The 57,671-nt window shown below is 60.8% G+C and carries 46 protein-coding genes and 3 pseudogenes (2 of these 49 running past the window's edge); 28 read left to right on the forward strand and 21 right to left on the reverse strand.

Going from position 1 to position 57,671, the window contains the following annotated elements; translation table 11 throughout:
* On the reverse strand, window positions 1-827 hold the start of the coding sequence (locus LPU83_RS49440) for an NADP-dependent malic enzyme (RefSeq protein ID WP_024312791.1). The gene continues 1,486 nt to the left of window position 1, outside the view; 827 of the gene's 2,313 nt are visible here — the first part of the coding sequence; the start codon lies at window positions 825-827; the stop codon falls past the left edge of the window.
* Window positions 828-1,072: 245 nt separating this feature from the next.
* Between LPU83_RS49440 and LPU83_RS49445 the strand changes: the two genes are divergently transcribed.
* Both LPU83_RS49445 and LPU83_RS49450 read left to right on the forward strand, forming a co-directional pair.
* Window positions 1,073-1,879: a UDP-2,3-diacylglucosamine diphosphatase gene (locus tag LPU83_RS49445; protein ID WP_024312790.1), complete on the forward strand. Its 807-nt coding sequence runs from the start codon at window positions 1,073-1,075 to the stop codon at window positions 1,877-1,879.
* Window positions 1,880-2,039: 160 nt separating this feature from the next.
* Window positions 2,040-3,260 (forward strand): MFS transporter, encoded by a 1,221-nt coding sequence (locus LPU83_RS49450; RefSeq protein WP_024312789.1) that lies wholly within the window; start codon window positions 2,040-2,042, stop codon window positions 3,258-3,260.
* Here LPU83_RS49450 and dgcA read toward each other — a convergent pair.
* Window positions 3,212-4,194: pseudogene (gene dgcA / locus LPU83_RS49455) on the reverse strand (N-acetyl-D-Glu racemase DgcA). The gene LPU83_RS49450 and the pseudogene dgcA overlap by 49 nt on opposite strands.
* A gap of 100 nt (window positions 4,195-4,294) precedes the next feature.
* Here dgcA and LPU83_RS49460 point away from each other — a divergent pair.
* The 4 genes from LPU83_RS49460 to LPU83_RS49475 are packed head-to-tail and all read left to right on the forward strand — an operon-like array spanning window position 4,295 to window position 8,330.
* Window positions 4,295-5,464, forward strand: coding sequence for an ABC transporter permease (locus LPU83_RS49460; protein WP_024312786.1), 1,170 nt, complete (start codon window positions 4,295-4,297; stop codon window positions 5,462-5,464).
* 9 nt (window positions 5,465-5,473) lie between these two features.
* Window positions 5,474-6,319 carry an ABC transporter ATP-binding protein gene (locus LPU83_RS49465; RefSeq protein ID WP_024312785.1) on the forward strand — a complete coding sequence of 282 codons (846 nt, stop codon included), beginning with the start codon at window positions 5,474-5,476 and terminating at the stop codon, window positions 6,317-6,319.
* 9 nt (window positions 6,320-6,328) lie between these two features.
* A complete protein-coding gene (locus LPU83_RS49470) occupies window positions 6,329-7,699 on the forward strand; it encodes an MlaD family protein (protein WP_024312784.1) in 1,371 nt (456 codons plus the stop codon).
* A gap of 22 nt (window positions 7,700-7,721) precedes the next feature.
* The gene (locus LPU83_RS49475; RefSeq protein WP_024312783.1) at window positions 7,722-8,330 is read left to right on the forward strand and encodes an ABC-type transport auxiliary lipoprotein family protein; all 609 of its coding nucleotides are present in this window, start codon (window positions 7,722-7,724) and stop codon (window positions 8,328-8,330) included.
* Window positions 8,331-8,498: 168 nt separating this feature from the next.
* Here the strand turns inward: LPU83_RS49475 and LPU83_RS49480 are convergent, their stop codons facing one another.
* Window positions 8,499-14,987 (reverse strand): apolipoprotein A-IV repeat region-like domain-containing protein, encoded by a 6,489-nt coding sequence (locus tag LPU83_RS49480; RefSeq protein WP_024312782.1) that lies wholly within the window; start codon window positions 14,985-14,987, stop codon window positions 8,499-8,501.
* A gap of 466 nt (window positions 14,988-15,453) precedes the next feature.
* Here LPU83_RS49480 and LPU83_RS49485 point away from each other — a divergent pair, with 466 nt between their 5' ends.
* Window positions 15,454-15,822 (forward strand): Hpt domain-containing protein, encoded by a 369-nt coding sequence (locus LPU83_RS49485; protein ID WP_024312781.1) that lies wholly within the window; start codon window positions 15,454-15,456, stop codon window positions 15,820-15,822.
* Between the two features lie 197 nt (window positions 15,823-16,019).
* The gene (locus LPU83_RS49490; protein ID WP_024312780.1) at window positions 16,020-16,340 is read left to right on the forward strand and encodes a 2Fe-2S iron-sulfur cluster-binding protein; all 321 of its coding nucleotides are present in this window, start codon (window positions 16,020-16,022) and stop codon (window positions 16,338-16,340) included.
* 292 nt (window positions 16,341-16,632) lie between these two features.
* Here the strand turns inward: LPU83_RS49490 and LPU83_RS49495 are convergent, their stop codons facing one another.
* The gene (locus tag LPU83_RS49495; protein WP_024312779.1) at window positions 16,633-17,259 is read right to left on the reverse strand and encodes a DUF922 domain-containing Zn-dependent protease; all 627 of its coding nucleotides are present in this window, start codon (window positions 17,257-17,259) and stop codon (window positions 16,633-16,635) included.
* A gap of 98 nt (window positions 17,260-17,357) precedes the next feature.
* Between LPU83_RS49495 and folP the strand changes: the two genes are divergently transcribed.
* Genes folP through folK form a run of 3 tightly spaced genes read left to right on the forward strand, consistent with a single transcriptional unit; the run spans window position 17,358 to window position 19,100 of the window.
* On the forward strand, window positions 17,358-18,224 hold the full coding sequence (gene folP, locus LPU83_RS49500; RefSeq protein ID WP_024312778.1) for a dihydropteroate synthase: 867 nt from the start codon (window positions 17,358-17,360) through the stop codon (window positions 18,222-18,224).
* On the forward strand, window positions 18,221-18,589 hold the full coding sequence (gene folB / locus LPU83_RS49505; protein WP_024312777.1) for a dihydroneopterin aldolase: 369 nt from the start codon (window positions 18,221-18,223) through the stop codon (window positions 18,587-18,589). The genes folP and folB overlap by 4 nt, the downstream gene beginning before the upstream one ends.
* The gene (gene folK / locus LPU83_RS49510; RefSeq protein WP_024312776.1) at window positions 18,582-19,100 is read left to right on the forward strand and encodes a 2-amino-4-hydroxy-6-hydroxymethyldihydropteridine diphosphokinase; all 519 of its coding nucleotides are present in this window, start codon (window positions 18,582-18,584) and stop codon (window positions 19,098-19,100) included. The genes folB and folK overlap by 8 nt, the downstream gene beginning before the upstream one ends.
* A 51-nt stretch (window positions 19,101-19,151) precedes the next feature.
* Here the strand turns inward: folK and LPU83_RS49515 are convergent, their stop codons facing one another.
* The 4 genes from LPU83_RS49515 to LPU83_RS49530 all read right to left on the reverse strand — a co-directional run bounded on the left by LPU83_RS49515 (window position 19,152) and on the right by LPU83_RS49530 (window position 23,041).
* Complete coding sequence (locus LPU83_RS49515) at window positions 19,152-19,703, reverse strand: hypothetical protein (RefSeq protein WP_024312775.1); 552 nt, start codon at window positions 19,701-19,703, stop codon at window positions 19,152-19,154.
* Between the two features lie 210 nt (window positions 19,704-19,913).
* Window positions 19,914-20,993, reverse strand: a complete 1,080-nt coding sequence (locus tag LPU83_RS49520) for a YcjF family protein (RefSeq protein WP_024312774.1) — start codon at window positions 20,991-20,993, stop codon at window positions 19,914-19,916.
* A complete protein-coding gene (locus LPU83_RS49525) occupies window positions 20,990-22,465 on the reverse strand; it encodes a YcjX family GTP-binding protein (RefSeq protein ID WP_024312773.1) in 1,476 nt (491 codons plus the stop codon). The genes LPU83_RS49520 and LPU83_RS49525 overlap by 4 nt, the downstream gene beginning before the upstream one ends.
* 78 nt (window positions 22,466-22,543) lie before the next feature.
* Window positions 22,544-23,041 (reverse strand): SixA phosphatase family protein, encoded by a 498-nt coding sequence (locus LPU83_RS49530; protein WP_024312772.1) that lies wholly within the window; start codon window positions 23,039-23,041, stop codon window positions 22,544-22,546.
* Between the two features lie 273 nt (window positions 23,042-23,314).
* Between LPU83_RS49530 and dksA the strand changes: the two genes are divergently transcribed.
* Complete coding sequence (gene dksA / locus LPU83_RS49535) at window positions 23,315-23,734, forward strand: RNA polymerase-binding protein DksA (protein WP_024312771.1); 420 nt, start codon at window positions 23,315-23,317, stop codon at window positions 23,732-23,734.
* A gap of 71 nt (window positions 23,735-23,805) precedes the next feature.
* Here dksA and LPU83_RS49540 read toward each other — a convergent pair whose 3' ends face one another.
* The gene (locus LPU83_RS49540) at window positions 23,806-24,819 is read right to left on the reverse strand and encodes a flagellar biosynthetic protein FliO (RefSeq protein WP_024312770.1); all 1,014 of its coding nucleotides are present in this window, start codon (window positions 24,817-24,819) and stop codon (window positions 23,806-23,808) included.
* Between the two features lie 287 nt (window positions 24,820-25,106).
* Here LPU83_RS49540 and cckA point away from each other — a divergent pair, with 287 nt between their 5' ends.
* Complete coding sequence (gene cckA / locus LPU83_RS49545) at window positions 25,107-27,707, forward strand: cell cycle histidine kinase CckA (RefSeq protein ID WP_024312769.1); 2,601 nt, start codon at window positions 25,107-25,109, stop codon at window positions 27,705-27,707.
* A gap of 29 nt (window positions 27,708-27,736) precedes the next feature.
* Here the strand turns inward: cckA and LPU83_RS49550 are convergent, their stop codons facing one another.
* On the reverse strand, window positions 27,737-28,663 hold the full coding sequence (locus tag LPU83_RS49550; protein WP_024312768.1) for a pseudouridine-5'-phosphate glycosidase: 927 nt from the start codon (window positions 28,661-28,663) through the stop codon (window positions 27,737-27,739).
* A gap of 28 nt (window positions 28,664-28,691) precedes the next feature.
* Window positions 28,692-29,636, reverse strand: a complete 945-nt coding sequence (locus tag LPU83_RS49555; RefSeq protein ID WP_024312767.1) for a carbohydrate kinase family protein — start codon at window positions 29,634-29,636, stop codon at window positions 28,692-28,694.
* 241 nt (window positions 29,637-29,877) lie between these two features.
* Between LPU83_RS49555 and recA the strand changes: the two genes are divergently transcribed.
* The 3 genes and pseudogenes from recA to LPU83_RS49570 form a co-directional block, all read left to right on the forward strand.
* Complete coding sequence (recA, locus tag LPU83_RS49560) at window positions 29,878-30,963, forward strand: recombinase RecA (RefSeq protein WP_024312766.1); 1,086 nt, start codon at window positions 29,878-29,880, stop codon at window positions 30,961-30,963.
* Between the two features lie 153 nt (window positions 30,964-31,116).
* Window positions 31,117-33,777 carry an alanine--tRNA ligase gene (gene alaS / locus LPU83_RS49565; protein WP_024312765.1) on the forward strand — a complete coding sequence of 887 codons (2,661 nt, stop codon included), beginning with the start codon at window positions 31,117-31,119 and terminating at the stop codon, window positions 33,775-33,777.
* Between the two features lie 68 nt (window positions 33,778-33,845).
* Window positions 33,846-34,445: pseudogene (locus LPU83_RS49570) on the forward strand (AraC family transcriptional regulator); the annotation flags it as partial.
* An 11-nt stretch (window positions 34,446-34,456) separates the two neighbouring features.
* Here the strand turns inward: LPU83_RS49570 and LPU83_RS49575 are convergent.
* The 3 genes from LPU83_RS49575 to LPU83_RS49585 form a co-directional block, all read right to left on the reverse strand.
* The gene (locus LPU83_RS49575) at window positions 34,457-35,077 is read right to left on the reverse strand and encodes a glutathione S-transferase family protein (RefSeq protein WP_024312763.1); all 621 of its coding nucleotides are present in this window, start codon (window positions 35,075-35,077) and stop codon (window positions 34,457-34,459) included.
* Between the two features lie 107 nt (window positions 35,078-35,184).
* On the reverse strand, window positions 35,185-35,631 hold the full coding sequence (locus tag LPU83_RS49580) for a GNAT family N-acetyltransferase (RefSeq protein ID WP_024312762.1): 447 nt from the start codon (window positions 35,629-35,631) through the stop codon (window positions 35,185-35,187).
* A gap of 80 nt (window positions 35,632-35,711) precedes the next feature.
* Window positions 35,712-36,923, reverse strand: a complete 1,212-nt coding sequence (locus LPU83_RS49585; RefSeq protein WP_024312761.1) for an NADP-dependent isocitrate dehydrogenase — start codon at window positions 36,921-36,923, stop codon at window positions 35,712-35,714.
* 186 nt (window positions 36,924-37,109) lie between these two features.
* Between LPU83_RS49585 and LPU83_RS49590 the strand changes: the two genes are divergently transcribed.
* From LPU83_RS49590 to LPU83_RS49640, 11 genes and pseudogenes are all read left to right on the forward strand, one after another.
* Window positions 37,110-37,640 carry a hypothetical protein gene (locus LPU83_RS49590; RefSeq protein WP_024312760.1) on the forward strand — a complete coding sequence of 177 codons (531 nt, stop codon included), beginning with the start codon at window positions 37,110-37,112 and terminating at the stop codon, window positions 37,638-37,640.
* A 149-nt stretch (window positions 37,641-37,789) separates the two neighbouring features.
* Window positions 37,790-39,771 (forward strand): annotated as a pseudogene (locus LPU83_RS49595) (FUSC family protein).
* 57 nt (window positions 39,772-39,828) lie between these two features.
* On the forward strand, window positions 39,829-40,659 hold the full coding sequence (locus LPU83_RS49600) for an RNA methyltransferase (protein ID WP_024312759.1): 831 nt from the start codon (window positions 39,829-39,831) through the stop codon (window positions 40,657-40,659).
* Complete coding sequence (murI, locus tag LPU83_RS49605; protein ID WP_024312758.1) at window positions 40,640-41,440, forward strand: glutamate racemase; 801 nt, start codon at window positions 40,640-40,642, stop codon at window positions 41,438-41,440. Before LPU83_RS49600 ends, murI begins: the two co-directional genes overlap by 20 nt.
* A gap of 114 nt (window positions 41,441-41,554) precedes the next feature.
* A complete protein-coding gene (locus tag LPU83_RS49610; protein ID WP_024312757.1) occupies window positions 41,555-42,682 on the forward strand; it encodes an MFS transporter in 1,128 nt (375 codons plus the stop codon).
* Between the two features lie 91 nt (window positions 42,683-42,773).
* Window positions 42,774-44,288 (forward strand): helicase HerA domain-containing protein, encoded by a 1,515-nt coding sequence (locus LPU83_RS49615; protein WP_024312756.1) that lies wholly within the window; start codon window positions 42,774-42,776, stop codon window positions 44,286-44,288.
* A gap of 273 nt (window positions 44,289-44,561) precedes the next feature.
* On the forward strand, window positions 44,562-45,179 hold the full coding sequence (rpsD, locus tag LPU83_RS49620; RefSeq protein WP_024312755.1) for a 30S ribosomal protein S4: 618 nt from the start codon (window positions 44,562-44,564) through the stop codon (window positions 45,177-45,179).
* A 74-nt stretch (window positions 45,180-45,253) separates the two neighbouring features.
* Window positions 45,254-46,183: a glutaminase gene (locus tag LPU83_RS49625; RefSeq protein ID WP_024312754.1), complete on the forward strand. Its 930-nt coding sequence runs from the start codon at window positions 45,254-45,256 to the stop codon at window positions 46,181-46,183.
* 58 nt (window positions 46,184-46,241) lie between these two features.
* Window positions 46,242-47,126 carry a tRNA 2-thiocytidine(32) synthetase TtcA gene (gene ttcA / locus LPU83_RS49630; RefSeq protein ID WP_024312753.1) on the forward strand — a complete coding sequence of 295 codons (885 nt, stop codon included), beginning with the start codon at window positions 46,242-46,244 and terminating at the stop codon, window positions 47,124-47,126.
* A gap of 28 nt (window positions 47,127-47,154) precedes the next feature.
* Window positions 47,155-47,979 carry an inositol monophosphatase family protein gene (locus tag LPU83_RS49635; RefSeq protein WP_024312752.1) on the forward strand — a complete coding sequence of 275 codons (825 nt, stop codon included), beginning with the start codon at window positions 47,155-47,157 and terminating at the stop codon, window positions 47,977-47,979.
* Window positions 47,980-48,190: 211 nt separating this feature from the next.
* Entirely contained in the window at window positions 48,191-48,787 is a 597-nt protein-coding gene (locus LPU83_RS49640) for a LysE family translocator (RefSeq protein ID WP_024312751.1), read from the forward strand.
* Between the two features lie 91 nt (window positions 48,788-48,878).
* Here LPU83_RS49640 and LPU83_RS49645 read toward each other — a convergent pair whose 3' ends face one another.
* The 3 genes from LPU83_RS49645 to grxD form a co-directional block, all read right to left on the reverse strand.
* Window positions 48,879-50,159: a multidrug effflux MFS transporter gene (locus tag LPU83_RS49645; RefSeq protein WP_024312750.1), complete on the reverse strand. Its 1,281-nt coding sequence runs from the start codon at window positions 50,157-50,159 to the stop codon at window positions 48,879-48,881.
* Window positions 50,160-50,195: 36 nt separating this feature from the next.
* Window positions 50,196-51,401 (reverse strand): multidrug effflux MFS transporter, encoded by a 1,206-nt coding sequence (locus LPU83_RS49650; protein WP_024312749.1) that lies wholly within the window; start codon window positions 51,399-51,401, stop codon window positions 50,196-50,198.
* A 143-nt stretch (window positions 51,402-51,544) separates the two neighbouring features.
* Complete coding sequence (gene grxD, locus LPU83_RS49655; protein ID WP_024312748.1) at window positions 51,545-51,880, reverse strand: Grx4 family monothiol glutaredoxin; 336 nt, start codon at window positions 51,878-51,880, stop codon at window positions 51,545-51,547.
* A 283-nt stretch (window positions 51,881-52,163) separates the two neighbouring features.
* On the opposite strand from grxD, the gene LPU83_RS49660 reads away from it, so the two are divergent.
* Window positions 52,164-53,315 (forward strand): hypothetical protein, encoded by a 1,152-nt coding sequence (locus LPU83_RS49660; protein ID WP_024312747.1) that lies wholly within the window; start codon window positions 52,164-52,166, stop codon window positions 53,313-53,315.
* Between the two features lie 20 nt (window positions 53,316-53,335).
* On the opposite strand, the gene LPU83_RS49665 is transcribed toward LPU83_RS49660, so the two are convergent.
* The 4 genes from LPU83_RS49665 to LPU83_RS49680 form a co-directional block, all read right to left on the reverse strand.
* A complete protein-coding gene (locus LPU83_RS49665) occupies window positions 53,336-53,569 on the reverse strand; it encodes a BolA/IbaG family iron-sulfur metabolism protein (RefSeq protein WP_024312746.1) in 234 nt (77 codons plus the stop codon).
* A gap of 19 nt (window positions 53,570-53,588) precedes the next feature.
* On the reverse strand, window positions 53,589-55,823 hold the full coding sequence (gene purL, locus LPU83_RS49670) for a phosphoribosylformylglycinamidine synthase subunit PurL (RefSeq protein ID WP_024312745.1): 2,235 nt from the start codon (window positions 55,821-55,823) through the stop codon (window positions 53,589-53,591).
* Window positions 55,824-55,946: 123 nt separating this feature from the next.
* Window positions 55,947-56,483 (reverse strand): acyloxyacyl hydrolase, encoded by a 537-nt coding sequence (locus tag LPU83_RS49675; RefSeq protein WP_051166621.1) that lies wholly within the window; start codon window positions 56,481-56,483, stop codon window positions 55,947-55,949.
* Window positions 56,484-56,652: 169 nt separating this feature from the next.
* Window positions 56,653-57,671: the 3' portion of an aminotransferase-like domain-containing protein gene (locus LPU83_RS49680; RefSeq protein ID WP_024312743.1), read on the reverse strand. 400 nt of this gene lie beyond the right edge of the window; only the last 1,019 of its 1,419 coding nucleotides appear in the window; its start codon lies off the right edge, out of view — the gene reads right to left on this strand; its stop codon occupies window positions 56,653-56,655.

The raw sequence follows: 57,671 nt of genomic DNA on the forward strand, positions 1-57,671 counted from the left end.
GAAAGGCCAAGAAAGACGTCGGCGCCGCCGATGTTTTCGGCGAGCGTGCGCGTGTCGCTCTTCTGGGCATAGACGCTTTTCCACTTGTCCATCAATTCGGCGCGGCCTTCGTAGACGAGGCCTTCGATGTCATGGACCCAGATATTTTCCCGCTTGGCACCCAGCGTGACGAGGAGGTTGAGGCAAGCAAGGGCTGCCGCGCCGGCGCCTGAGGCAACGATTTTGACCTCGTCAATCTTCTTGTTCGCCAGTTCCAGGCCATTGAGGATCGCGGCAGCGACGATGATGGCGGTACCATGCTGGTCATCGTGGAAAACCGGGATCTTCATGGTCTCGCGGAGCCGACGCTCGATCTCGAAACATTCCGGCGCCTTGATATCCTCGAGATTGATGCCGCCGAAGGTCGGCTCGAGCGAGGCGACGGTGGAGACCATCTGATCGACACTCGGTGCCTCGACTTCGATGTCGAAGACGTCGATGTTTGCGAATTTCTTGAAAAGGACGGCCTTGCCTTCCATGACTGGCTTTGAGGCAAGCGGACCGATATTGCCGAGGCCGAGAACGGCCGTGCCGTTGGAAATGACTGCAACCAGATTGGCGCGGGAGGTGTAGTCGGCGGCCGTTTCGGGATTATCGCGGATCGCCAGGCATGGTGCTGCAACACCCGGGGAATAGGCGAGCGCCAAGTCGCGCTGGTTGCCGAGCGGTTTGATCGCCTGGATTTCGATCTTGCCCGGACGGGGATAGCGGTGAAAGTAGAGCGCCTGCTCGTCGAGGCTTCCACCTGCCAAATTCTTTTCCGTCTTGGACTTTTCCTGATGATCCATCGTCGCCTCCGAGCTGCCGCATGCTGTCTTGGAGTGTTTTCATTACATCAAACGGCATGGCGGAACAGTCGGAATTTCCGTTCGAAATGCGAAAACAACGCAAATCTGCCGTGACGTCAGCGCAGGTCCACCGAAACCGGGAAAATCCACCGGGACAGCAGCATGTCATCTTCCTGAAACACGACTCTGGTTTTGGAGGGGGAGGTGAACGATGGGACACGAGCAGGATGCTTGTGAGGGACAATATGGATACGCGGCACTTCCGTACGCTTTTCATTTCCGATGTGCATCTCGGCTCCAAGGCCGCGAAAGTTGACTTCCTGCTCGACTTTCTCAAGCATCACGAGGCGGATACCATCTTTCTTGTCGGCGATATCATCGACGGCTGGCGGCTGAAGCGTAGCTGGTACTGGCCGCAGGATTGCAACGACGTTGTCCAGAAGCTGCTGCGCAAGGCGCGCAAGGGCACGCGGGTCATCTATATCCCGGGCAATCACGACGAATTCCTTCGCGACTTTCCGGGCACCCATTTCGGCGGCATCGAGGTCGCTGAACGGATGATGCACGAAGCGGCCGACGGCAAGAAATACCTCGTGCTGCATGGCGACGAGTTCGACGTCGTCGTGCGCAACGCGCGCCTGCTCGCCTATCTCGGCGACTGGGCCTACGACATGGCGATCATGATCAATATCGGCCTAGCAGCCATCCGTCGCCGAATGGGCATGCCCTATTGGTCGTTTTCGGCATGGGCCAAGCTGCAGGTCAAACACGCAGTCAACTTCATCGGCGAGTTCCAGCGTGTCGTCGCTGAAGAAGCCCGCAAGCACGGTGCCGACGGCGTGATCTGTGGCCATATCCACCACGCGGTGATGGAGGACATGGACGGCATCCGTTACATCAATACCGGCGACTGGGTCGAAAGCTGCACGGCGATTGCCGAGCATCAGGACGGCACGTTTGAATTGATCGAGTGGCGTGCAACGAGTGGCATACAGCCGATGCCGATGGCGATCGGCCATCGTGAAAAGGAAGTCGCGCAGCAGGCCGCTTAAGCGCGGCCTTCCCTCCCCAATTCTATGCATCAATTTAGCCCGTTGTGTCTTTGCGACAGGCCCTATTTATTTTTTGAAACGTTTCAGATGGGCAATTTCTTGCCATAGTCGCCTTTAGGTTGATGTGTTAGGCAACGTTCAGTTTCCTGCAGGTCCACCGATGATTCCCGCTCAAAATCCTCCGGCAAGTGAGGAGGCACCGCCGCGCTTTCGGCTGCTCAGTGCCTTGTCGTACTGTGCGCCTTTACTCGTCAATGGCGTGGCCTTACCGTTCTTCCCGATGTGGCTTGCGCTGCACCAGTTCAACGACCATGAGATCGGCGTCATTCTCGCCGTGCCGATGGTCGTGCGAGTCCTCGTCGCCCCTATTGTCGCGATGTATGCCGACCGGATGAAGGAACGGGCGGATGTGTTGCTGTTTTCTGGCTGCCTATCGCTGCTAACGGCGATCGCGCTCTACTGGACCAATACATTCTGGCCGGTGCTGATCGTCTACACGATCCAGGGTGCAACCTTTGCCTGTTACGTCCCGGTCGTCGAGTCGATCGTGATCTCCGGTGTCCGGCGCTGGGGCCTGGACTACGGTTCGATGCGGGTATGGGGTTCGGTGGCGTTCATCGTCTCCACCCTGATCGGCGGGCAATTGATCGGGCGTTGGGGCGGCGAGATGGTGTTGCCGGTCATGACATTTGGCTTCGTGACAACGGTGGTGATGGCGATCTACTGCCCACGAATCGGTCCGACGCGCAGGCGTGGCACACCGGTCGATATCTCGGCGGCGACCGGGAGTTCGCTACGGCAGCCTCATCTGCTCGCTTTGCTGATCGGCGTCGCAATCCAACAGTCGAGCCACGCGGTCCTGCAGGCGTTCGCGTCCCTCTACTGGCGCGATCTCGGCTTCTCCGGCACGCAGATTGCCGTCCTTTGGAGTGCCGGCGTCGCGGCCGAAGTGACGGTGTTTTTTCTGTCTCGTCGACTGAGTCGCCGATTTAGCGCCTGGACGCTCATTCGCTTCGGTGCGGCGGTCAGCGTGTGTCGCTGGATCCTGTTTCCGATGCATTGGGGTTTCTGGGGCTTCCTTCTGCTCCAGTGCATGCATTCCTGCACCTATGCCTTCGTGCATACGGGTGTACAGAGACGGATCGTCGCCTCGGTGCAGGAGACCCAGGAGTCGTCGGCGCAGGGCGCCTATTTCTTCTACAACGGCATGTTCATGGGACTAATGACGATTGCTTCCGGCTACGTCTACGCGTGGCTCGGCCTCGCAAGCTACTACGTCATGGCGCTGGTTGCCCTAACCGGGCTGGGCCTCGTAATCGCGGCCTATTATCTTCAGCCCCAAAGCGTTGTTTCCGGCGGCCAAACGAGGGAGGCTGCGTAACGCAACCCGGGTTCGCGGTCGCGAGCCAGGAGTAGCGGCCCGTCCAGGTCGACGAACTCGGCATCGTGCCCCAACAATACGGCTGGCGCCATAGCCAGGGACGTGCCGACCATGCAGCCAACCATGATCTTGAAATCAAGGCGTTGCGCCTCTTTCTTCATCGCAAGCGCCTCGGTGAGGCCGCCAGTCTTGTCGAGCTTGATGTTGATCGCGTCGTAGCGGTCGCGAAGGCTCGCGAGGTCGCCGGTATGATGTACGCTCTCGTCCGCACAGACGAGCAGCGGACGACGGATCTCGGCCAGGAGTTCGTCCCTGCCTGCCGGCAGCGGCTGTTCGACCAAGACGACACCCGCCTCGGCAGCGATGCGAAGATGGTGCTCCAGCGTTTCCTCTGGCCAGCCTTCGTTGGCATCAAGGATGATGGCCGCATCAGGGGCAGCATCGCGAACCGCGCGGATGCGGCTTTCGTCGTCGCCGGTGCCGACCTTGACCTTCAGCAGCGCCCGACCGGCGTTCGCACGCGCCTGGGCTGCCATGACATCAGGTTCGCCGAGCGAGATCGTAAAGGCCGTCGTCAGCGGTTACAGCCCAGCCAGTCCCAGGCTGTTGATGACAGCGTTGCCCGAGTTCTTCGCTTCGAGGTCCCAGAGGGCGCAGTCCACGGCATTGCGTGCGGCTCCGGGCGGCATTGCACGCTGCAGTTCCTGGCGCGTCAGGCCACCCTTGATCAGCGGTCCCGCAGCGTCGATCTGTGCGGCGACGCTTTCCATCGTCTCGCCATAGCGGCGATAGGGAACGCATTCGCCCCGGCCGACCATGCCGCGTTCCCGGATTGTGCAGAGGATCACGTCCGCCGACGTTTTGGCGCCGCGCGAGATCGTGAATGCGCCGGCAATGGGGAAGGATCCGTCTGAATTTCAAGTGACCGTGGCATATTTGCAATCCTGCGCGCATGGAAATTTGGTGTGGCTTGGGTATATTGATCCGAAGCGGCGAACCGCTAGTTCGCGAGTCGCGCAATGTCGCCGTAAGCCTTGAAAGACACAAGCGTTTTGAAGTCCGAAACCCGTAACGCCGCCTCACTGCATGTGGACGACCAGACCCATGGCTCGGGACAGCTCGTTCATATCGAGGGGAATTGGCGAAGTGCCAACCTGCATCTCATTCTGCGCGACTTCGAGAAACTCACAGCCGGCCGCAGCGGTGAGGTGACGCTCGACCTTTCCGGCGTGACGGATATCGACACGGCGGGGGTCTGGTTGCTCTGCCGGCTGAAGAGGCAAGTAGAAGGCGCCGGTAGCACCGTACGCTTCGAAGGCAGCAACGCGCATATCGACGAAATGATCGCGGAGTTCTCCGAGGAGCCGCCGCAGCCCGAGCAGGAGCCGCAGCGAAGCCCGAGTTGGACGGAGCGGATCTTCGCGCCGATCGGTAAGATTACCTTCGATATCTGGAATAACCTCGCGGCTGCGATGTATATCCTCGGCTCCGCTGTCCGCGGCGCGCAGATGAAATTCGGGCGCGGTAGCGGCGTATCGCCGGCGTCGATCGTTAATCAGATCGACCACATGGGCGTGCGTGCGGTGCCGATCATCTTGCTGATGTCGTTCCTGATCGGCGCGATCATCGCGCAGCAGGGCGCCTTTCAGCTGCGCTATTTCGGTGCCGAGGTCTTCGTCGTCGACCTCGTCGGCATCCTGCAGCTTCGCGAAATCGGGGTGCTTCTGACAGCTATCATGATCGCCGGCCGCTCTGGCAGCGCCATCACCGCCGAAATCGGTTCGATGAAGATGCGCGAGGAGGTGGATGCGCTGAAGGTGATGGGGCTCAATCCTGTTGGAGTGCTCATCTTCCCGCGTCTGGTTGCGCTCACGGTGGCACTGCCGCTGCTGACTGTCATTGCGAATTTCGCGTCGCTCTTTGGCGCTGCGGTCGTGGCGTGGGGCTATTCGGGCATTACCTTCGCGAATTTCATCGCGCGCCTGCACGAGGCGATCACGCTATCGACGGTTCTATCGGGGATGATCAAGGCACCATTCATGGCGCTGGTTATTGGTATCGTTGCGGCGATCGAGGGCTTAAAGGTAGGCGGTAGTGCTGAGTCGCTTGGCCAGCATGTCACGGCGGCGGTGGTGAAGGCGATCTTCGTCGTTATCCTCATGGACGGGCTTTTTGCCATGTTCTATGCGGCCATCAATTTCTAGGGATCGTACGTGGACGGACAGCAGGCAGAGACCAGAAACGATGAAGGACGGGATGTCGTGCTCTCGGCGCGCGGCGTGACCGTGGGTTTCGGGTCGAAGGTCGTTCTCGACAATCTGAACCTCGATATCTATCGCGGCGAGATACTGGGTTTTGTCGGTGCGTCGGGGACAGGCAAGTCGGTCTTGATGCGGACGGTGCTTCGGCTGCTGCCGCGCCGTTCCGGCAACATCAAGATCCTTGGTCAGGATTTTGACGAACTGGACGAACCGCAGCGCAATGCACTCGACATGCGTCTCGGCGTGCTCTTTCAGCAAGGAGCCTTGTTCTCCTCGCTGACGGTGAAGGAAAACATCCAGGTGCCTATGCGCGAGTATCTGGATCTTCCGCAATCGCTGATGGACGAACTGGCTCAACTGAAAATCCGGCTGGTCGGGCTGGCGGCGGATGCCGCCGACAAATACCCGTCGGAGCTTTCGGGCGGTATGATCAAGCGTGCGGCGCTGGCGCGCGCCTTGGCGCTCGACCCGGAACTGGTGTTCCTCGACGAGCCGACTTCGGGCCTCGATCCGATCGGTGCTGCGGAGTTCGATGAGCTCATTGCAAGGCTCAGAGACACTCTCGGACTGACCGTCTACATGGTCACCCACGACCTCGACAGCCTCTTCTCGGTTTGCGACCGCATTGCTGTGCTTGGCAAGAAGCGGGTAATGGTCGAGGGAACGATCGACGACATGCTGGCCTTCGACGATCCGTGGGTTCAGGCTTATTTCAAGGGCAAGCGGGCGCGTTCGATCGTGCCGCAGAGTGGCCACGCAGGCAAGGACAGCCTGGCGCAAGACAGCCGCGGGAAGTGAGCGGATACGATGGAAACAAAAGCGAACTACACGATTGTCGGCTTTTTCACGGTGCTTGTCATCGCGGCGGCGTTCGGCTTCGTCTACTGGATGGCCGAATATGGGCGTGGCGGGCCAATGGCCGAACTGATCGTCCGTATCCCCGGCTCCGCGAACGGCTTGAGCGTCGGCTCGCCGGTGCGGTTCAACGGCATTCAGGTCGGTTCGGTCAAGTCGTTGTCGATCGATGCGGACGATCCGAGCTTCTCGCTGGCGTTCACCGAAGTCCGGGTCGATGCGCCGATCTATCCTTCGACGAAGGCGATCCTTGAAATCCAGGGTCTGACGGGTGCTGCCTATATCGAACTGTCGGGGGGCAAGATCGGCGAAAAGAACATCCTTCAACAGTCGATCGACACCGGGAAGCGAGCGGTTATCATCGCGGACCAGTCGAGTGTGACGAACCTTCTGGCGACGGCAGATAAGATTCTCGACCGCGCGAACGATGCCATCGGGCAGGTTCAGGGGTTTGTGAAGGATGCGCGTGGGCCGCTGACCAAGACATTGCAGAATGCCGAGACGTTCTCCGACGCGTTGGCCAAGAACTCCGGCAACATCGACTCGTTCCTGCAAAGTGTCGGACAGCTGTCCGATACGGTTCGCAAGGTCTCAGGCCGTGTCGACTCGACGCTGGAGGCGGTCGAGGCGCTGGTGAAAGCCGTCGATGCGAAGAAGATCGATACCATTCTCAGGAATGCCGAGAAGGTCAGCCGCGACGTCGCCGATGCTTCAGGCAACTTCAAGGGAGCGATCGAGAAGTTTCAGGAAACGGCGACGACCTACAATGACCTCGGCAAGAAGGCGCAGGCGACACTCGATCGGGTGGATACTCTGGTAGCGCAGATCGATCCGGCGAAGGTCAAGGGATCCGTAGACGACATCTCGCAGGCAACCAAGGATGCGCGCACCGCTGTCGCATCGATCAAAGACGTCGCGAACACCGTTTCGGCCCGGCAGAAGGACATTGATCAGACGATCCAAAACGTTTCGCAGATGGCGAACAAGCTGAACTCGGCTTCGACGCGCGTCGACGGCATTCTGATCAAGCTGGATGCGCTGCTCGGAACGGACAATACGCAGTCGCTGTTTGCGCAGGCGCGTGACACGCTCACCTCGTTCAAGAAGGTCGCCGACAACCTCAACTCGCGGATTGGTCCGATTGCCGACAATCTGCAGAAGTTTTCCAGCGGTGGGCTGCGCGATATTCAGTCGCTCATCAACGACACGCGCTCAACCGTACAGAATCTTAGCAATACGATCAGCGATTTCGACCGCAATCCGCAGCGGCTGATTTTCGGCGGGGATACGGTAAAGCAATATGACGGCCGGACGCGGCGTTAACAGGGATATTAGGGGAGCGCATATGGCCGTATCGGATGTGTTGCAGCGTCGTTCGTGGATATCGATAACCGCGATCGCGCTGCCGCTATTGGCAGGCCTTGCGGGCTGCGGGACGGCTGCAAAGAACGACACCTACGATCTCTCAGCGTCGGTGACCGGCAGTGGACCGGCGGCAAAAGGCCGCCAGATCCTGGTGCAGCAACCGACCGCGCTGAAGGCGATCGACAGCGAACAGATCGTCATTCGGGTGGCTCCATCGCAAATACAGTATCTTTCCAAGGCGCAATGGGGCGACAAGCTGCCACGCATAGTTCAGGCGAAGCTGGTCGAAGCCTATGAGAACTCCGGCAAGCTCGGCGGCGTCGGCGTCCCCGGCCAGGGGCTCGCGATCGATTATCAGCTGGTGACGGATATCCGCTCCTTCGAGATCGACACGACCGCCGGCAGCCGTGCGGTGGTTGAGATTTCAGCCAAGATCCTGAATGACCGCAATGGTTCCGTGAGAACTCAGAAAGTGTTCAGACAAGAGGTGCCTGCGGGCGGATCGAACGATGGTCTTGTGAAGGGCCTCGATCGCGCGTTTGCACGTGTATCTGCTGAAATCGTCAACTGGACGCTGCAGTCTATTTGATCGTCCATGCCGGGTAGGCGGGAAGGTGCCGCAGGTCCCTACCGACTGGGGCCGGCATGACCGGTGGAAACCGCATCCGAGACTTCAATGAAATGCGACCGCAAACAATGACCCCGAAACGAAAATGGCCGCCCTTTGGCGGCCATTTCTCTTTTTGCCTAGGGCCTCTTAGCCCAATCGTCCTGCGGCATGAGCAAGCATCGTGTAGACCTTGCCCGTATCCGAGGTCAGATAGGACTGGGTGATCGTCTTGTCGCGATCGCCGCGGGAAACATCGGCAAGCAGCTTCTCAAAATCGGCGATGTAACGATCGACAGCGGTGCGGAACTCCGGCTCTCGATCGTACTTGCGCTTGATCTCGTCGAAAGTCTGCTGGCCCTTCAGCGTGTAGAGGCGGCGCGTAAACACGTCCCGCTCGCCACGCTGATAGCGACGCCACAGATCGACCGACGCGTCGTGATCGATCGCACGGGCGATATCGACGGAAAGCGAGTTCAGGGACTCGACGACATGGCGCGGGTTGCGGCTATCGGCTGTGCGGGCCGGCGCTGCTGCGGTAACCTCAGCGCGGGCGGGCGGTTGCCGGGCCGGAGCTTCCTCGGCGGCCTCGTCGCGCGATGCGCCACGCAGGAGGTCGCTGATCCAGCCACCGGTTGCCGGCGAGGCCGGAGCCGGGGCCGCAACGGGTGCGCGCTGCGGCGTCGCGGCGGCAGGCGTCGGTGGCGTCAGCGAACCGCGCAGGCCGAAGCTTTCGATCGGCGAGGCGGTCACTGCCGGTGCCTGGGTCGGCGCTGCGGGCGGGGCAGGCTGCGGCGCCTGCTGGGTAACGGCTGGCTGGGCCGGACGCGGCGCCGGCTGTGGCTGAGCAATAGCCCGCGGCGCCGGCTCGGAAATTTCCAGTTGCTGCGTTGAACGGCCGACGATGTGCGAGATGTCCTGCAGCGCTTTGATCTGCTCGGCGACGGCGCGCCGCATGGCAGCGGCGCTTTCCTTTGCTTCTTCCGGAAGATCGAATGCACCCCGCTTCAGCTCACTGCGGGTCATATCGAGTTCCTTGCGGATGTCGCCAGCGGAGCGGCGGATCTCCTCGGTCGCACCAGAGAATCGGGATACCGCCTCCTCGACTGCCTCGCGAAGCGACTCGCGCATGGTCTGGGCAGCGCCGTCGGATGCGCGACCTGCCTCGCCGAGCATACGCTCGACTTCCGACAGCGACGCTGTCAGGCCACCGCGCAACCGGTTGGAGAGCTCGCCGGAGCGACGCTCGGCGTTGCCGAAGGCACCGTCGATTGTCGCGTTGGCGTCTTCTCCGGCCTTGACGAGCGCGGCGCGCATGGTCGCTGCTGCTTCCTCTGCACGCTTTTCGGTTTCGGAGAGAACGCGGCCGATGTCGGAGAAGGAGGACTGTACGCTCTCGCGCAGCGTACCGCTGACCTGGTTCGATCGCTGCTCGGCGCGGTCGAAGGCGGATTCGACCATACCGCCCAGGGAACGCATGGTCTTCTCGATTTCCTCCGAGCGCTGGACGAGACCAACGGAGAGGTTTTGCAGTGCCGTTTCGCGATCCTCTAGCGTCGAAACCAGGTTCGATTGGGCCGCTGCGAGCAGACCGGATGCCTGGCCGAGCACCTTCGAATGCTCATCGAACCGACCGATGATGCCACCGACCTGGGCAAGCGTCTGACCTGAAATATCGGACAGGCGATCGACCTTGCCTTCGAGCAGGCGGGTCGATGCGGAAACCATCTCGGCGGCCTTCGATGCGGATTCGGTGAAACGCGACGTCGTATCGCCGAGGCGGCCATCCACTGCCGCTAGATTTTCGGCTGCACTGCTCATCATCTGACCCATGGCGGAGCTGTTGTCCGACAGGCGCTCGATCAGCTTGTTGACGTTGGCAAGGAGGCTGTTCTCCATTGCGTCGACGGCCGAGGAAGCGCTCTCGGTGCGTGCGGCGATCGCAGTGATCAGAGCCTCGTTCTCGCTGCGTAGACGCTCGGTGCTGCGCTCGGTCGCCGCCGTGATGCGTGCCGCGGCTTCTTTGCCTGCGTCGGCATAACGATCGATCAGCGGTCGTGCCGTCTCGTCGAGAATGCGCGCCAGTTCCGTGGAGCGGCCGGAAAGCATCGAGTTGAGTTCGCGGGTCCGGTCATCGAGTGTCGTACGGATGGCGCTGCCGCGCGCATCGAGTGCCTTTTCGACATCGGTCAGCGTCGAGTCGATTTCGCGCGTGCGGTCCTCGAGGCTTGAACGGATTGCATTGCCGCGAGCTTCCAGAGCACGTTCGACCTCTGCCATGGTAGAGGTGATTTCCTGGCTTGCATCAGAAATCGTCGTGCGGATGCCCGCGCCGTGGTTTTCGAAGGTCGCCTGGGCGTCGCCAAGCGCGCGGGAAATGGCGCCAACCTGGCCGCTGACCAGGGTCTCCGCTTCCGCAACCTTGTTGATGATCGCGTTGCCTGCTTCCGAGAAGGTCTGAGCGACGGCCGCTGCCTGGCCGGCCAGACGGTTCTGGGCTTCAGAGACCCGGCCGACGATCCGTTCGGACCGTTCTTCGATTGCGCGGCTGAACTCGTTGCTCTTGGCCTCGAGGCCCTCCGCAAACTGCTGGCCGGTACGGCCGAGGCTTTCGGCCGCACGGGCGGCTTCGTCGTCCATGCCCTGTGTCGTCTCGGCGACGGCGCTGCGCAGCGAAGCGGCGAGGCCGGCAGCCTTGCCCTCGATCGTGCGATTGACTGCATCGAGACCGACCGTCAGAGCCCGGTCCATCGTCGACAGGCGCTCCTCAATGCGTGCACTGCCACGCTCCATCGCCTCGTCGATGCTCGCCGTGCGGGTGTCGATGCCGGAGGTCAGATTGGCCGTGCGGCCATCAATCGTCTCCACGAACTTTACGGCGCTGTCGTCGAGCGCTGCCGCAATGCGGCCCGTTGCCTCTTCACCAAGGACGCCAATGCGCGAAATACCGTCGGCCAATGTGTCGGAAAGCCGGCCGCCAGCGGCGTCGACCTGCTCGGCTACGCCGCCGACGCCGTCACGAATGCGGTTTTCGAGGGCGGCAAGGCCGGCCTCGACACGCGACCCGGTTTCAGCAAAGCGACCGGTCATGCCTTCGATCGACTGGTCGAGCTGCGAGGAGAAGGTTTCTGCCGAGCGCGAGATCTCGCCTGCTGCCTCCTGGAAGCGGCCGGCAATATGGCCGGTGCTGTCGCGCAGGCGATCTTCCAGGGCCCGGCCACTGTTGTCGATCGTCTGGCGAAGCGAGACCTCATGGTCTTCCAGCGACATTTCCAGCATGCCGACACTGGTGGCGATCGATGCTCCGATCGTCGTCGCCTGGTCAGAGAGGGTGTCACTGATACGGCTGTGAGCGTCGGTGAGCGCGAGGTTGATGGACTGTTCGCGATCGGCCAAGGTCGAACGGATACGTTCGTGTGCCGAGTCCAGACCACTTTCGATGCGCGTGGCTGCATTGCCGGTCAGAGCCTCGAAGCGATCGTGTGCCGCGGCAAGGCCGCCTTCGATGCGGGATGCAGCATCGCCGTGCAGTGTCTCCAGTCGCTGATGCGCATTGCTCAGGCTGTATTCGATGCGGGCAGCGGCGTTGCCGGTCAGCGAATCAATGCGGTCTCCACCGCTCGAGAGCGTGCCAGCAAGCGTCGAAGCATGATCGTTCAGCGAACGCTCGAGGCGTTCCTGGTTCTCCGTGTAGGCGCTGCGAATTGCATCCGACTTGTCGACGAAAGCGCCGGCAACGCGGGATTCGGCGCCGGCCACCGTGTCGAGCAAGGCATTGGTGCGCGCTTCCAGGGCATTGTCAAAGCGGCTCTGGCTTTCGCCGAAGGAGATAGCGAGCGCCATCGCTTTTTCGTCGAGCGTATCCGAAAGACGGTCCTGGACCGTCGCAATCGAGTTGGCAATGGTATCGACGCGCCGGGCAAGCGCGTCTTCAATGCGGCTATGGCCCTCGTTCAACGATGTGGCGAGTGCCATGACGCGGTCGTCGAGCGCCTCGGTGATCCGGTCATGTCCGCCGGCAAGTGAGTTGCCGATCGTTTCGGCGTGGTGGCCGAGCGTGTCTTCAAGACGGCTCTGGCTTTCGTTCAGGGAAATGGCAAGCGCCATTGCCCGGTCGTCGAGAGCCTCCGTGAGCTTCTCGTGGCCGCCGACAATCTGCTTCGCGATCGTCTCGGTATGGTGGCCGAGGGTGTCGGCAAGCCGCGTCTGGCCTTCATTGAGGGAGATGGCCAAGGCCATCGTTTTGTCGTCCAGCACTTCGCTAAGCTTTTCGTGGCTGCCGGCCAGTTGGTTTGCGACGGCATCGACGTGAAGGCCAAGCGTATCGGCCAGGCGGGACTGCCCCTCGTTGAGGGAAATGGCGAGTGCCATTGCCTTGTCATCAAGAGTGTCGGCAAGCTTTTCGTGGCCGCTGGCGATCGAAGCGGCAATCGCTTCGGCACGCTTGGCGATCGTATCCTCAAAGCGGTTCTGGCTTTCGTCCAGCGAGATAGCGAGCGTCATGGCCTTGTCGTCAAGCGTGTCGGCAAGGCGCTCGTGGCTGCCTGAGACGGCGCTGATGATTGCATCGGAGCGGCTTGCAAGCGTACTCGCGAAACGGTCCTGGGTGTCTGCGAGGGCAGCACTCAGCGCACCGCCGCGATCGGCCATCACTCCGTCGATCCGCTCATGCGCGGAGTCAAGCGCCTGGGTGATATCGGCTGCGCGCCTGGAGATCATCGTATTCAGTTCGTCGGCACGGCCAAAGGCCGAGGTAATCTGCTCGGTTCCCGCGGAGACGGCAGAGCTCAGATCGGAAGTCGTGGACAGCAACGTGTCGCGGAATTCCGTCGCGCGTGCGGCGAGATTGTTGTGGAGTTCCGACGTGCCCGATGCGAGCGCCAGGGAGATTTCGGAGGTGGCGTGGCTCAGCGCCGACGTCATACCCGTCGTATGCGTATGGATGGCCTCAGTGACTTCGGAAACCTTGCCCGCCAGCGAGCTTTCCATGACTTCCTGGCTGGTGGCGAGGGCCGTGGCCAGCGCGAAGGACTGGTCGGTGAGCGACGCGCCAAGGCGCTCGATGCTCGAGCTCAGGATGCCGTTCAGCGAGTCCGAACCGCCGGTCATCGTGTCGTTGATGCGGTTGAGGCTCTCCATCAGCTTGGTGTCGAGCGAGCCGGCGCGCTTGTCGAAGGCATCGGTGAATTCCGCGACGCGCTCATCGAACGAGGTAGAGAGCTGCGCGACGGTTGCCTGCAGCCTTTCGTCGAAGAAGCCGGAGCGCAGATCGAGATCCATAATGGTGTCGTCGACGCTCGACTGCAGGCTCTGGCGGAAGCTCGAGCCCTTCTCGTCGAGCGCGCTGTTGAGCTTGGAGAGGACGTCATCCAGCGTGGTGCTGATGGTGCGTTCGCCACCGGTCAGGCTCTCGTTGATCTCGCGGGTGCGGGCGATCAGGATCTCGTTCAGCTGACGGGCACGGTCGTTCAGCGCGGCGTTGAGCTTCTCGGCGTTGCTGTCCATCGTCGATGCACGCGTCTCGAACTGCCGCAGGATCTGATCTCCGTGCCCGCTCAGGCTCGACGTGAGGGAATCCAGCCGTGTGTCGAATTCGTTGGTGAGTGCGAATCCTGAGGACGTCAGCGTCTGCAGCAGAGAATCCGTCTTTGCCGCAAGAAGCGTGCCCAGCGACTGGATCGCCGACTCCGACTTCTCGGTGATGGCCGCGGCGCGCGTGTCGATCATCGAGGCGAAGGCTTCGCCCGAGGTTGCTAGGCGTACGGCGATCTCTTCCGTGGCAAGCGACAGGTCTTCCTTGAGCTGGTCGTGTACGCCGGCAATCGACGTGCGGATACGCTCGGCGTGATTGACGATCGCTTCGCGCTCAGAGCCGAGCTCGTGGACGAGACCACGCACGCGCAATTCATTGTCGGCGTAGCTGCGCTCGAGTGCATTGACCTCGGAATGGACGAGGGTTTCCAATTCCGAAGCGCGTGCAATGGTCCGCTCAATGCCTTCATTCATCGCCGAGACTTCGCGGCGAACCGCCTGGCCAACGGTCATGATGCGTTCGGAAGCAACGGTCTCAGGCTCGGAGAGGCGAAGTGCCACTTCGGCCATGGAGCGCGCCGCGTTTCGCATGTCCTGGGCACGCGCCATCATGACTGCGAAGGCGTAGAACAGCAGCACCGGCACGATGATGCCGATGAAGCCGGCGATGACGCCCGGCAGTGCCAAAAGATCGGCGATGGAGCGGATCTGCCAGATCTGCGGCGAATAAAGCAGGGCCATGAGGCCAAGGCCGGCGACAATCCAGAGAAGCGACACGATGGTTGCATTGCGGATGGCCGAGCGGCTGGAACCGTTCTCCAGGGATTTCAGGAGCGAAGCCGGCGATATGCGGTTGGCGTCGTTGGCGGCGAAGGACGGGGCGCGCGACGGCTGCTCGGGCTGGCGAGGTGTGTTGGCGGCGCGGGCGCGCTTGGCGTCGGTCTGGCTCTGTTGATTGCGGACACTTGGTGTTTCTGACAATTTGGCCTCCGAGGCGTCGGTCTTGCCGTTCAGCGTATCGTCTTCTCCGAAGTCGATCTGGAGCGCTTCGTCCAATGCCTTGAACGCCTTGTCCTCGATCGACTCGTTGTACTTGTTGTTCGCCATTTAAGTTACGCCTCGTTACATCCCAGCCGGTTCAACAACGCATCCGGACTTCCCGCCGAGCCCGAACAAAACCTTGCCTCTGAGCCCGCCCGTCCAAGTCGCCGAGGACGGATAAGCATATCATTTCAGAGTGGATAGCTGCTTTTTCATACAGACGGTATCAAAACATTACCATTATCCACTTGGCGAGCAAAGGCAGGTGCCAGAGAGCTCGCCCAGTAGTATCGTAGTGACACATCCGGGACTGCTAGACAATTAACGCAACCGGTCAAATCCCCTAATATTAATGTCTTGTTAACACCATTTAACAAAAGCGCCCCTTTAAAAACCAACGAGTTAGGGGCGTTTAACGGACGTTAACCATAACCTGAGAAATCCGCCCTGAATGTGCCGAAATTTAACGTGATGGCGACGCCGCGCCCGCAGCATGAACGAACGGCGGGATAGACGACGGGAGAATTGGCACATGGCAGCAGTCAGTATTGCGTTTGCGGCACCCGATAATTGCAAAGGCCCACGTCCTTCGCAGGAGCGTCCGGTGGATCTGGTGCATCTGGCAAACCAGACAATGGGCGACAAGAGCCTGGAAATCGAAGTTCTGCAGATGTTTGCGCGGCAGGCGCGGGCTTGCCTGCAGGAAATATCGTCCGGCGACGAGAAGATCATCGAGACCGCGGCACACCGCCTCAAGGGCGCCGCCGGCGCCGTGGGTGCGTTCCGCGTTCATGCCGCCGCTGAAGCGCTCGAGGGCAATTGCGGCGACGCTGCCAGTATGGCGGCAGTCGGCATTGCGGTGATCGAAGCCGAGAACTTTATCCTCAAGCTTTGCCGCTGAGCCGCAGGTCAGATACGAGACCCGCTGATCCGTTTCGGGGCAGCGGGTCTTTTTGTGACTGTCGGCATGGCGCATTTTGACAAGCGCGCCGCTTCCCGATCTGGAATGAAAGGCATCGAGCGGTCGGTGTTGACTGCCTCGACGATTTGTTGGAAGAAAAATCCAGACCCTCCCATTGACGACTACCGGAAATCATCATGCCCAAACTGACCATTGTCGCCTTCGACGGCACGCGCTTCGATCTTGATGTCGATCAGGGATCGACCGTTATGGAAAATGCCGTGCGCAATTCGGTGCCGGGCATCGAGGCTGAATGCGGTGGCGCCTGTGCCTGCGCGACCTGTCATGTCTACGTCGACGACGAGTGGACAGAACGCGTCGGTCCGCCTGAAGCGATGGAAGAAGACATGCTCGATTTCGCGTTTGACGTGCGTCCGACGTCGCGCCTATCCTGTCAGATCAGAATGAAGGCAGCCCTGGATGGGCTTACAGTCCACGTGCCCGAGCGGCAGGCCTGATCCACTGCATTCCCCAAAAAAAAGCCTCGCTGGCCGCTAGACGAGCGAGGCGAGGTAGGCGCATTACCTACGGACGAGGGAGGATCATCCGCGGCTTCGCAACGCGCCAGGAGAACCCAGGAGCGAAAGTTCGGGCTTACGGACCTGAACTTTCGAATGTTTGAATATTACCGCGTTGCGGTTGATTTAGCTAGACTGAGAAATAACCACTAAATCACTGGGGCGACTGCAGTTTCACACAAGTTTTGTTACGCGGCTAAACTTCTGTGATCGCCTTGAGCTTGAGAATCAGCTATCTTGCGCCGCCGGATATTCTGATCCGATTGTTCAGAAGTCTCATCATTCGACTCTGAAAATTGACGGCTTCGATTCGGTCGAATCGTGCCTGCAGCCGGTCGTGTTCCTCGATGCCGCGGGTCGAAACGTCGGTCACTAATTCCTGCATGCGCTCGCAACCGGGCTGCGGAGGAAGCGCGAGGATCTGCCTTTCCATTGCGCGTGCCTGGTTTCGCGCAATCTCGGCATGACGTTCTTCGTGCCGCTTGATGTCGCTCGAGAGTGCATCCCATATCATCGACAGCTGCTTGCTGGCGCCTTTGCGGTTGGTCCAGCGGGGCAGGATGATCTGCGTGTGGACGGTGACCTTGGCGCTGGCGACCCGGCATCTTCCTCCCGCCTGGACATAGGTGGCGTCGCCGCCGAAGCGGATCTTGGTCGCACCCGGATGGCGAGCCGACGAACCGCTTGCGGTCGGCCCGTTGGTGCTCAGTTGCTGATCGAGTTGGTCCGCGGTTTTACCCTTGATCGCAAAATAGGAGTAGCTTCGCGTCGCGATCACGGTAGCAGCGGCTGGACTGCACGCTGCTACCGCGATGGAAAAGCCGAGGAGGAGAGGCATATAACGCGATACGGAAAGCATTCTGCAGATACTCATGTTGAAGTTTGCCGGAGCTTGGGGCATAGCCACGACCAGCGCAATATCGCTAGCGTTTTTTTCGATCGATAGGATGAATACCGTTGGCACGGCTTGGGAGCAGTTTCTGGCGCGTCGGGCATGGTCGTGAGATCGGACTGGGCGCGCGTGCCGTGATCATGGCGATCGTCAACGTGACGCCGGATTCCTTCTCGGACGGTGGGCGATACGAGACCGTCGATGCGGCCGTGACGCATGCCCTCCAAGCTGCCAGCGAGGGCGCTGGGATCATCGATATCGGTGGCGAATCGACACGTCCCGATGCGGATGTCGTCAGCCCTTCCGAAGAGCAGGCACGAGTGTTGCCGGTGATCGAGGCACTGCGCGGCAAGACCGATGCGCTGATCTCGATCGATACCTATCGAGCTGAGACCGCACGGCTTGCCGTCGGCGCAGGGGCGCATATTGTCAACGACGTATTCGGGCTGCAGAAGGAACGCGAGATCGGGAAGATCGTTGCCGATACCGGCGCAGGCCTGTGCCTGATGCATACGGGCCGCGATCGGGAGAAGCTTCCGGATGTGATCGCCGACCAGTTTTTCTTCCTCGAACGCTCGCTAGAAATCGCTTCGGCCGCAGGTGTTTCGAGGGATCGCATCGTGCTCGACCCGGGCTTCGGCTTTGCCAAGGATACGGAAGAAAATGTGGAGCTGATGGCGCGTTTCGGCGAGTTGCACCGCTTGGGATTGCCGCTGCTTGCCGGCACTTCGCGCAAACGTTTCGTCGGCGCCATCACAGGCAGGCAAGCCGCCGAGCGGGATGCGGGAACGGCAGCGACTAGCGTGTTGCTGCGTCTGGCCGGGGCTAGTATTTTTCGCGTACACGATGTCGCAATCAACAGGGATGCTTTGGCAATCGCCGATGCTATGCTCGCGGCGAGCCATAGCTGCGAGCAAGGAAATTTGGCATGAGCACTACGTACACTATTACGCTTCAGAACTGCGCCTTCTTTGCCCGCCATGGCGTCCATGACGAAGAGGAGTTCCTCGGCCAACGTTTCTTTGTGGATGCCGAGCTCGACGTCGTCGCAGGCGATGCCCTGGAGAGCGATTCCATCAATGACACGGTCAACTACGGCATTGCCTTCACCGTGATCGAGGAGATCGTCACGGGTAAGCGTCGCTATCTGATCGAGGCGCTTGCGCTTGATATCGCCAAGGGGCTCAGTTCGAAATTTCCGCAGATCAAGCGTGCAAAAATCACAGTCCGCAAGCCGAACGCACCGGTACCGGGCGTTCTCGATTTCGTTCAGGTGAGCGTCGAACACTTTGCCTGAGGCCATTTTCCAAACGGCAACGCTCGGCCTTGGCGGCAATCTCGGCAAGCCTACTCATGCAATGGCCGTCGCTCTCAGAGCGCTTGACCAGCGACCCGACTGCCGGGTGGTAGCGGTATCGCGGCTCTATCGCACGCCGCCCTGGGGCAAGACCGACCAATCCTATTTCTTCAACGCTTGCGCTGCCGTCGAGACGACGCTTGGCCCGGAGGCGCTTCTCGATGTCTGCCTGGATATCGAACGGGGAATGAAACGAGAGCGTATCGAGCGCTGGGGGCCGAGGACGCTGGACATCGATATTCTGACTTATGCCGATGTCGTTCAATCCGCGCCACGGCTGGAGCTTCCGCACCCGCGCATGAAGGATCGCGGCTTCGTGCTGATGCCACTTGCCGACTTTGCTCCGGAGCTGCTTGTCCACGGGGCACCCGTTCGCGAATGGTTGGCGAAGGCCGATGTGCAGGGGATCGAAGTGGCCGATCACAGCAGCAACTGGTGGCATACGGCCTGAACTAGAAAAGCGGCGGAGAGTCCGCCGCTTCAAAAGGCGCGGACCAAAAACCTATTCGACAGAACCGACGGTGATTTCGTCGACTTGGCGCGTGAGCGTCAGGCCGATAACAGGGATCATCTGGCTTTCGACCTTGACCGAAACGGTAACGTTCATGGTTTTGTCGTCGCGGACGCGGGCAATCATGGCGCCGTTAAGCTTGGAACGGTTGAGGCCGACGACCACGGTATCCTGGGTAACGGCACCTGATATAACGTCGAGTCCCTTGCCATCGGCGCCATCAAGGAATTTGCCCTTGTAGGAATTGCCAGACTGGGTGATGAGCGCGGTCATCGGCTGCTTGAAGACGCCGACCCTGCAGCTTCCGTCAAGCTTGATGCCAGTGCCGCCAGCGCTCACCGGTTCGCCGACGAGATTGCAGGTGAATTTCGTGCCTTTGTACTTGCCGGCAACGATCTCGCCGGGGCCTCTCCAGGCGCCGGCAACGGACTCGAAGAAGGCTTTGTCACGTGTTGCCGCTGTTGCCGACGGAGCCATGTCGGCGACTGGTGACAACGCCACCGCAGCCAGTCCGAAAAGAAGAAGAAACTTGCGTGAATACATGGATTTTCCCTAGCGACACCATCGCTTAACTGGACCCAAGTTTTGCCGAAAAATGGTTAACGGTTGGTTTCCTGTGAGCCTGAAAGCGCTGAACAACAGCGCGTTCCGCAGCCGCCGTACGCCGATACCGGAGCGCTAGCACCTTGAATTCATGGCAAGTATTTTCGCGTGTCGTTTAGCGCGTGGCAAGCACGACAAAGCTGTCAATTTTCAGGAATTCTTATCACGCGATGTCATGGATGGCGTGAGATCCCCAATGAAGTCGCCGATTCCCGGCCGTTTCAGGGCATGGAACGAAAGGGGACGGCAAAGGTCCATGGCGGCGATTCCGATGCGGGCGGTCATCAGGCCGTTGATGACGCCTTCGCCGAGGCGTGCCGACAGCTTCGACGCCAGCCCATGGCCAAGCACCTGCTGCACGAGGCTATCGCCGACCGCGATCGAGCCGGTCACGGCAAGATGCGCCAGAACGTCTCGCATGAGCCTGATCATGCCGAGCGTTCCCGGCCGCCCTCCGTAGAGATCCGCCATAGCCCGGACGAGTCGGGCGGCCTCATAAAGCACGTAGAGCAAGTCGACGATGGCACGCGGGCTGACGGCGGTGACGATGGAGACTCGCTTCGAGGCATTGACGATCAAGGCCCGCGCCTGCCGGTCGAGGGGCGCCAGAAGCTCGCGTTCTGCGAGGGCGATGAGATGCGGCGCGTCGATGATATCGCCCTCTGTCGCTTTCAGCGCGGCGCGGCCCTTGGCCGTCTCGGGCTTGCCGGAGAGCAGAGTTTCCAGCCGCTTGACCAGCGCGCGCGCCTTCGCCGGCTTCGTCTCCACCATGGCGGCCTCGGCTTCGCTCTTGATCGCCTGCACGGCCGTTAGCCGCATCATTCCGGCTGTCTCACGGATAACGATGGTGATCACCGCCAGGATGCCGATTGCGAGTGCCGCAAGCGCTGTATAGCCCAGCCAATCTGCGCGACTGAAGAGATTGCGGATAAGGCTGTCAGTCCAAAGGCCGAAGGCAAGCGAAAAGAGAACGCCGAATGCGGCCGCTGCGATTTTCGCAAACGAGGTGCCGCGATTGCGCGGGACCGCGACCGGAATTGGAGGGACATCCTTCTCGGGATTGAGGAAAGGATCATCCTCGTCAGCGGTCAACACGATATCGTCTGTAAAGCTACCCGGTCTTCGCTGGCCACGGTTGGTTTCGGTCGTCGGCCGAGCCGGTGCGTCCTCCTCATAGGAAAAGGCAGCCGGCGCGCGGTGTGCGGGATGTTCGGATGGTGGCTTGATCATGCGAGGCGATCTCCGAAGAGAAACTGCATTGCACGGTCGAGGCGAATATGCGGGACAGAAAGCTTTATGCCGCCGCCTGTCTCTTCAAGGTGCGGCGGGCGAAAGCGTACGACACTGACATCGGGCAGGGCGACGTCACGGTCTCCAGATTCTATGCGCTCGAACAGGCTCTCCGGATCTTCCGGCAGGTCGCCGGGAAATATCGCCGTCTTCTTGAGGCCGTCAAAGCATTCTGCGCCGATGGTTTCACCCTCCATCGGTGTTCCAACAATAACCGGAAGCTCATGGCCATCGCGTTTCACGGTCGCTTCGCGCGTGGCCCGGACCGAGGCAAGTGCCATGACGTCAATGCCTGCGCCTGCCATACCAATGCGATGCACGGCACGATCGACCAGGCGGCGGGTGAGGGCGTCGAGCCGGTCATGGCTTTCATGGTGCAGGTGGTCGGCCTTCGTTGCCGCGACGAGTACGCGATCGATACGGCGGCCAAGCAATGACGACAGCCAGGAATTTGTACCCGGACGAAAGCACGCCAGAACGTCGGTCAGGGCGCGTTCGAGGTCCTGAACTGCCTCCGGGCCACGGTTGATGGCCTGCAGCGCATCGACGAGCACAATCTGTCTGTCGAGGCGGGCGAAATGTTCGCGAAAGAAAGGCTTCACCACGACCGATTTATAGGCTTCGTAGCGCCGCTCCATCATCGCCCAAAGCGATCCTTTTTGCGGTTTGGCTTCCGGTGGAGGCGTGAGCGGCGCAAAGGTAAGTGCGGGCGAGCCATCAAGATCGCCGGGCAGCAGAAAGCGGCCAGGCGGAAGCGTGGAGAGCGAGCGTTCGTCGACTTTGCAGGCCTTGAGGTAATCGGCAAAAGACGTGGCGAGGTCGCGGGCGCGCATTTCGTCTGCTGAAGCGTTAACGTCGGTGGCGTGGGTGAGGGCCAGCCAATCGCGCGAGAGTTCTGCACGAATGCCCGTTCCCGCCAAGGCGATCGTTTCCTCGCTGAACGCGCGGAAGTCCTTTCCGAGCAAAGGCAAGTCCAGAAGCCATTCGCCCGGATAATCGACGATATCGATCGACAGCCGACCCGGCGAGAAAAGACGGTTCCAGGCGCTGGCACTTTGATATTCGAGCGTGATGCGCAATTCGGATATCGCCCGGGTGGAATCGGGCCATACGCGATCCTTCACGAGAGAGCGGATATGATCTTCGTATTGGAAGCGCGGCACGGCATCGTCCGGTTGGTGCTCAAGCCGCACCGCCGAGACACGACCGGACTGCACAGGCTCGAAGAGCGGCAGGCGGCCGCCGTGCAGAAGATTGTGGACCAGAGAGGAAATAAAGACCGTCTTTCCGGAACGCGAGAGGCCGGTGACGCCAAGGCGCACAGTGGGATTGATCAGGCCCGATGCCCGGTCCGCAAGATTGTCCAGGGCGATGCGCGCGTCATCGGAGAAGGAGGTCAGGCTGGGCGGCAAGGCGGAATTCCGGTTCTAGTCGTGACAAGCCATATAGGAACCGCAGGTCGATGCGAAAAGACGTTCCGCGAAAAGACCTTAGTCGATCACGAAATCAACAAGGCGCCAGCCTGCCAACCTGGTGTCATAGTCCAGAACTGCAAGGCCGGCAGCCGGAAAGCCGGTCGGCAGCGCCTGACAAAGCGCCTCGTGGCCGATCAGCACTTCTAGCGTTTGCTCCATGGTCGGGTTGTGGCCGACGAGCATCACCGAGCCGGCCGCTTCTTGCGCATCGATGATCTCGAGGTAGATGTCCGGTGAGGCATTATAAAGTTCGTCGACGAATCGAAGATCGAGCGTCGAGCCCATAGCCCTGTGCACAGCATCCGCCGTGTCCCGGCAACGCGCCGCTGTCGAACTGAGAAGCAGATCCGGCCTATAGCCCTTGTCGGCCGCCTTGTCGGCGACGATCTCGGCGTCCGCGTAGCCTTTCTCGCTCAGGGGGCGGTCGAAATCATGTTGCCCAGGCGCTGCCCAAGCGGCTTCGGCGTGCCGCAGCAGATAAATCCGGGAGGGCGGAGGCGTGATTGCAGCCATAGGAAAATCCACGTCGAAGGGACTTTTTCAGTAGCGGGTGAGCGGCCCGTGCGTCAACCGTAGCGGAAGGTATTGCCGCCAAATCAGGGGTAGGAAAGTGCGGGGTTACCGGGAGGAGAATATGCGCCCGGCGGAATAGTGGTGAGAAAATAGTCTGTTAGCTCAAAAATATGACAGATTTAAAAAACTGTTTACCTAGCGTATTTGGCTTGAATCAACCGTAGTCCTCGCGATATACACCCGCCAGATGAGATGTTCTTCAGGAGAATCGCGTTGAGTGAGAAGATCGATCTTAGCAACTACGTACCCTCGGAAGAGGAAGAGTTCATGAACGGTAATCAGCGGGCTTACTTCAGAGCCAAGCTGGTCGCCTGGAGGAACGATATTCTGAGAGAGGCGCGCGAAACCCTCGACCACCTGGCGGAGGAAAGCGCAAACCACCCGGATCTTGCTGACAGGGCATCGTCCGAAACCGACCGGGCCATCGAACTTCGTGCCCGCGACCGCCAGAGAAAGCTGATTTCCAAGATCGACGCAGCACTGCAACGTATCGAAGACGGCACCTACGGCTATTGCGAGGAGACCGGCGAGCCAATCGGCCTCAAGCGGCTTGACGCTCGACCGATCGCGACGCTCTCGATCGAGGCCCAAGAGCGGCACGAGCGCCGGGAAAAGGTCTACCGGGACGAATGAGCCCGACATGCTGACAACAAAAAGGGCACCGCGCAAACCGCGGTGCCCTTTTGCTTTGTTCGGTCGGTCCACTATTTGTCGCGATTAACGCTCATCTCGCCGAAGATGCGGGCGACTTCATTCTGAAGTGCGGCATCTGCGCCGGTGAGCGGGGCCATGTCAGGGTCACGGCGAGGCAGGTTTCCAGGCGCCTGGCTAGGCCTTGCCGCGGGCGCTTGTGGTGCGGGCACGATGCGTTCGGCGGCAAGCGTACTCGTCATCTCCTCCTCGAGTATGCGCTGGAAGTCGCTCGGCTGCACTGCAGGCGCCAGCGTGCCAACTTCGACGAATGCCGATGCGGGCTGCACCGGCGCGAGCGTGTTCTGGACGGAGGGCGGGGTGACCTGCGGCTCGGTGCGCTGTTGCGGCAACACGCGCTGGCGGGCGGAATCGAGGATGTCTGCGGCAACCGAGGCCTCGATCGGCGCAGGCGCCTGACTCGGTTCCGGTCGCGGCTCGAACGACGGCGCCGGGCGCGGCGCACGTTCACGTTCGGCGATAACGGGCGGAGGCGAGGGCGGCGTGGCGACGATAACCGGCTCGGGTCGGGCTTCGATCGGCGCGCGTTCGGGCACGTAGGGTTCAGCTGGCGTGTGGCTGCGGACCGGCGCATTCTGTGGTTCAGCCGGCGCGATGCGAACAGGTGCTGGAGCCTCGGACGTCGCCTCGAGCTGCAGCGGCATCACGGGGACAGGAACTGGAGCCGGAGCCGAAGCCCGAGCAGGTTGATCCGCCGTCTCAGGCGATCCCGCGTCGGCAGCCTCGCCAATTCGGCTCTCGATGACGACATCGGTCGGTCCGCCGATCATGATCAGATGCTCGACGTCGTCCCGCCGGACGAGGACGAGACGCCTGCGCGCATCGACAGCCGCCGCATCAAGAACCTGCAGCCGCGGCTGGCGATTGCGGCCGCCGCGCACAAAGGGCGAAGGCGCGCGGCTGCGCATGATCCAGAGCACGACAATCAGCAGCAATAGAGCTATGCCGACGCCGCCGGCGGCGAGAAGGAAGCGGCTCCCATAGGCTCCCATGAGATCATCGAACATATTGGCTTACTCCCTTCGCGGTTTTGAACCAGCTGGCGACTTTACCACTTCGTAGACAAGTCCCGTTGGCCTTGTCCAGTCATGCCAACCCGAAGTGGAATTCGAACATGCTTTCTTAACAACGCATTTTAATGGCGAAATTGGCGCTCTTCTTTGTGAATTCAATCAGTCTTCACAGAGACCAGTGTTTTTGCGGAGACCGCAAATTGGTAAGAAGGAAAAGGCGCCTGATTCCTGCTTTGTCTCCCTGTTACGAGTGAAGCCCGGCAGGCCATGCGAGGGAATAGATGACGAGACCGCGTCAGGCCGACGATTATAGCGAACCGCTCTTGGACCGCGGGGGGCGCACGGGAACGGCTTTGCGCATCATCCTGCTTGCGCTTGTGCTCATCGGCGCAGCCGCCGCGTTTGTCGTTTTCAAGAGTTCTCTGGACAACGAAATGGTACTCGGCGTTCTCGGCGTGCTTGCCATGGTCGGGATTTTCTTCCTCGTGTCGTCGGTGATCGGCTTTATCGAAGTCATGCCACAACGGCAGTCCGACAGCCTGGCGCGAGCATTCTTGAACAGCCACCCCGATGGGTCTCTGATAACTGATGAGAAGGGTCGCATCGTTTATGCGAATGCGGCCTACGGCGAATTGACCGGTGCCCGCAAGTCGACGGAGGTTCAGACACTGGAAGCGCTGCTGTCGCGGCATCGGGAGTCGAACGAAGCGCTCTATCGTCTCTCCAACGGGCTGCGCGAAGGCCGAGAGGGTAGCGAGGAATTCCGCCTGTTGCGGTCGCTTGGCCCTTCGACGAACGGTGCGGGAGCGCATTGGTACCGCCTGAAAGCGCGGAGCCTGCACAGCGAGGAGATCGGGCGTAAGCCGCTGTATATCTGGCAAATCAGCGACATCACCTCCGAGCGCGACGACCAGGAGCGGTTCTTCAAGGAGTTACAGAATGCGATCGACTATCTCGACCACGCACCGGCCGGGTTCTTTTCAGCCGGCCGCAAAGGGGAGATCTTCTATCTCAACGCAACACTGGCGGAATGGCTCGGCATCGATCTCACCAAATTCGTTCCCGGTTCGGTAACGATTGGCGATTTCGTTGCCGGCGAGGGACTTGCACTCATTCAGTCGGTGCAGGCCGATCCGGGTCTGAAGAAGACCGTGACGCTCGATCTCGACCTGAAGAAGATGAACGGTCAGAGCCTGCCGGCGCAGATCGTCCACAGCGTGACGTCGATGCGCGATGGTGCGCCTGGAGAAAGCCGGTCGATTGTGCTCACGCGCCAGAAGAGCGGTGAGAGCGATCAGTCCGCGTCGGCGGCCGCGATGCGGTTCACCCGTTTCTTCAACAACACGCCGATGGCGATTGCCTCGGTGGACGGCGAAGGCCGCATCCTGCGCACCAACGCGCCGTTCCTGAAGCTGTTTTCCGGGATAGTCTCCCGGAATGATGTGGAGAACGGCGCTTTGCTCGAAGTCATTGTTCAGGACAGTGACAAGTCGAAGCTGCAGCAGGCGCTTGCGGCGGCAAAGGACCGGCAGGGCGATATCCCTCCAATAGACTCCCGCACGCCAACGGATGAAGCCCGCCATTTCCGTTTCTACGTCAATGCGGTGATCGACCAGAGCGATGAGGCGCCGGAAGAGGCCGCGATCGTCTATGCCGTCGAGGTGACGGAGCAGAAGGCGCTCGAGGCGCAGATGGCGCAGACGCAGAAGATGAACGCCGTCGGCACCCTGGCCGGCGGCATCGCGCACGACTTCAACAACGTTCTGACGGCCATTTTGCTGTCCTCCGATCATTTGCTGCTGCAGGCGCGACCGGCCGACCCTGGCTTTGCCGACCTGATGGAAATCAAGCGCAACGCCAATCGTGCCGCCGTGCTCGTTCGGCAACTGCTGGCGTTCTCGCGCAAGCAGACGATGCGGCCGACGGTGCTCAATCTGACCGATGTGGTCGGCGACCTCAGGATGCTGGTCGACCGCCTGCTTTCCGGTACGAATGTGAAGCTTGACGTCGAGTACGGCCGCGATCTCTGGCCTGTTAAGACCGATCTGTCGCAGTTCGAGCAGGTGCTTATCAACCTCTGCGTCAACGCGCGCGATGCCATGCCGCAGGGCGGCAAGCTCACGCTTCGCACGAAGAACGCAACGGCGGAGGAGGTGGCAGCATTCAATTACTCCTACATGCCGCACGAGGACATGGTTCTCATCGAGGTCTCAGACAACGGGACCGGTATCGCGCCCGAGATCATGGACAAGATCTTCGAACCCTTCTTCACGACGAAGGAGGTGGGCAAGGGAACGGGCCTTGGTCTCGCGATGGTCTACGGCATCGTCAAGCAGTCGGGCGGCTACATTCAGCCGGAGTCGGAAGTCGGCAAGGGTACGACTTTCCGCGTCTTCTTGCCGCGCCACATTGTCGAGCTGGCCGTTGCCGCGGAAGCTGACGCTGTCACGCCCGCCATGGGCGCGCCCGCTGGACAGGCGTCGACACCGTCGGAGCAACCCGAGGATCTGACGGGATCTGCCGTCATTCTGCTCGTCGAGGATGAGGAAGCAGTACGCCGGGGCGGCAAGCGCATGCTCGAGACCCGCGGCTATACGGTTTACGAGGCCGGCTCTGGCGTCGAGGCGCTCGATATCATGGACGAGCTCGAGGGCAAGGTCGACATCGTCGTCTCGGATGTGGTCATGCCGGAGATGGATGGTCCATCGCTGCTGCGCGAACTGCGCAAGAACTATCCGGACCTGAAGTTCATCTTCGTTTCGGGCTATGCCGAAGATGCATTCGCGCGCAACCTGCCGCCGGATTCCAAGTTCGGCTTCCTGCCGAAGCCGTTCTCCCTGAAGCAGCTTGCTGTCGTCGTCAAGGAGACGCTCGACAGCTAAGGGGCGCCGCGGCGCCCCTTTTCAAACGATCATCCTGCGAGCGCGACGGCAATTTCTGCCGCCAGTCGGGCATTGTTTTCCACCAGCGCGATGTTGGTCTTAAGGCTCTGGCCGTCGGTCAGGTCAAAGATGGTGCTGAGCAGGTAAGGAGTGACCTCCTTGCCGCTGATTTCGTCGCGTTCGGCGCTGTCGAGCGCCCGCTCGATGTAGATCTCCATTTCCTCCCACGGGATCTCGTCTGCCTCCGGCACGGGGTTGGCAATCAGCATGCCTCCGTCGATGCCAAGCTGCTCGCGCACCGTCTGGAAGTTGGCGATTGCGGCCGGGCTGTTGAGCGTGAGCGGACTACGCAATCCGGAGGCGCGCGACCAGAAGGCGGGGAATTCCTCGCTTTCATAGGTGACAACGGGCACGCCCGCGGTTTCGAGCACTTCCAGGGTCTTCGGAATGTCGAGGATTGCCTTGGCGCCGGCGCAAACGACGATGACGCCGGTGCGGCCAAGTTCCTCGAGGTCGGCGGAGACATCGAAGCTTTCCTCGGCACCGCGGTGGACGCCACCGATGCCACCGGTGGCGAAGACCTTGATGCCGGCACGCTCTGCGGCGATCATCGTAGCTGCCACGGTCGTTGCCCCGTGACGGCGCTCGGCGATCGCAAAGGCGAGGTCGGCGCGCGAGACCTTCAGGACATCCTTGGCCTGCGCCAGCTGCTCCAGCTGATCGGCTTCGAGGCCGATGTGCAGCGTACCGTGAATGACTGCGATGGTGGCCGGGACGGCCCCCTCCTCACGAATGAGCGCCTCGACGCTGCGGGCCATCTCGATGTTGCCGGGGTAGGGCATGCCATGCGTGATGATGGTCGATTCGAGCGCCACAATCGGCGCGCCGCGCTGCTTGGCGCTTGCGACCTCTTTGGAATAGGCGATCGGCAGCAGGGGGGAGATCGGTTTCGTCATTGTCTCTTCCATTTCGTCGGTATTGCCTTCAATGCAAAATTCTCGCCGGTGGAACAAGCGAAAGTGTCTCCCTGACCAACTCCGGGGAGAGGTTTTCATTGACGGCGTGCGGAGACTGTACCGTAAGAGCTGCGGCAGCGGCGCCCTCCCGAACGGCATCGGCCAAGGGAATCCCGCGCATCAATCCCGAAATAACGCCGGCCGCGAGCGAGTCGCCGGCGCCTGTGACATCTGCGACGCCTTCGAGGTTTGCCGGCTGCAGGGCAACGACGCGGCGATCCGCAAAGGCGATCAGCTCGCGCTGGCCGCGCGTGACGACGCCGCCACGCAAACCGATGTCACCCAGCAGTGATGGCCAGTGCGCCGGATCGTTGGGGCGTTCGCCCGTCAGCGCGGCGGCCTCTGCCTCGTTGAGGAAAAGATAGTCTATCCCTTGAATGCACGGCTTCAGCTTGATTGCCTTCGCCGGTGAGATTGCGATCGCGCCCACCGGCTTGCCGAGCGCTTTGGCGCGCTCGACGATCGACGCCAGGGTGTCTGCCGGCAGGTTGGCATCGAAGAGGATGAAATCAGTCGCGGCAAAGGCATCGCGGACGGCGCGGATCGAGAGCCGGCGCGGCATGAACATGCGGTAGAGATCCATGTCGGCAAGGGCAATCACCAGGTTTCCGTCGTTCTCGATGATGGCAGTATAACTCGGCGTCTTCCGATCCAAGAAAACGAAGGGGCGATCGTGAACGCCTGCGAAATCGGCCGCCTCGCTGACCATCTCGCCGACCGGATCGCCGCCACGGGGCGAGATCATCGTCACGTCGAAGCCCAGCCGGGCAAGGTTGCGCGCCGCATTGAAGCCGCCGCCGCCTGGCTCCTCGAACCATGAGCCCGGATTGCTGGCGCCGGCCACCGTGCCGCCAGAAATGCGTCCGCGCCTGTCGATGTGTGCGCCGCCGAGGACAAGAATCTTCTGCTTCATTTCATCGTCCTGCATCGCCGGAAAGATACGAATCGTCCCGCCGCCGCCGTCGGGTTGGCGACGAGTGCCCTATCTCTAAGCCGTTGCTTTCCATTACTAAAACAAATGTAGAACACAGGCTATTTTACCTTTTTCTTTCAATTATTTGAACCTCGCTTGCGCGATGAGAACAAATACGGTACAAAATCGAGATCGGCGGCGACATTGCTTGAGCGGCTTCAATAACCTAAAGGTGGATCGAATGTCACAGAATACATTGCGGCTTGTAGAGGACAAATCGGTGGACAAAAGCAAGGCACTTGAAGCGGCACTCTCACAGATCGAGCGGTCGTTCGGCAAGGGCTCTATCATGAAGCTGGGCTCGAACGAGAGCGTGGTCGAGATCGAGACGGTCTCGACGGGCTCTCTCGGGCTCGATATTGCGCTCGGTATCGGCGGACTGCCGAAGGGACGCATCATCGAGATTTACGGGCCGGAAAGCTCGGGCAAGACGACGCTGGCACTGCAGACGATTGCGGAAAGCCAGAAAAAGGGCGGTATCTGCGCCTTTGTCGACGCCGAACACGCGCTCGATCCGGTCTATGCCCGCAAGCTTGGCGTCGATCTGCAGAACCTTCTGATCTCCCAGCCGGATACCGGCGAGCAGGCCCTCGAGATTACCGATACGCTGGTGCGCTCCGGCGCCATCGACGTGCTCGTTGTCGACTCCGTGGCTGCGCTGACGCCGCGCGCTGAAATCGAAGGTGAAATGGGCGATAGCCTGCCGGGCCTTCAGGCACGACTGATGAGCCAGGCGCTGCGCAAGCTGACGGCTTCGATTTCGAAGTCGAAGACCATGGTCATCTTCATCAACCAGATCCGCATGAAGATCGGCGTTATGTTCGGCTCGCCGGAAACGACGACCGGCGGTAACGCGCTGAAGTTTTATGCTTCCGTTCGTCTCGACATTCGCCGTATCGGCGCGGTCAAGGAACGCGAAGAGGTGATCGGCAACCAGACGCGCGTCAAGGTCGTCAAGAACAAGATGGCGCCTCCCTTCAAGCAGGTCGAATTCGACATCATGTATGGCGAAGGCGTGTCCAAGACCGGCGAGTTGGTCGACCTCGGCGTGAAGGCCGGTATCGTCGAGAAATCAGGTGCCTGGTTCTCCTATAACAGTCAGCGCCTCGGTCAGGGTCGCGAAAACGCGAAGATTTTCCTGCGCGACAATCCGGAGGTCCTACGCGAGATCGAAGCATCGCTTCGTCAGAATGCTGGACTGATCGCCGACCGCTTCCTGCAGAATGGTGGGCCTGATGCAAATGATGGGGACGACGTCGAAGGATAGTTCCCAACAGGTTCCGAACAGTTCGAAACCGGCCGCATTCTCGATCAGAATGCGGCCGGTTTTGTTTGTCGGCTGGACAGTGGTTAATGCGAGCGATAAAAGCCACTGGATTTAAGATTTGACCTGCCTATTGGCAGCATTGAAGGGCATAGCATGAGCGGTGTGAATGATATCCGGTCGACCTTCCTCGACTACTTCAAGAAGAACGGCCATGAAATCGTTCCGTCGAGCCCATTGGTGCCACGCAACGATCCGACGCTGATGTTCACCAATGCCGGCATGGTGCAGTTCAAGAACGTTTTCACCGGCCTGGAGCAGCGCCTGTACAAGACCGCCTCGACAGCCCAGAAGTGCGTCCGTGCCGGCGGCAAGCATAACGACCTCGATAATGTCGGCTATACCGCGCGCCATCACACCTTCTTCGAGATGCTCGGCAATTTCTCTTTTGGCGACTACTTCAAGGAGCGGGCGATCGAGCTCGCCTGGAACCTGATCACCAAGGAATTTGCGATCGACGCCAAGCGGTTGTTGGTCACCGTCTACCATACGGACGACGAGGCCTTTAACCTCTGGAAGAAAATTGCGGGTCTGCCGGACGAGAAGATCATCCGCATCCCGACCAGCGACAATTTCTGGGCGATGGGCGATACCGGCCCGTGCGGCCCTTGCTCGGAAATCTTCTATGACCACGGTGATCATATCTGGGGTGGCCCTCCCGGCTCGCCGGAAGAAGACGGCGACCGCTTCATCGAGATTTGGAACCTCGTCTTCATGCAGTACGAGCAGGTCATGAAGGATGAGCGCATCGACCTTCCGCGTCCGTCGATCGACACGGGAATGGGGCTGGAGCGCGTTGCCGCTGTTCTGCAGGGCAAGCATGACAACTACGACATCGACCTGTTCCGGGCTCTGATTGAGGCTTCGGAAGAAGTGACAGGCGTAAGGGCAGAGGGCGAGCGGCGTGCAAGCCACCGCGTCATTGCCGACCACCTGCGTTCCTCAGCGTTCCTGATTGCCGATGGCGTGTTGCCCTCGAACGAAGGCCGCGGCTATGTGCTTCGTCGCATCATGCGCCGCGCTATGCGGCATGCCGAGCTGCTCGGCGCCCGGGAACCGTTGATCTGGAAGCTGCTCCCGGCGCTCGTTCAGGAGATGGGGCGTGCATATCCGGAGCTGGTCCGTGCGGAATCGCTGATCTCCGAGACGCTCAAGCTTGAGGAAACCCGCTTCCGCAAGACGCTGGAGCGTGGCCTCTCGCTGCTGTCCGATGCCACGACGACGCTCGGCAAGGGTGACATGCTCGATGGCGAGACGGCGTTCAAGCTCTACGACACCTATGGCTTCCCGCTCGACCTGACGCAGGATGCGCTTCGCGCCCGCGAAATCGGTGTCGACATATCGGGCTTCACCGACGCGATGGAACGCCAGAAAGCCGAAGCACGCTCGCATTGGGCTGGCTCCGGCGACAAGGCTACCGAGACGATCTGGTTTGAACTCAAGGAAAAACACGGCGCGTCGGAGTTTCTCGGCTACGATACCGAGACCGCAGAAGGCGTTGTTCAGGCCCTTGTGAAGGACGGTGCGTCGGTCGCGTCTGCGTCGGCCGGGGACAAAGTTCAGATCGTCGTCAACCAAACGCCGTTCTACGGCGAGTCCGGCGGCCAGATGGGCGATACTGGCGTCATTACCTCTGATACGGCCAAGATCGAGATCACGGATACACAAAAGAGGGGCGAGGGCCTCTTTGTCCACATCGGCTGCGTCGTCGAAGGTAGCGTGAAGGCAGGCGATGCGGTGGCGTTGACGGTCGACCATTCGCGCCGCTCGCGCCTGCGCGCCAACCACTCCGCCACGCACTTGCTGCACGAGGCGCTGCGCGAAGTGCTCGGTACCCATGTCACCCAGAAAGGCTCATTGGTCGCCCCCGAGCGCCTGCGCTTCGACGTTTCGCATCCGAAGCCGATGACCGCGGACGAGCTGAAGGTCGTCGAAGACATGGCGAACGAAATCGTGCTGCAGAATTCGCCGGTCACAACCCGCCTGATGAGCGTCGATGACGCGATTGCCGAGGGCGCCATGGCGCTGTTCGGCGAAAAATACGGCGACGAAGTTCGCGTCGTCGCCATGGGCCAGGGCGTGCGCGGCGGCAAGGCGGGCAAGCCTTATTCGATCGAGCTTTGCGGTGGCACGCATGTCGGCGCGACCGGTCAGATCGGCCTGATCCGCGTTCTGGGCGAAAGTGCGGTTGGCGCTGGCGTGCGCCGTATCGAGGCGGTCACCGGCGAGTCCGCGCGCGAATACCTGGCGGAACAGGACGAGCGCGTCAAATCGCTTGCGACGTCGCTCAAGGTGCAGCCTGCCGATGTTCTTGCTCGTGTCGAGGTGCTGATGGATGAACGCCGCAAGCTGGAGCGCGAACTGGCCGAAGCCAAGCGCAAGCTTGCGATGGGCGGCGGGCAGGGCGGTTCTGCCGATGCGGTCCGTGATGTCGCCGGTGTGAAATTCCTCGGCAAGGCGATCTCGGGCGTGGATCCCAAAGATCTCAAGGGTCTCGCGGATGACGGCAAGGCGAGCCTCGGTTCCGGCGTCGTCGCGCTGATCGGCGTTGCCGAAGACGGCAAAGCAAGCGCAGTCGTTGCAGTGACCCCGGACTTGACGGGCCGGTTCAGCGCCGTCGATCTCGTTCGCGTCGCGTCGGCTGCTCTTGGCGGCAAGGGCGGCGGCGGTCGTCCCGATATGGCGCAGGCGGGCGGCCCGGATGGGGCAAAGGCGGACGAGGCGATCGAGGCTGTGGCGGTCGCGCTGGCAAGCTGAGCGAACTGACGTTCGCACGAAACTCTTTGGAAGGCGGGGCAGGTCCCCGCCTTTTCATTGGCGGAACTAAGCGATCGGGCTATCCCAACCTCCAGTCCTTCAACCGTATCTTCAAATCGGTCTACGGCATGCCGCCGGCGCAATACCGGAAAGAGGGAAGCCACAAAGCCTTTGATCCCTTACCCAACGGAAAGACTGCAGCGATGTTTGACATTACCTCACGGAAGATTGAACCAATTCAATTGCTTGGCGTGCCGCATGTCGGCTCGTACATGCAGATCAGCCAGGCGTTCGAGACCTTGTTCGGCACGCTCTATGCGCGTGGGCTTGCCAAGCCTACGATGCGCATGATTGGTGTCTATCTCGACGATCCCGACATTGTGCCGGCCGAAAAGCTGCGGTCGGTCGCATGTGTGACCACCGACGGCGAGATTTCCCCCGCGGCGCCGTTCGAACGCCGCGTGCTGGACGGCGGGGAGTATGCGGTGCAGCGCCACAAAGGCCCCTATGCTGACATGCATAAGGCTTACCAGTGGCTCTATGCGGAATGGTTGCCCGCTTCAGGCCGGCAGCTTCGCGACAGTGTGATGTTCGAGGAGTATCTCAACAACCCACGCGATGTGCCGCCGACCGAGCTTTTGACTGACATCCACTTGCCGATTGCCTGAGCCTCTGGCCGCTACTGGGCGATCTTCATGGCCTCGTCATCGATTGCGACGGCGCGCTTATGGGCCGGGCGATCGGTGACTCGGCCGAGATAATCGACAAAGGCCTGCCGCTTCTCGATGGTGCCGAAGCCCAGGCCCCAGCCAATATGCGAGCCGACGTAGACGTCGGCCGCCGTGAAGCGATCTCCGGCAACGTAGGGCGTGGTACTGACGGCGTGCTCCAGCGTGTTCATCACATCGGCGAATCTGCCATATCCCGCCATCCGGGCTTTGTCGGGAGGCGTTTCAAAGCCCAATGCCTTGTTGGTGGCTGCGGCTTCGAGCGGTCCGGCGGTAAAGAACATCCAGCGATAGTAGCTGCCGCGTTCATCCGGCGTTGGCGCAAGGTCTGCCTCGGGGAAGGCGTCAGCGAGGTAAGCGCAGATTGCGGCGCACTCGGTGACGACCGTCTTGCCATGCCGGACCGCGGGAACCTTGCCCATCGGGTTGACGGCAAGGTACTCCGGCGACTTCATGGTTCCGCCAAAGGTCATGATCTCTGTTTTGTACGGTACGCCTGTCTCCTCCAGCATCCAGCGGGCGATGCGACCACGCGACATGGGGTTGGTATAGAATATTAGTTCGTCTGCCATGCACTCCTCCTCATTTTCTGTTTGCGTTCCTGGATCCGAACATAGTGTATCAAGCCCGGCCACCAGGGAGATAGGACAGAGAGGTCCAGCGCAAAGTCCGCAACTATTTAGAGCGCCTTGCGATATTGGATGAAGCCAGATCGCTCGGCGATCCTGTCGTAGAGTTTTCGCGCCGTTGCGTTTGTTTCGTGCGTCATCCAGTAGAGTCGACCGGCACCATGTTCACGGGCGAGATCGGCGACGGCGTCGATGAGAGACGCGCCGGTGCCGAGACCGCGCTGCGTGTCGTCGACATAGAGATCCTGCAGATAGCAGGTCCTCTTTGGCAACCAAGTCGAGCGATGGAAGATGGCGTGGACGATGCCGACGAGGCGGCCGCTATCGTCGAACGCGCCGAGCGCGTGCATGTCCTCGGCGGGATCCTGAAAGCGACCCCAGGTCAGATCCGTCGTCTCCGGCGCAATGACGACCTCGTAGAAGCGCTGATAGCCGGCCCAAAGCGGCTCCCAGGCGGCGCGGTCGGATGGTTGTAGCGGACGGATCGTTGTGGTCATTGTTCATGTTCCCCTTTGACGTCGCTGAAACGAAAACGGCGGGGAAATCCCCGCCGCACCGTTCGCATATCGCTGATGGCTTATGCCATGGCCTTCTGCAGGTTCTCGTCGATCTTATCTAGGAAGGCAGTGGTCGACAGCCAAGGCTGATCGGGGCCGATGAGCAGCGCCAGATCCTTGGTCATGAAGCCGGCTTCGACAGTGTCGACGCAGACCTTTTCGAGCGTGGCCGCGAACTTTGCGAGTTCGCCATGGTCGTCGAGCTTGGCGCGGTGCGCGAGGCCGCGGGTCCAGGCGAAGATCGAGGCGATCGAGTTCGTCGAGGTTTCCTGGCCCTTCTGGTGCTGGCGGTAGTGGCGGGTAACCGTGCCGTGTGCGGCTTCGGCTTCGACGGTCTTGCCATCCGGGGTGAGCAGAACCGAGGTCATCAGGCCGAGCGAGCCGAAGCCCTGTGCGACCGTGTCGGACTGGACGTCGCCGTCATAGTTCTTGCACGCCCAGACGTAGCCGCCGGACCACTTCAGAGCGGATGCGACCATGTCGTCGATCAGCCGGTGTTCGTAGGTGATGCCGACTTCCTTGAACTGATCCTTGAATTCGGTCTGGTAGACTTCTTCGAAGATGTCCTTGAAGCGACCGTCGTATGCCTTGAGGATCGTGTTCTTGGTCGACAGGTAGACCGGCCACTTGCGCATCAGGCCGTACATCATCGAGGCGCGGGCGAACTCGCGGATCGACTCGTCGAGGTTGTACATGGCCATGGCAACACCGGCGCCCGGGGCGTCGAAGACTTCCTTTTCGATGACCTGGCCGTCTTCACCGACGAACTTGATGGTCAGCTTGCCCTTGCCGGGGAATTTGAAGTCGGTGGCTCGGTACTGGTCGCCGAAAGCGTGACGGCCGACGACGATCGGCTTGGTCCAGCCCGGAACGAGGCGCGGAACGTTCTGGCAGATGATCGGCTCGCGGAAGATCACGCCGCCGAGGATGTTGCGGATCGTGCCGTTCGGGCTCTTCCACATCTGCTTGAGGTTGAATTCCTTGACGCGGTCTTCGTCGGGCGTGATCGTCGCGCACTTGATGCCGACGCCGTGCTTCTTGATGGCGTTGGCGGCGTCGATCGTGACCTGGTCGTTGGTGGCGTCGCGGTTTTCGACGGAGAGGTCGAAGTAGTCGATGTCGAGGTCAAGATACGGATGGATCAGCTTATCCTTGATGAGCTGCCAAATGATGCGAGTCATTTCATCGCCGTCGAGATCGGCGACGGGATTGGCGACCTTGATCTTCTTCATGTATCTGCCTCGTTAAGCTTAGAAGGGACGGGCGTCCCGGGTGGGTGATATCAAATCCGGAGCGCTATAGCATTGTGCGCCGGGAGTGCAAAGCCGGAAGCGGGAGGCGGCGGCGTTTTTGCGGCCATTGCCAAGCCGTGGAAAATGGCTAGTCTCCGCCGCGAAACCATTGCCCGGATATTCGTCATGAAGAAGATTTCTCTTGCCCTAGCGGTCCTTCTCGGCTCGACCGCACTGATCCTTGCCGCCGATGTTACGGCACCGGTCAAGGAGATCATGGATGCAACGATCAAGAACTGGTCGGGTGCGGACAGCGACTGGATCGACATCTTCGATGCAAGCAAGCTTTCGAGGCTGTATAGCAAGGACTTCGTGACCAAATACCAGGCGGCGATCCAGAACCCGGCTGCCGACGAAGACGGGGTTTCGCCTTTCGACTACGACGTGATCGTCAATGGCGAGGATGCATGCCCTCTCGAGGATTTGACTTATACGCCGAAGCCTGGCGCTGACGGAGCGACGGAAGTGATTGTCACTTTCAAGAAGGCGACATGCATGGATGACGGATCGGACAAGCAGGCCGTGACCACCGTTCGGTTCGAGATGCTCGACGAGGTCGGCAAGCCTGTGATCGATGACATCGTCACCGAGGGTGATCCTGGGCAACCACCGAATTCGCTCAAGAACACCATGGTGCAGATCGCCAAGGGCCAGTGATGGCTCGGATAACTCGGGGCCGTATTTTTCCGAGATGGTCGGTGCGCTCGGTTCTCACCGTCGAGTAGCGGTTGTGTGGAGGGACGGCGAAGCCGTCCGTTGGTACTTGTCGAAAACGCCCTCTATCATTGGCTGTCTGAGGGGCGCGAATGAGGGGCCAGAGCAGCTTGCTTTCCGGTTTTGACTTTCGTGACTGGTTGCTCGCCCACGACCCGGCGCTGTCGCGTCTGCGAGTGGCGTCGCGTGTAACGCTGACGATAGCGCTTTCATTTGGGGCGCTGCTTGCAATCCACCATCTGCTGTTTCCGCTGCCGACGGCTGCCTACGGTCTCGGCATTGTCTTGTCGATCGAAGGCGCCGTCGCGGTAAAAGACAAGGGTAGCGCGTCGCAGCTTGTGACGCGTCTATTTGGTTGCGCGGCGAGTGTCTGCGTTGTTGGCCTTGCCGCAGCGCTGGAAGCAAATCGCTCTGTCTCAGACGCAGCCTTCCTGCTCATCATCTTTCTTGCCGCGGCCGGACGGGTGTTCGGCCCGCGGGGGCATGCGATCGGCATGTTCGCCTTCACATCCTATTTCATGGGTGCTTACTTCCGCCCGTCCATTGCAGAGCTTCCGCTGATTGCGATCGGACCGGTCGCTCCGGCGCTGATCGGGCATGTTGTGCGTTCTCTCGTGCTTCCCGATGATTGGCGTCGGGATCTCTTGCGTTCGCTGGAAAGCGTGCGCGGCCGCATCAACCAAATTTTATTCAAGATCGCGGCGCTCGCGTCCGTGGGGCGAATGACGGACAAAGATGCGCAGGAACTGCGCCAGCTGGAGGAGCGCCTGAAGGAAGTCGTGCTCATGGCGGAGGGCTTCCGCGACCACCGACGGGAGTGTTCGATGCCGGCACGGAGCCCGCCGCCGAGTTGGCTATCCGCCTGTTCGACGCTCACCTTGCCGCCGAGAGCGCGATTGTACTCAGTTCGCAAAGCGTGCCGCCGTTTGCTCTCGTTCACGCCATCATCGAGGGAGATCCCATCCCCAGGACGCCGGTGACGCCCGATGAATTGCAAGCTGAGACGAGCCAGGCATTGATCCGCCTCGGTGAGGCGCGCGCGCTGCTCGCGCGGACGATCGAAACGGGCTACGCGACCGGATTTGTCGAGGTCGCTGCCGTGACAGAAACGGTTGGCGCCCCTGCCAAGATCGACTTTTCGCTCGCCAATCCCCTGATCCGTTCGGCGCTGCAGGTAACGCTAGCATCCGCGATCGCGATGACGTTCGGCTTGATGCTATCGCGCGAGCGCTGGTTTTGGGCCGTGCTCGCTTCCTTCCTGGTGTTCACCAACACGAACTCCCGTGGCGACACCGCGACGAAGGCCCTGCAGCGTTCCCTTGGGACGCTCTTTGGGATTGCGATGGGGCTGGTCTTGACGACGTTTCTCACGCCGCATGTGGTAGCTGCGCTGGCGGTCACGACGGTTGCCATTTTCCTCGCGTTCTATTTCCTGCAGACGTCCTACGCGACGATGACCTTCTTCGTCTCAATCGCGCTCTGCCTGGTCTACGGGATGATCGGGACGCTGACGGTCGACCTGCTCATGCTGCGTATCGAAGAAACGATGCTTGGGGCGGCGGCGGGCACGTTCGTTGCCTTCGTCGTCTTTCCGGCGCGAACGCGGGTGGCGCTCGATGTCGCGCTAGGCAAATGGTTTGCCGCGCTGCAGGAGCTGCTTTCGGCCGCGGCTGCGAGGGAAGCGACAGATTTGCTGATCGCTCTTTCGCAAAAGCTAGACGCTGCCTACCGCGATCTAACGGCTGCAGCACGTCCTCTCGGTTCGACCTGGTCAGTTGTCACCAGACCGGGACACACCAGGCAGACGCTGGCAATCTTTCTCGCGGCGACCTATTGGGCGCGGATCATGGCCAAAGACTACGGTGGCCCTGCGTGCGATGCTGAGAGCATTAAGCTGATTGACGCAGAGCTCCAACGCGTGACGCTTCTGGCAGGGCGTCAGTCGGAGTGTTTTTTCGTCGACCGAAAGACTAGCGGTGCGCCCGGACGGCACTTGGCGCTGTCACATGCCGGCGCGCGCCTGGGCGTGGAAATGATTACTTCGACGTTGGACAGGCTCTACCCGAACGCTTGACCCTTGCCGTTTTGGCCCGGCTTGGCTATTCCGCCCGTAACAAAAGGATCCAGCGTCATGGCAGGCACGAACAGCGAGCGGCAACTTCTCACAGAAGGTCCGGTTATCATTCTCGTCGAACCCCAGATGGGAGAGAACATCGGAATGGTTGCGCGCGCCATGGCGAACTTCGGCCTAGCGGAACTCAGGCTCGTCAACCCGCGCGACGGCTGGCCGAACGACAAGGCTCAGGCTGCCGCCTCGAAAGCAGATCATGTGATCGAAGGCACGAAGGTCTTCGAGACGCTGGAACAGGCGATCGCCGACTTGAACTTCGTCTATGCGACGACGGCGCGCGAGCGGGACGGTTTCAAACCAGTGCGTTCGCCTGTCGTGGCGGCAGAGACGCTACGGGCGAAATTCCGCGCAGGCGAGGGCACCGGAATCCTGTTCGGCCGCGAGCGGTGGGGTTTGACCAATGAGGAAGTCGCGCTCGCCGATGAGATCGTCACTTTCCCGGTCAATCCCGCTTTCGCGTCGCTGAATATCGCGCAAGCCGTGTTGCTGATGTCCTATGAGTGGATGAAGTCGGGCATGGAAGATATCGGAACCGTTCCTTTCCAGGCGATGTCGCAGACGCAATCGACCAAGGAACAATTGTTCGGTCTTTACGACCAGTTGGAAGAGGCACTGGAGGCCCGCAATTATTTCCACCCTGCCGGGAAAAAGCCCAAAATGGTGGACAATCTGCGCGCAGTCCTGTCCCGCCGCGCCTTCACGGAGCAAGAAATCAGCGTGTTGCGCGGCGTGATCTCCTCCCTCGACCGCTTCTCGCGGAAGTATCCGCGCGGCAGCCGACCACCTGCAGATGCCAAGGAACAGCCGAACGATGACCCCAGCGGCGAATGAGCTGAAACCGGTTCTGGTCTTCGATTCCGGCATCGGGGGGCTGACCGTGCTGCGTGAGGCGCGCGTGCTGATGCCAGAGCGCGGTTTTATCTACATCGCCGACGATGCCGGCTTTCCCTATGGCGGCTGGGAAGAGCAGGCGCTGAAGGAACGGATCATCAGCCTTTTCGCCAGGCTGCTTGCCGAGCATGACCCAGAGGTCTGCATCATCGCCTGCAACACGGCGTTCACGCTGGTTGGCGCCGATCTGCGCGCGGCCTATCCTGAGATGACCTTTGTCGGTACGGTACCGGCGATCAAGCCGGCGGCAGAGCGGACGCGCTCAGGGCTCGTCTCGGTGCTGGCGACGCCAGGGACGGTCAAGCGCGCCTATACGCGCGATCTGATTCAGTCGTTCGCGCAGCAATGCCATGTACGCCTCGTTGGCTCCGAAAACCTGGCGCGAATGGCGGAGGCTTATATCCGCGGCGATACCGTATCCGACGAGGTCGTGCTGTCCGAGATCGACCAGTGTTTCGTGGAGAAGGACGGTCGCAAGACCGACATCGTGGTGCTTGCCTGCACGCACTATCCCTTCATGGCCAACGTCTTCCGGCGGCTCGCACCCTGGCCGGTCGATTGGCTGGACCCGGCGGAGGCGATTGCGCGGCGCGCCCGCAGCCTGGTACCGAAGGTCGCCGATGCTGTGCACTCCGACAATTTCGACTTTGCAGTATTCACTTCGGGCAATCCCGATTTTGCGACGCGGCGGCTGATGCAGGGGTTTGGGCTCAGGGCTTGACGTTCGGCGCTAGCGCCAACACCAATCTGGTCTTGATGCAATAAGGGCTATCGCAAAGCTAAGCGACTGCGCACACTGGGGGTTGTGATTCGCATCGATCCCGCCAGGCTCCGCATGTCCTTCCAAAAACGTGTCATGGCTATCTTTTTTCTGCAGCCGATTGCGTTCGGCAGCTGGTTGCCGCGCATTCCTGAAATCCAGGCCCGTTTGGAACTCGGGCCTGCCGATCTTGCGCTGGCCTTGCTCGGAATGCCGCTCGGTATTCTCTCGACGCTGCCCGTCGCCGGACGAGTGGTGTCTCATATCGGCGGCAAGACCACTGTCATAGCTGGCTTCTTCGTCTTTTCGGTGATTGTCTGCCTACCGGCCTTCTCCCGTACGCCGGTAGAGCTCTTCATTGCGCTGGCGCTGCTTGGCGTCGCGATGTCGACGCTGGAGTTGGGGCTGAATGTCGAGGCGGATCGCGCCGAAAAGGATACCGGCTCGATCATCATGAACCGCTGCCATGGGTTCTGGAGCCTTGGTATCATGGCTGGCAGCTTGCTGGGTTCGGCGATGGTGGCCATTGCAACTTCGGTGGAATGGGCGATCATGGCGGCCGCCTTCATCGTTTTGCCGTTTGCTGTCCTGGCAAGCCTCCGCCTGCCGCCGGATCGCGAAGCTGGGTCGGCTCCGCCGCATGCGCCGTTCAAATTGCCGAGCAGCGCGCTCCTCGGCATCTGCGCCTTCGTCTTCGGAATTACCATGACCGAAGGGGCGATTGCGGACTGGTCGGCTGTCTATCTCAAAGACGTTTTCAAGACCGACGGTATGATGACCGGCATCGGATATGCGATCTTCGCCTCGATGGTGGCGGCCGGGCGCTTCAGTGGCGACCATTTGAAGCAGCGTTTTGGCGCGATTTTGCTGGCCAGGGGCTGCGGTGCGGCTGCTCTTGTGGGCATGCTGATCGTCGTCTTTGCCTGGCAGAGCCTGGTGACGATGGCTGGCTTTGGGCTGGTCGGCATTGGTGTGTCGGTCGGCTTTCCCCTGGCCGTCACGGCGGCGGCGAGCCTCAAGGATCGACCCGCGGCAGCCAATGTCGCCATCCTGTCCTTTATGGCCCTTACGGGCTTTTTGATCGGGCCGCCGCTCATCGGTTTCATCGCCGAGGTGTCGGGTCTGCGCGTAGGGCTAGCGGTGTTGATTGTTCCGCTCGCCATCAGCCTCGCGTTTACGCGCATGCTTGCGGTGCGGTTCTGACGTTTTCTCCTGTGGGTTTGTGCGACCGTGTCGCCAAAGACACGCTCAAACCTGCTAGCACGCCGTGTTCGATTGAAAGAGGATTGTGACATTGCAGGTTGGTATCGATATGGGATCGGCGACGGGGGGGAATCCGGCCACGCTCGATATCGAGGAGCTTCTGGCTACCCGTCTTCTGGTGCAGGGCAATTCCGGCTCCGGCAAGTCGCATCTGCTCCGCCGCCTGCTGGAGCAATCCGCACAGTGGGTGCAGCAGGTCATCATCGATCCTGAAGGTGATTTCGTCACGCTGTCGGACAAGTTCGGCCATGTCGTCGTCGACGGCGAGCGGACCGAAGCAGAATTGGCCGGCATTGCCAACCGTATCCGCCAGCATCGCGTCTCCTGCGTCCTGACACTCGAAGGGCTTGATATCGAGCAGCAGATGCGCGCCGCCGCCGCTTTCCTCAACGGCATGTTCGATGCCGACCGCGAATACTGGTATCCGGTTCTCGTCGTGGTCGACGAGGCTCAGATGTTTGCGCCTTCGGTCGGCGGCGACGTCTCGGAAGACGCCCGCAAGATGTCGCTCGGTGCAATGACGAACCTGATGTGCCGTGGCCGTAAACGCGGTCTTGCCGGGGTGATCGCGACGCAGCGCCTCGCCAAGCTCGCTAAGAACGTGGCCGCAGAAGCCTCGAACTTCCTGATGGGCCGCACCTTCCTCGATATCGACATGGCACGAGCGGCCGACCTGCTCGGCATGGACCGCCGGCAGGCGGAAATGTTCCGCGACCTGAAGCGCGGAAACTTCGTCGCGCTGGGACCGGCGCTGTCGCGCCGTCCGCTACCGATCCAGATCGGCAATGTTGAAACGTCCGCGCGTTCGTCGAGTCCCAAGCTCATGCCGCTGCCGGATGCGCCGCAAGACGTCGAAGACCTGATCTTCACGCCGGATCCGGAAGAATTCCAACGTCCGATCGTCCGTCGCGCCCCGCCTGCGCCGCGGCCGACAACTGATATTCTCGCCGAATTGGCGCGTTCGGCGCCTGCTGCCTCGGCTTCACCCTCGGAGACACGTGTGCCACAGCCTGAGCTATCGGCGCAGGAGCGAGAGGAGCGCCTGACAGCCGTGCTTCACGAGATTCTGGACGATCCGGACTCTGGATTCCGAACGGATTCCGTGCTTTACCAGGAGTTCCTCGTGCGACTTCGTATGCGCCGGGTTCCCGGTCCACCGATGTCCTTGCCGGAGTTCAGGCGTCGCGTCGCGATTTCGCGCTCCGGCGTGGACGCGGCAACGGCGGAGACGGAGGCGTGGGCGACGGCGCTGTCGCTCTCTACCGGTGTTACCGATGATCTCCAGGGCGTCTTCCTGATGCTGGCGAAGGCCGCCGTCTGCGGCGAACCGTGCCCCTCGGACGCCCGGATTGCACGCGCCTACGGCACCCATTCGGCACGGCGGGCCAGACGCTTACTCGGATATTTTGAAGAGCAAGGCATCGTCGTCGTGCATACCGACTTTTCGGGCAAGCGTATCGTCGCGTTTCCCGACATCAACTGCCAGACGGCGCCAGGCGATGCAAATGCGGCTGATATGGACGACGTTCCCTCTGCTGCAGAATAACGCTGCGATCGAGGCAGAGCCGTTCTCCGACGAAAAGCGAACGCTAGGGTCGGGCCAGATGTGGATTGTGATTGACATTCCAGCGACTTCCCCCTAAAGACCGCGCCAGCACCGGGCAGAGATGTCCGGTGTTTCATTTGACATGTCCCGTGGATTTGTCCTGTTCGCGTAATGGGATGATCCTGTCGGATCCTCGAAAGAAGATCAAAGGAGGGCGTGTTTCCTTCACGCGGTTTGGCAACAGACCGTTCTAACTTTCTGAAAGGAAATACGATGAGCAAGCGCGAATCGTCTAAGTACAAGATTGACCGCCGTATGGGCGAAAACATCTGGGGCCGTCCGAAGTCCCCGGTGAACCGCCGCGAATACGGCCCGGGCCAGCATGGTCAGCGCCGCAAGGGCAAGCTTTCCGACTTCGGTGTGCAGCTGCGCGCCAAGCAGAAGCTCAAGGGCTACTACGGTGACCTGCGCGAAAAGCAGTTCCGTGCAATCTTCGCTGAAGCCGCCCGCCGCAAGGGTGACACCTCTGAAAACCTGATCGGTCTTCTGGAGTCCCGTCTGGACGCGATCGTCTATCGCGCCAAGTTCGTTCCGACCGTTTTCGCTGCCCGCCAGTTCGTGAACCACGGCCACGTGACCGTGAACGGCGTCCGCGTCAACATCGGTTCTTACCGTTGCAAGGCTGGCGACGTCATCGAAGTTCGTCAGAAGTCGAAGCAGCTCGTTTCCGTTCTGGAATCAGTTGGCCTAGCTGAGCGTGACGTTCCGGACTACATCGAAGCCGACCACAACAAGATGGTTGCTACCTTCGCTCGTGTTCCGGCTCTCGGCGACGTACCGTATCCGGTCGTCATGGAACCGCATCTGGTGGTCGAATTCTATTCTCGCTAATTAGCGAGAGGCGTTTTCGCATACGGAAAAGCCGCCTCTCGGGCGGCTTTTTTGTTATCTGGAGCGGGATGATCATGACGGATTTGCAGGCGATCCTCGACGGGATCTATACCGAACTCAAGCCGAGAATCGGCGAGGGCAGGGTGGCGGATTACATTCCCGATCTGGCCAAGGTTGATCCGAACCAGTTCGGGCTGACCGTGACGACGGTCGACGGCAAGATATACAGCGTCGGCGATAGCGCCGTTCCGTTTTCGATCCAGAGCATATCCAAGGTTTTCATGCTGACGCTGGCGCTGGGCAAGGTTGGCGAGCAGCTGTGGAAGCGCGTCGGCCGCGAGCCTTCTGGTTCGGCGTTCAACTCGATCGTACAGCTCGAGCAGGAATCCGGCATTCCGCGCAATCCCTTCATCAACGCCGGCGCGATCGCGGTGACCGATGTGGTCATATCAGGGCATGCGCCACGCGAGGCGATCGGCGAGCTGCTGCGCTTTGTGCGCTACCTCTCGGACGACGACGGGGTCACCATCGACGGTCGGGTTGCGAAATCGGAAACGCATACGGGCTTCCGCAACGTCGCGCTCGCCAATTTCATGAAAGCCTATGGCAATCTCGAGCACCCGGTCGAACACGTGCTCGGTGTCTATTTTCACCAATGCGCGCTGTCGATGACGTGCGAGCAGCTTGCCAAGGCCGGCCTGTTTCTGGCGGCACGCGGCAGCAACCCCGTGGCAGGTCTGTCGGTGGTGTCGCCGAAGCGTGCGCGGCGTATTAACGCCCTGATGCTCACCTGCGGTCACTACGACGGATCGGGCGACTTCGCCTATCACGTTGGTCTGCCCGGCAAGAGCGGCGTTGGCGGCGGCATCTTCGCCGTTGCGCCCGGGATTGCATCGATGGCGGTCTGGTCTCCGGGGCTGAACAAGGTTGGGAACTCGCAGCTCGGCGCTGTTGCGCTTGAGATGCTTGCGGCTCGCACCGGATGGTCGGTTTTCGGCGATTGATGCTGTGTTGCGTCGTGGCTTTCTGCTAGAGCAGATCAGACTCTGATTGGACGAAGATATGAACATCGCAGCCAATATTGCCGACGAGCTGGAGACAGCGGCAGCCGAGGGCGGCATCGTGCATGCGCTGTTTGCCGATGCGCCGAGCTCCGTCTCGTTTAACAAGCTGCGGAAGCGTCTGCTGCGCCAGATCAGGCAGGCGTTCGACGACTTCGGCATGCTCAGAGGCCAACAGCGCTGGCTGATCGGCCTTTCTGGCGGCAAGGATTCCTATGGGCTGCTGGCGCTGCTGCTCGACCTGCAATGGCGCGGTCTGTTGCCGGTCGAGTTGATCGCCTGCAATCTCGATCAGGGGCAGCCGAACTTTCCAAAGCATATCCTGCCCGACTATCTCACGAGGATCGGCGTCAAGCACCGTATCGAGTATCGCGACACCTATTCGATCGTGAAGGAGAAGGTTCCAGAAGGGGCAACCTATTGCTCGCTCTGTTCGCGCCTGCGCCGCGGCAATCTCTACCGGATCGCCAAGGAGGAGGGCTGCGACGCATTGGTGCTCGGTCACCACCGCGAGGATATCCTCGAAACCTTCTTCATGAATTTCTTCCATGGTGGGCGGCTGGCCTCGATGCCGGCCAAACTGCTCAACGACGAGGGCAACCTGATGGTTCTGCGCCCGCTCGCCTACTGCGCCGAAGACGACATGGCGAAGTTTGCCGCGGCAATGCAGTTTCCGATCATTCCTTGTGACCTCTGTGGCTCGCAAGACGGGCTACAGCGCAATGCGATGAAGGATATGCTGGCCGATATCGAACGCCGGATGCCGGGCCGCAAGGATACCATGCTCCGAGCACTTGCCCATGTGAACCCGTCGCATCTGCTCGATCCCAAACTTTTCGATTTCGCCGGCCTGATGGCCGGGGAGACCGCGCCGAAGAGTGAGTAATCGGCGCTCACGTCAAGAAGGAAGTTCCATGAGTTCCACGATAGACACCACGACGCTTGCCGATCTCCTCCGGCGGGCGGCGAAGGCGGAGATCTTGCCGCGTTTCCGTCGACTTGGGAGCGATGACGTCCGTGCCAAGAGCGAGGCAACCGATCTGGTCACAGAGGCCGATCTGCAGGCGGAGCGGATGATCAAGGCGGAGGCGGCCGCGCTTTGGCCGGACGCCGTGTTCGTCGGCGAGGAGTCAGTTGCTGCCGATCCCGCGCTCCTCGGCAAGCTCGAAGGCGCCGACCTTGCAGTCGTCGTGGACCCCGTCGATGGGACGTTCAACTTCGCATCCGGGATTCCGGCCTTTGGCGTCATGGCATCGGTCGTTGCCAGGGGCGAAACGGTTGCCGGCATCATCTACGACCCGATGGGTGACGATTGGGCGATCGCAGAGAAGGGCGGCGGCGCATGGCTTCGGCGTCCCGGCGGCGAAACAGAACGGCTCTCTGTCGCTGCGCCCGTCGCGCTGGACCAGATGGTCGGCATGGCGTCGACCGGCTTCCTGCCAAAGCCCAAACGTGGCCAAATCCTTGCCAATCTGGCCAAGGTCCGGTTCCTCGCCAACTACCGCTGCGCAGCCCACGAATATCGAGCCTTTGCGGGCGGCCACGTGCACTATCTCATGTACAACAAGCTGATGCCCTGGGATCATCTTGCCGGCACGCTTCTCAGTATCGAGGCCGGGGCCTATGCGGCCCGTTTTGACGGTTCGCCGTATCTGCCGCACCACATCACCGGGGGCTTGCTGATTACGCCTGACAGGGCGAGCTGGGAACTCCTGCGGCGTGAGGTCTTCACAGTCTGACAAAAAGCCCGCCGAACTGTCGGGCTCCTGAATGTGGAATGCGTCTTCGCGCGGGCCGCTCACCGCGCGCGCCTCCGTTTCCGATTGAGGCACGCAAGGCAAATCGTCAGTGTCAATGGCTGTCCATCGGCCGCGTTTGCACAGACATACAATACGAGAAGGAAACGCCGAGCTTAGGATGCTCCTCCTATTGATGACCTGGAGAGCGAACATGGATACCGCTCAGGCGCTGGCCTTCGCGTTGTTTGCATTTGTCGCGGCGGTCACGCCGGGGCCTAGTAACGCGATGATCCTGTCCACCGGTGCGGCCGTCGGCGCTTGGAGAGGCATCACCTGTCCGATCGGTGCGTCGCTGGGAATGGGGGTGATGATTGTTCTGAGCGCCTTCGGCGTTGGGGAGATTGTCGCCGCTGCGCCAAAGGTTGTGATTGCGATGAAGATGGCGGGATCTCTGTTCTTGGTGTGGTTAGCTTGGCAGATCGTCAATGCAGGCACGTTCGAGGCGGACGGTCAGGGGCGTGCGACGGGATTTCTGCAAGCTTTCCTCTTCCAGTGGCTGAATCCAAAAGGCTGGCTTGTCGCCCTGAGTGCGGGAAGTACCTATCTCGTACCTGTGCAGTACAATCAAATCAGCGGCGCCCTGTGGATGGGGACACTTTTTGCCGCTGCTGCATTTCCTGCGGGCATGCTGTGGCTTGCGATGGGCGCGCTTATGGCCAGCCTTCTCCGGGGTGAGCGTTCGGCCAGGCGCTTCAACATTGTCATGGCATTGGCGCTGGCTGCGTCGGTTGTTCTGGTCTGGCGATAAACCTGAGAGGGAGTGCCGCCCGCAACGAGTGCTGCGAGCGACCATCATCGGAAGTGTAGCGCATTCCTATTGAAGGAAGCCGAACAAGCAATTAGAAGTGTCCGGCACTCGGATCGAGCTGAGGGCTGTCGCCCGGATGCGTAAAGAGCTTGCCGCCTTCCGCCCAGAGCGTTGCGGCGATGCTGATCGCGCCGAAGACCGCGAAGCCGCCGAACAGCGGCTGGACTGTGCCATTGAACAGCTGGCCAACCGTGCCGCCGAGGATCGCGCCGAAGGTCGTCGACACGAAGCCGGTGATGGCGGTCGCCGTGCCGGCCAGATTGCCCATAGGCTCCAGGCTGATTGCAGTGAAGTTGGTTGCGATGACGGCGAACATCATCAGCAGGATGGTGAAGAGCGCATAGGCGAAGGCGAAATCGGGGCGGCCGCCGAGCGCCTTGACGTAGCCAATCGCCGAGACGATCGTGAACAAGATCATGGCGACGTGCGAGATGCGGCGCATGCCGAACCTGCGCACGAAGAAGCCGTTGGCGAAGTTTGCCACCGCGATACCGCCTGCCGTTGCCGCAAACGCGATCGGCAGCCAGTCACCGAGACCGTAGACCTCGCCGAAAACCTGCTGGACCGAAATGACGTAGGCGCTGATGACGCCCGTGAACATGGTGAGACCGATCATGTAGCCGCAGGTGATCTTGTTGGTCAGAACGGTCTTGAAGCCGTCGACGACGGAGCCGACCGACAGGGGGATGCGCTCCTCCCTCGGCAGAGACTCCTTGAGGCGCAGCAGCGCCCAGATGAACAGGATTGCGCCCACCAGGCCGAGCAGGATGAAGATCCAGTGCCAGTTGGCATAGGTGATGATCACTTGCCCCACCGAAGGTGCCACGATCGGCACGATCATGAAGACGATCATCACGTAGGACATGACACGCGCCATCTCGCGGCCGCCGAAGCAGTCACGAACGATCGCCATGGTGGTGATGCGAACGGCAGCGCCTCCGAGGCCCTGCACGAAGCGCATGACCAGCAGCATTTCAAAGCTGCCGGTGGCAGCCGCGGCGAACATGGCGAGCACATAGACCGCCAGACCGCCGAGCAGGATGTTGCGACGACCGAAGGTGTCTGCCAAGCTGCCAAAGATGATCTGCGACACGCCGAAGCCGAGGAAGAAGACACCGATCACGAGCTGCGCGTCGTTGGCGTTGGTGACGCCGAACGAATGGCCGATCGCGGGAAGCGAGGGCAACATGCTGTCGATCGCCATGGCGATACTGGCGGTCATGATGGCGATGGTGACGACGAATTCGACGAAACCCATGCCTATTCGGCGGGAGCCCTGATTTTCAACATGTGGTTTATGGGCAGGCGTCATAATGGAAATCCTGAAATATGAAGTGGGGCGAGCCGATCAGACCGCGGGATTGTGCGGTTGGAAGAGACGCCCCTTTTCTGCGATCAAAACGAAGATCAGACCGATGATCGAGACGGTGAAATAGCCCGCGACCATCGGCAGCGCGGTGCCGTTGAATGCCTGGCCGATGCCGGCGCCGATCAACGCACCGCCGACCGTGCTCATGAAGCCGAGGACGGACGAGGCCGTTCCCGCGACATGGCCGAGCGGCTCCATTGCAAGCGAGTTGAAGTTGGAGCCGATCCATCCGAACTGGAACATCGCCAGACCGAAGAAGCCGATGAAGAGGGGGAAGGGCATCGGATGCGGTCCGAGGATGAGGGCCGCAAGCCAGATCGTGTTGATGGTGATGAAGCCGGCCAACGCGCCATGCGACAGCCGCCGCATCCCGAACTTGCCGACGAGCCGCGAGTTTAGGAAGGACGACAGCGACATGAAGACGGCAACACCGGCGAAAGCAAAGGGGAAGTACACGCCGAGATCGTAGATTCCGACATAGATTTGCTGCGCGGAATTGATGAAGCCGAACAGCGAACCGAAGATGAAGGTGCTGGCGATCGTGTAGCAGAGCGCGATGCGGTTCGTGAGAACCAGCTTGAAGCCGCCGATTACCGAGCGGGCGGTGAAGGGGCGAACATTCGCGGGACGCAGGGTTTCGGGAAGGCGGAGATAGGCCCAGATTGAAATCAAAGCCGCCATGATGGCTATGAACACGAAGATCAGATGCCAGCTGCCGAAGAACATGATGATCTGGCCGCTGCCCGGCGCGATGACGGGAACGATCATGAAGACCATCATGATCAGCGACATGACTTCCGCCATTTGCCGACCGCCATAGATATCACGGACGATGGAGATCGTGATGACGCGCGTGGCCGCCGAACCAATGCCCTGAACGAAGCGAAGCACGAGGAGGCCGGCAAAGGACGGCACCAGCGCGATCCCGAGTGCGGAACAGATATAGATGGCGAGGCCAATCAGCAGCGGCAGGCGACGGCCGAAGCGGTCGGAGAGTGGACCGTAGAAGAGCTGCGCCAGGCCGAACCCGAGCAGATAGGAGGAAACGACGAATTGGCGGTGATTTTCGCTCTCGACGCCGAGGCTCGCGCCGATCTGCTGCAACGCCGGAAGCATGATGTCAATCGCAAGCGAATTGACCGCCATCAGGAAGGCGGCGAGCACAATGAATTCCCCTTTGCCCATGGGCAATTGGCCCGCGTGCACCGCTTGTGATGAATCTGTCACAATGAAATTCCCATAAACAGGCCAAGGCGCTGTTGAGCACAGCGCCTCGGACTCAAAATACAAGATTTGGAAACCGGGCGGACGCCCGGTGACCGGACAGGTCAGGCGGCGCCGCGAACGGTGACGCCGTGTTCTTGCAGGTGCTGCTGCAACTCACCGGCCTGGAACATTTCCCGGACGATGTCGCAGCCGCCGACGAACGCGCCCTTGACGTAGAGCTGCGGGATCGTCGGCCAGTTGGAATAATCCTTGATGCCCTGGCGGATCTCGGAGTCAGCGAGCACGTTGATGCCCTTGTAGTCGACGCCGATGTAATCGAGAATCTGCACGACCTGGCCGGAGAATCCACACTGCGGAAACTGCGGCGTGCCCTTCATGAAGAGGACGACGTCGTTGCTCTTGATTTCGTTGTCGATGAATTCGTTGATGCCGCTCATAGGGACCTGATCCTTTCCACAGGCGAGTTAAAGGCCCGCCGTTTCAATCGTTAAGCTTAGATAGCATGTGATCGGCGGAATTCCAGCAGGTCGGGGCAAAAAAAGAGCACCCTAACGGTTTGCGGAGCGCGGATTGTTGCCCTTGCGTTACGCCTCCTCCGGAAGCGACGCGATATGGCGCTACCGGCGCCCGCTCGTCAACGGAATCCACCCGGATTTCGCCACAATTGTCGCAGATTGCGGCGCAGCAATTATTGCCGCTGCGCGGCCACGAAAGAGAATAATGACATTGATTTCAAAAAGGGTCGTTCTCCACTTTCCGGGGTTCGAGCCGCTTGATGGGCGTGCCCACTGCTCGCGCTACGCACGATCAGCAAAGCAAAGTGCAGCCGTCTGGAATTTCTCAGCGCTGGCAGGCGAACCGGAATACGGACCGGATTCAACGAGCTTCAAGGTGCAGACGAGCGCGGATGGCTGGGAAACCTGCAGCCACATCCATGTCCTCGACCACAATGCCCTTGTCGAAGGGCTTAGGACGGGCAGCCGGGCGGCGCAGATCCGCGCAGGTTTTTGGAGCGCGTTGCAGGTCATCGCCTACGGCGGGCTGGCCGGCTATTTCAGGCATGCCTGGCGCTTCGGACTGTTTTTTGTCTTTCCGTTTCTGATGATGATCCTTGGCTTCTCGCTCAGTGCCACGATCGCTGTCATACCGATCGGAATGGAATTGCCCGGCTTTCATCTTCTGTGGAGCGTGGCGCTGGCGTTGTGTTTCGTCGGCTTCGTGTTTCTACCTTTTGCCGAACGTTTCTACACATTGCATCTTTTCGCGGACTGGCACATGGCGGTGGCTCTTGCTCGGATGAACCATCCAGAATTCAGCGAGTGGCTCGATCGCTGTGCCACCGCTGCCCGGGCAGCCTTGTCGGAGCCGGCGGACGAATATGTAATCTCATCTCACAGCATGGGCTCCAGCGTGGCGGCGCATGTGATCGGCATACTTCTCGAGCGGCATGCGGGTGTTTTCGCCGGAACGAGGGTGATCTTTGCGACGCTCGGGTCAGCAATCCTGCAATGTGCATTGTTGCGCCCCGCGCAGTTGCTGCGATCACGGGTGGGCCTCATAGCGCGATGCGACACCGTCAAATGGCTCGATGTCCAATGCATGACGGATGCGATCCATTTCTACAAGGTCCCGGTGGTGGCCGTTTGCGGGCATGGCGACGCACGCCCCGCCAAGATGGTGTTCATCCGCGTCAAGCAGATGCTGAGCGTTGAACACTATAGGAAGATCAAGAAGGACTTTCTGCGCGTGCATCGGCAGTACGTCCTGGGGCCGGATTTGCGGGCTCCCTTCGACTTCACGCTGCTGACGGCCGGCCCACGGTCCGGCTTGGTCTTTGCCGGATCCGGCTACAACAAAATGCCCGGCTTGTGACCGGGCATTTTGCATCGATATCAATCAGGTGCCGATGTCTGCAGCGCCAGGGCATGCAGTAAACCGCCCATGTTTCCCTTGAGGGCTTCGTAAACCATTTGGTGCTGCTGCACGCGGCTCTTGCCGCGAAAGGCTTCCGCGACGACTTCCGCTGCATAATGGTCGCCGTCGCCGGCGAGGTCGCGAATGGTTACCTTGGCGCCGGGGATTCCAGCCTTGATCATGTCTTCGATATCACCGGGTTTCATAGGCATGATCGTTACTCCTTGCGCATTATTCCGTGGCAGCGAGCGTGCCATGGCCTTCCATGTAATCAGGGAACCATGATTCATGGGCGTCGCGCAATTGCTGAATCGGCAGCGACAGCAGATCGTCGACCACAAGGCTATTACCCTCGACCGTGCCGAGGCGGCGGAAGGGTATGCCCGCACCTTCGGCATTGGCGCAGACGAAGTTTGCGACATCCGCCGGCACCGTTAGCACGTAGCGGGCCTGATCTTCGCCGAACAGCAGCGCGTGCGGCGCTCCCCTGCATTCACCGAGGCTGATCTTTAGGCCCTTGCTGGATGCCATCGCCATTTCGGCCAGAGCAAGTACGAGGCCACCCGAAGAGATATCGTGGCAGGCCGTTGCCTGGCCGTTGCGGATGACCGAGCGCACGAAATCGCCATTGCGGCGCTCCGCAAAGAGGTCGACTTCCGGAGCGGGGCCTTCAGTGCTGCCGATAACATCGCGCAGGTAGACCGACGAACCGAGATGGCTGCCGTCGGTACCGATCATGATCACCTTGTCGCCATTCGCGGCGCCGCCGATACGCGCCATCTTCTTCCAGTCGAGCAGAAGGCCAACGCCAGCGATCGTCGGCGTCGGCAGGATCGCAACACCATTGGTTTCGTTGTAGAGCGAGACATTGCCCGACACGATGGGAAAATCGAGAACCCGGCAGGCTTCTCCGATGCCCTTCACGGCTTGGACGAATTGGCCCATGATCTCGGGCTTCTCGGGATTGCCGAAGTTCAAGTTGTCGGTCGCCGCCAGCGGCTCTGCGCCGGTTGCGGTGATGTTGCGCCAGCATTCCGCGACCGCCTGCTTGCCGCCTTCGAACGGGTCTGCCTCAACATAGCGCGGCGTAACGTCAGAGGAAAAAGCGAGAGCCTTGCTCGCATGGTTCTCGACGCGAACGACGCCCGCATCACCGCCAGGAAGCTGGAGTGAGTTGCCCTGGATCAGGGTATCGTACTGTTCGTAGACCCAACGCCGACTTGATTGATTGGGAGAGCCAACGAGCTGCAATAGCGCCTGACCGTAATCAGCCGGGGCCGCGATGAGGTTGGCCGGCAAAGGCGCGCGCTTGTCCGACTCGCGCCACGGACGATCATATTCCGGCGCCTGGTCGCCGAGATCCTTGATCGGCAGGTTGGCGACTTCCTCGCCCTGGTGAACGACGCGGAACAGCAAGTCGTCGGTGGTCTTGCCGACGATGGCAAAATCGAGGCCCCACTTGACGAAGATCGCCTTCGCAACGGCCTCTTTTTCCGGCTCCAGGACCATGAGCATGCGCTCCTGGCTCTCGGACAGCATCATCTCGTAGGCCGTCATCTGTTCTTCGCGCACCGGCACGGTATCGAGATCGAGCAGGATGCCGAGATCGCCCTTGGCGCCCATTTCCACGGCCGAGCAGGTGAGGCCGGCAGCACCCATGTCCTGGATGGCGATGACGGCGCCCGTCTGCATCAGCTCAAGGCAGGCTTCGAGCAGGCACTTTTCTGTGAAGGGGTCGCCAACCTGAACCGTCGGGCGCTTTTCCTCGATGGATTCGTCGAATTCGGCCGAGGCCATGGTCGCGCCGCCGACGCCGTCGCGGCCGGTCTTCGCGCCGAGATAGACGACTGGGAGGCCGACGCCCTTGGCTTCCGAGAGGAAGATCGCGTTCGACTTCGCCAAACCAGCGGCAAAGGCGTTGACCAGAATGTTGCCGTTGTAGCGGGCGTCGAATTCCACTTCGCCGCCGACCGTCGGCACGCCGAAGGAGTTGCCGTAGCCGCCAACGCCGGAAACGACGCCAGAGACGAGGTGACGGGTCTTTGGATGGTCCGGCTCGCCGAAACGTAGCGCGTTCATCGCTGCGATTGGGCGGGCGCCCATGGTGAAGACGTCGCGCAGAATGCCGCCGACGCCCGTCGCCGCACCTTGATACGGCTCGATGTAGGAGGGGTGGTTGTGGCTCTCCATCTTGAAGACGACGCAGTCGCCATCATCGATATCGACGACACCTGCATTTTCACCGGGTCCCTGGATGACACGCGGGCCTTTGGTCGGCAGCGTGCGCAACCACTTCTTCGAGGATTTGTACGAGCAGTGCTCGTTCCACATGGCCGAGAAGATGCCGAGCTCCGTAAAGCTCGGTTCGCGGCCGATCAGGTCCAATATCCGCTGATATTCGTCTGGCTTCAGGCCATGGGCGGCGATCAGTTCGGGGGTGATCGGGCGGGTATTGGAAATGGTCATGAGCTCTCGGAAGTCCCTGCCGTTGCGCGATTGCGGTGTCTTTAGCCTAAGTGAATGAAACGCGCGACAGGAAAATGCCCGCTGTTAACAGACAGCGGGCACCGAAAGGCAACCCGCGATGGCTTAGAACTTGTAGCCGATCTGGACGCCGGCGCGCGTCATGCCGTTGTTCGGCCCGTCGCAGAGATTGGCATGGGACGAATGGGCGACCAGGGCGATGACGTTCCAGTGCTGATCGAAATGGTAACCAGCGCCCAAATATTCGTGGAAGAGGAACCGACAGCCGAGGTTCGGGCCATCGGTATTGCCTTCGAGTTCGCCATTGTGCCAGACGCCGCCGAAGCCGGCTTCGGCAAAGACCTTCTCATTGAAGTTCGCCGTCCAGGAGAGACCCGCAAAGATTTGGGTGGCTTCCCCGGACGTGCCGATGGAGGTGCCGAGATTAATGCGTGGGCGCGCAAGCTGTTGCTTCCAGCCCGTTGCTGCGTCCTGCCCGAACGGATCAAAGAACACCGTTACCTCTGGAAAGAGGCCGTCCTCGCGCTCGCCGCCGCCTTGCACTGATGCCGAGGCACCGAAGCGCAACTCATCAAAGATTTGCCCGCGGGCATGAGCCGGAATGACAGAGATGTTGGCAAGAAGGGCTGCCAGAAACGCTATTGATGAACGCGGTAAAATCGTCAGAAGTGTCGATCGACATTCAGATTACCTCGTCCGACCCACGCCAGATTCCTGATCTGAATTTGGTAGCATCGATCATAGTCAGGTAAAGCCGCTTTCGTCGGCCGTCGCTGCTTTGTCTCGGGCCTGCGGCCCATCTGCCGCAGTCTCAAATTTCGCCGTCATACCCGGCGCCGCCGCTTTCTAGCAGGCGTCGCAATGTCATGAGACCCGCAACCATATCTTCCCGGTTGCGGGGCGACGAGAAGCCTATCCGTACGCGGTGATAGACTTTCTCGGCGCGAGCTGCCTTGAACTCATCCTCGTCGTCGATCAGAACGCCATCTCGGTAAGCGGCGTTCTTGAAGGTTCCTGAGAGCCAGGGGTCGGGCAGTTTCAGCCAGAGGAAGGGCACGTGTGGATGCGATACGAAGTCGTATCCTTGCAGCTGTTCGCGTGCGAGACGTTCGCGGATGGACAGTTCCGCCGCACTTGCCTTGCGGATCTCGTGCGCCTGGCCGCTTTCCACGAGACGAGCGCAGGCTTCAGCCAGGATGAAAGGCAGCCCGCCAGTGATCATCTTGTGCGTCACCTTGATCCGCTGCGCAAAATGCGGCGGGCAGGCGACCCAGCCGCCGCGCACGCCGGCGGCCACCGACTTTGAAAGGCCACTGATCAGAAACGTGCGATCGGGTGCGAGCGACGCAAGCAGGGGATTTTCGTCTCCGGTCATCCCACCATAGAGATCGTCTTCAATCAGCCAGACCCCGTGCCGGCGCGCAATTTCTGCAACCCGTGTCCGGCGTTCGTGGGGCATCGTCGCCAGGGTGGGATTGTGCGCAGTTGGCATCAGGAACGCGAGTTTGGGATGCTGCTGAAGGCAGAGGCGTTCGAAGTCATCGGGGATCACGCCATTCTCGTCGGACTCGACGGTAATCGTGCGGCGACCGAGAATGCGCGCGCTGCGGCTGACCTGCGTATAGCTAAGATCCTCAAATACGATCTTGTCGCCGGGCGATGACACGGCCGAGATGACCGAGACAGCTGCCGCATGCGCCCCAAGGGTAGGGACGATATTTTCTGTCTCAGGCGTCCAATCGTTTCTGGCCAGCCACCGCCGGCCGGCTTCGTACCAATTTCGCGGGAAAACGCGGGAATAGGACGAAATCTCGGAAAGCTGCTCCTCGC

Source organism: Rhizobium favelukesii (assembly GCF_000577275.2).
Classification (GTDB): Bacteria; Pseudomonadota; Alphaproteobacteria; order Rhizobiales; family Rhizobiaceae; genus Rhizobium; species Rhizobium favelukesii.

Excerpts from the sequence above, each read along its gene's own strand:
- LPU83_RS49445 (WP_024312790.1), top strand. The coding sequence starts at position 1,073 with ATGGATACGCGGCACTTCCGTACGCTTTTCATTTCCGATGTGCATCTC.
- LPU83_RS49450 (WP_024312789.1), top strand. The coding sequence starts at position 2,040 with ATGATTCCCGCTCAAAATCCTCCGGCAAGTGAGGAGGCACCGCCGCGC.
- LPU83_RS49470 (WP_024312784.1), top strand. The coding sequence starts at position 6,329 with ATGGAAACAAAAGCGAACTACACGATTGTCGGCTTTTTCACGGTGCTT.
- LPU83_RS49475 (WP_024312783.1), top strand. The coding sequence starts at position 7,722 with ATGGCCGTATCGGATGTGTTGCAGCGTCGTTCGTGGATATCGATAACC.
- LPU83_RS49480 (WP_024312782.1), bottom strand. The coding sequence starts at position 14,987 with ATGGCGAACAACAAGTACAACGAGTCGATCGAGGACAAGGCGTTCAAG.
- LPU83_RS49485 (WP_024312781.1), top strand. The coding sequence starts at position 15,454 with ATGGCAGCAGTCAGTATTGCGTTTGCGGCACCCGATAATTGCAAAGGC.
- LPU83_RS49490 (WP_024312780.1), top strand. The coding sequence starts at position 16,020 with ATGCCCAAACTGACCATTGTCGCCTTCGACGGCACGCGCTTCGATCTT.
- LPU83_RS49495 (WP_024312779.1), bottom strand. The coding sequence starts at position 17,259 with ATGCTTTCCGTATCGCGTTATATGCCTCTCCTCCTCGGCTTTTCCATC.
- folB (WP_024312777.1), top strand. The coding sequence starts at position 18,221 with ATGAGCACTACGTACACTATTACGCTTCAGAACTGCGCCTTCTTTGCC.
- LPU83_RS49515 (WP_024312775.1), bottom strand. The coding sequence starts at position 19,703 with ATGTATTCACGCAAGTTTCTTCTTCTTTTCGGACTGGCTGCGGTGGCG.
- LPU83_RS49520 (WP_024312774.1), bottom strand. The coding sequence starts at position 20,993 with ATGATCAAGCCACCATCCGAACATCCCGCACACCGCGCGCCGGCTGCC.
- LPU83_RS49530 (WP_024312772.1), bottom strand. The coding sequence starts at position 23,041 with ATGGCTGCAATCACGCCTCCGCCCTCCCGGATTTATCTGCTGCGGCAC.
- LPU83_RS49540 (WP_024312770.1), bottom strand. The coding sequence starts at position 24,819 with ATGTTCGATGATCTCATGGGAGCCTATGGGAGCCGCTTCCTTCTCGCC.
- cckA (WP_024312769.1), top strand. The coding sequence starts at position 25,107 with ATGACGAGACCGCGTCAGGCCGACGATTATAGCGAACCGCTCTTGGAC.
- LPU83_RS49550 (WP_024312768.1), bottom strand. The coding sequence starts at position 28,663 with ATGACGAAACCGATCTCCCCCCTGCTGCCGATCGCCTATTCCAAAGAG.
- LPU83_RS49555 (WP_024312767.1), bottom strand. The coding sequence starts at position 29,636 with ATGAAGCAGAAGATTCTTGTCCTCGGCGGCGCACACATCGACAGGCGC.
- recA (WP_024312766.1), top strand. The coding sequence starts at position 29,878 with ATGTCACAGAATACATTGCGGCTTGTAGAGGACAAATCGGTGGACAAA.
- alaS (WP_024312765.1), top strand. The coding sequence starts at position 31,117 with ATGAGCGGTGTGAATGATATCCGGTCGACCTTCCTCGACTACTTCAAG.
- LPU83_RS49575 (WP_024312763.1), bottom strand. The coding sequence starts at position 35,077 with ATGGCAGACGAACTAATATTCTATACCAACCCCATGTCGCGTGGTCGC.
- LPU83_RS49580 (WP_024312762.1), bottom strand. The coding sequence starts at position 35,631 with ATGACCACAACGATCCGTCCGCTACAACCATCCGACCGCGCCGCCTGG.
- LPU83_RS49585 (WP_024312761.1), bottom strand. The coding sequence starts at position 36,923 with ATGAAGAAGATCAAGGTCGCCAATCCCGTCGCCGATCTCGACGGCGAT.
- LPU83_RS49590 (WP_024312760.1), top strand. The coding sequence starts at position 37,110 with ATGAAGAAGATTTCTCTTGCCCTAGCGGTCCTTCTCGGCTCGACCGCA.
- LPU83_RS49600 (WP_024312759.1), top strand. The coding sequence starts at position 39,829 with ATGGCAGGCACGAACAGCGAGCGGCAACTTCTCACAGAAGGTCCGGTT.
- murI (WP_024312758.1), top strand. The coding sequence starts at position 40,640 with ATGACCCCAGCGGCGAATGAGCTGAAACCGGTTCTGGTCTTCGATTCC.
- LPU83_RS49610 (WP_024312757.1), top strand. The coding sequence starts at position 41,555 with ATGTCCTTCCAAAAACGTGTCATGGCTATCTTTTTTCTGCAGCCGATT.
- rpsD (WP_024312755.1), top strand. The coding sequence starts at position 44,562 with ATGAGCAAGCGCGAATCGTCTAAGTACAAGATTGACCGCCGTATGGGC.
- LPU83_RS49625 (WP_024312754.1), top strand. The coding sequence starts at position 45,254 with ATGACGGATTTGCAGGCGATCCTCGACGGGATCTATACCGAACTCAAG.
- ttcA (WP_024312753.1), top strand. The coding sequence starts at position 46,242 with ATGAACATCGCAGCCAATATTGCCGACGAGCTGGAGACAGCGGCAGCC.
- LPU83_RS49635 (WP_024312752.1), top strand. The coding sequence starts at position 47,155 with ATGAGTTCCACGATAGACACCACGACGCTTGCCGATCTCCTCCGGCGG.
- LPU83_RS49640 (WP_024312751.1), top strand. The coding sequence starts at position 48,191 with ATGGATACCGCTCAGGCGCTGGCCTTCGCGTTGTTTGCATTTGTCGCG.
- LPU83_RS49645 (WP_024312750.1), bottom strand. The coding sequence starts at position 50,159 with ATGACGCCTGCCCATAAACCACATGTTGAAAATCAGGGCTCCCGCCGA.
- LPU83_RS49650 (WP_024312749.1), bottom strand. The coding sequence starts at position 51,401 with ATGGGCAAAGGGGAATTCATTGTGCTCGCCGCCTTCCTGATGGCGGTC.
- grxD (WP_024312748.1), bottom strand. The coding sequence starts at position 51,880 with ATGAGCGGCATCAACGAATTCATCGACAACGAAATCAAGAGCAACGAC.
- LPU83_RS49660 (WP_024312747.1), top strand. The coding sequence starts at position 52,164 with ATGACATTGATTTCAAAAAGGGTCGTTCTCCACTTTCCGGGGTTCGAG.
- LPU83_RS49665 (WP_024312746.1), bottom strand. The coding sequence starts at position 53,569 with ATGCCTATGAAACCCGGTGATATCGAAGACATGATCAAGGCTGGAATC.
- purL (WP_024312745.1), bottom strand. The coding sequence starts at position 55,823 with ATGACCATTTCCAATACCCGCCCGATCACCCCCGAACTGATCGCCGCC.